A 54,435-nucleotide genomic window follows, 5' to 3' on the forward strand; every position below is an offset into this window, starting at 1 on the left:
AGCAATGAGCCTAATTTCCAGACCGAACAAACCCATCGCTTCGAAGCCGATGCTGAAGCTACGGCACAACTGGCTGCGACAGTTCGCCTCGACAGCGTTTCGCAGGATGATTTCGACGCCGTGTTTTATCCGGGTGGTCACGGCCCTCTGTGGGATCTGGCCGAAGATAAACACTCCATCGCACTCATCGAAGCATTCCTGACGGCAAGCAAGCATGTCGCTCTGGTCTGTCATGCGCCTGGCGTGCTGCGCCACGTCAAAACCCCGCAGGGGAAACCACTGGTTGAAGGCCGTAAGGTCACCGGTTTTACCAACAGCGAAGAGGAAGCCGTGGGCTTGACCCGCATTGTGCCTTTCTTGGTAGAAGACGAACTAATTGCCAAAGGCGGGATTTACTCGAAAGGGGAAGACTGGAGCTCTTATGTGGTCAGCGACGGCCTGCTGATCACCGGGCAAAACCCAACATCCTCAGCGGCAACGGCGGCCCAGCTGATTAAGCAACTGGGCGCATAGCGGTTAATGAAGTGGGAAGCGTGCTCAATAAACGCTCCCATAGAATATCTAAACCACATGACACCCTGAATATCTGGGCTGTAAGGCTGAGGGACATTATTTCAGGGCGTTAACTTAAAATGACCATTGAAGGAAATTAATCATGTTTAAAAAATCATTGACTACTCTGGCTTTAAGCTTGGTTCTGTCTGTTTATGCTCAGTCTTCTATGGCTGAACCGGTAAAAAACATTGTTCTGGTGCACGGGGCTTTTGTTGATGGCTCAGGTTGGGATCCGGTGGCGCGCATTTTGGATAAAGCAGGTTACAAAGTGTCGATTGTTCAAGAGCCGCAAACTTCGCTGGCTGATGATGCCGCTGCGACTCGGCGCGTTCTGGCATTACAGAGTGGGAAATCACTGCTGGTTGGCCATAGCTATGGCGGGATGATCATCAGTGATGCGGGAAATGACCCCTCTGTTGCCGGTCTGGTTTACATCGCAGCGTTCCAGCCGGAGCAGGGTGACTCATTGCTGAGTTTGGCAAAAAAATATCCGCCAGCCGCGCAGTCAATTACTGAAACGCCAGATCATTTCCTTTATATCAAACCGGAACATTTCCACGCCGACTTTGCGGCAGATTTATCGGTCAAAGAAACAGATCTGTTGGCGCGTTCCCAAGTCATGCCCGCCGTTGCAGCCTTCACGGCCCCAGCTGGTGTCCCTGCTTGGAAAACCAAGCCAAGCTGGGCCGTTGTGGCGACGCAGGATCGTGCTATCAATCCAGAATTGGAGCGCTTCATGGCGAAACGCGCGAACAGCAAGGTCACTGAATTGAAAGGCAACCATGCCATTTATGCATCGCAGCCGGAAAAAATTGCGGCCTTGATCGAAAAAGCCGCTCAAAGCTTATCGCAGTAAACATGCGTTAAAAGCGTCTCTGGTCAATCATTCTTACAATGACAGCCAAGGGTAAAAATTGGAAGAAAAACACCTTTAAATCAAATGCTCCGCCCATGAGGCGTCGCTGACAGAAAAGAGAATAAAGAGATGAAAACGATTCAAGTGAAAGACGGTTCTAAGATTGCATATAAAGACTTTGGCAAGGGACAAACTATTATTTTCTCCCACGGCTGGCCATTATCAAGTGATGCATGGGACGCGCAAATGTTGTTCTTCGGTCAGCATGGTTTCCGTGTAATCGCTCACGACCGCCGCAGCCACGGCAACTCGAGTCAGACGTGGGACGGCAACGATATGGATACCTACGCTGAAGATTTATCCTCACTCATCGAGCAGTTAGATCTCAAAGACGTTGTTCTGGTCGGACACTCGACTGGCGGTGGTGAAGTCGCACGCTATATCGGTACCTATGGCTCTGCACGCGTCAGCAAAGCAGTACTTATCGGCGCAGTACCTCCGGTTATGCTGCAAAGTGAGAAAAATCCTGACGGCCTGCCTATGGAAGTATTTGATAGCATCCGTGCTGCAGTAGAAAAAGACCGTTCTCAGTTCTACAAGGATCTGACCACGCCGTTTTTCAACTATAACCGTTCGTCAGAGACGCCCTCTGATGGCGTGAGAGAAAGCTTCTGGCTTCAGGGCATGCAGGGTGGAATCAAAGGTCAATATGATTGTATCAAACAGTTCTCTGAAGTTGATTTCACCGAAGACCTTAAGAAAATCGATGTGCCAACTCTGATCATGCACGGTGACGACGATCAGATCGTTCCGCTGGCTGACTCTGCCATCTTGTCCGCTCAACTTGTCAAAGATGCGCAGCTTAAGGTCTATGCCGGATTCGGCCACGGAATGACAATCACCCAAGCTGCTACGATAAATGAAGACCTGCTGAGATTCATTGAAGAGTAATGCGATAAGGGACATACAAGGTCCCCGTTTATACCTGTTTTCTTGGACATTGAACGATTTTTTAAAATCAATTCAGTGTCTAAAAATATACCTACTTACTCACGCTTAAAGTGTGCTTAACATTAATTTAATGAGGATATGATAATGAAAAACGTAACTAAAGCCCTTGCCGTAATCGTACTGACTGCTGCCTCTTTCGCCACTATTGCCGCGACCGAAGTCAACGCTGTACCTGTAAAGGAGCAAAGTATTGGGGTGATCAACGCTTCAGCTGTCGGAACTAATTTGAGTGACCTGCAGGACAAACTGGCAGCGAAAGCGAATGAACATGGCGCAACGTCTTACCGTATTATTTCAGCCGATGGCGATAACTATCTGCACGGTACTGCTGAAATCTACAAATAAGTTCTAGCAACATGGAATTGTTTTAACTTACCGGTAGACGACTGGTCTAGTTCTTGGTAAATTAAACATATGAATACTACAACTCAACTACATAGCAATGAAATCCGCGAGCATATTCTGGCGACAGGCCAGCGTATTATGGCCGGTAAAGGGTTTTCTGCGGTCGGACTGAATGAAATTCTCAAGGACGCTGGCGTCCCTAAAGGCTCCTTTTATCATTACTTTAGTTCGAAGGAAGCTTTTGGTGCGGATATGCTGGCGCACTATTTTGATGACTATCTCGCTGACATCGACAGGACGTTGAGCCAGCCGGGTCTCAATATGGCGCAGAAACTCATGAATTACTGGCAGCAGTGGCGAGAATCTCAGTCGTTCTCTGACTGTCAGGGTAAGTGTCTTGCCGTTAAACTGGGTGCTGAAGTGGCCGATCTGTCGGACACAATGCGCTTAACCCTTGAGGCTGGTACTTCAGGGATAATCTCACGTCTGGCGGAAGCCTTAGAAAAGGGAATAGACGAAGGATCTCTGACGATTGACGATACGCCCCGCATCGTGGCAGAAAGTCTCTACCAGCTTTGGGTAGGCGCAAGCGTCATGGTTAAGATTGTTCGAAATACCGGGCCTTTTGATTCGGCGCTGAACACGACAAGAAAAATTATTCATATCACCCCCTAAGCGAGGGACGGCGGCTAGCAGGCCAAAGGCCTGCTCTAAGGTTTCTAAGCAATAACACAGTGCCGATCAACCTTTTATATTCAGCTTGGCACGCAGCTGCCACATCACAACGCGCCAGTCGAACCAATAAGTAGTCGGTGCTGACATTGATCATTGATTTGCAACCAAGAAATAGCGCCCTGGAGTTCAGCATCTAACTTTACTAAAGCAAAATCAATTTCACTGTAGCGAGAATCAAACTCTACTTCGGGACTTATGGAGAAGTTCAAACTCATTGCAGTATCTCTTCATCAGAATGCCATTTTTAATATCGGGACATGCTCTCTCCTGCGTTGATATAGAGGCTAGTGGAATAACTTCCCGAATGAAAATTGTTTTTGATCAAGGAAATTTAGCGTTTTTTAAAGGCAAATAATAAGGTCGTCTTGGGATCGTTGCACAAGTAATATCCCTAAGAGGTATGCGGAATATATAACCAATCTTGATGGAAAGCAGATGGCCTATATTGCTCATGGGCCATCTGCAATAAGTCAACGAACGGGGGTGCTTTTTTTAGATTTCGGAGAGCTGGCTTCGGCAATAGAGGTTAGTTTCACATCCGTATTTTTCTCTTCTTCCAGCGTTTCAAGCAGGAGTTTTGCTGCCTCGGTATAACCGAGTTTTTTCGCCAGCGCCGCGAGCGTGCCATAGATGGCAATTTCATAGTGCTCCACTTTTTGCGCGGCGCCGATTAGACCGGCATCTAGCACTTCGCCTTTTTCTACTGATTCGATAAGTTCCTGCGCTTCTTCTACCAGACCTTCAAGCGCGTGGCATTTCATACGCTTAATACGAATATCAGCATGTGACTCAGCCACTTTATCAAGGCGCTCAATTTGACCCTGAGTTTCTTCCAGGTGAAGTTTAAATGCATCAACTAATTGAGTATCCGTTGCTGCACGTGCCATTTTTGGAAGTGCTTTGGTAATTTGTTTTTCTGCGCTGTAAACGTCAGATAAATCATGATTAAACAACTCTTTTAAAGTAGTAATAGGCATCAAAACTTCCTCTCATTAAAAAATAACACCTCTAAAGAATAGTCGGGTGAGAAAATAAAAAACTCAATTAAGATTTATCTTACTCCATGAGATTTTATTTAAATGCGACGAAACAGCTAATTATGCATGCGTAAGCTGATGCATAACTTGAGTTAACAGGCTTGCAATCCCTTTAATTAACCTATACTTGCAAGATGAGTCATTTAGACAAAGACATTTTAATTATCTATTAATAATGGAGAGGAATTTCCACCTTATGACTATTTATTAAAGGAAAAAGGATATGATTTCTTATAATCAACATACTCGGTATTTAAAAAAATAATACAGAGCTCATCCATTGATAACCTTAAGAAAATATCCTCTAGACACACTTAAATTGCAAGTGCAGCAAGGATTGCGGCTTCCATTTTCTCCGGGGTAGCGATCGGAGCAAAACGCTTGAGCGGTTTACCGTCGCGTCCAATCAGAAATTTAGTGAAGTTCCACTTGATTTTGCCACCCAGCACGCCGGGTAGTTCATTTTTTAGATGGCGAAATACCGGGTGCGCTGCCGTTCCGTTGACCTGTACCTTCTCGAAGATAGGGAAGCTCACTCCGTAATTAATATAACAGGTCCGCGCGATTTCGTCGGCGTCGCCTGGCTCCTGTTTACCGAACTGGTTGCAGGGGAAACCCAGCACCATCAAACCTTGGGAGGCGTATTTATTGTAGAGCGTTTCAAGACCGCCGTACTGTGGCGTGAAGCCACATTGGCTTGCAGTATTCACGACCAAAACCACCTTACCGGCGAAGTCGCCCATAGAGATAAGCTTGCCGTCCAGACTGGTGGCGGTAAGTTGATGAAAGGTAGTCATATCGGAATCCTCTAAGTAGAAATAGCTCGACGTTGAAATTGCCACTTTATCTGATATATGTAAATAATCAGAGGGGCAGCAGGTTTTCAGAATCAGGACGGAGACTTCACAAAAGTCCCTTATCTATTGAGTGATTAAAATGTAAGATTTATAACTAAATTCGCCATATTTAACATAATCAATGTTATACGCACCAAAATTATCAACGCAAAGCGCTATGCGGTTGCTGCAAAAAGCGGCGGAGCACCGGCAATCTTACACATATTAGTCCCTGTTTAACCTAAACTTGACTCCACCCAACCCGCTTCAGCCGACCCAAGTCGCGACGCCGGACGTTGCCAAACCAAAGGTAAGCCGCCGACTAACAGTGGAGATTTACATCGTTTGGCCTCGCCCCACGGCGTTTTTTCTATTTCCAGAGACAAATCGTCGGGGCTGATTTCCAAACCCTGCGCGGCGACGGGGGCACGCGGCAGCTCAGCCAGCGAGTGCGCTACACGCGCCAGAGACAAGCGCGCCGTTGATGCGCGATTGTCAGTCAAGCGCCAAACCAGAGCGCGGATCACCGCCGCCGCCATTAAATAGCCCGTAGCGTGGTCGAGCGCCTGCACCGGCAGCGGCACAGGCCGGTCCGAATGCGTTCCTTGCATGCCGCAGTGCGCGATCCCGGAGCTCATTTGCACCAGGCTATCAAAGCCGCGCCGCCCGGCCCACGGACCACACCAGCCATAGGCATTGAGAGAAACATCAATCAGACCCGGATTGATGCTGCGCCGCTCGGCTTCGCCATAGCCCAGTCGGACAAGAGCATCGGGGCGATAGCCGTGCACCAGCACGTCGGCTTCGGCCAGTAATCGCTCGAAGGTAGCTCGCCCGGCGGACGTTTTAATATCCAGTCGCGCGCAGCGTTTGCCCAGTGTCACCTCGGGGATCACCGAGGGTTCATCCCACTCCGGCGGGTCTAGCCGCAGCACTTCTGCCCCATAACCGGCGAGGAATCGGGTGGCTATCGGGCCTGCCAGTACGCGGGTCAAATCCAGCACTTTTAGACCCGCCAGTGGCCTTTTTTCTTCAGGTTGCCAAGTTGAGTAAGGAGATTCCGCCTCAGCGGATGACCAGGCAATCAGTGGCTCTGCCGCCACGGCTTTGCCCTGCGGATGGACCTGCCACTCGGCCAAACTGCGCATAACCGCCGCGCAGCCCTTTTGCTCCACAATCGCTGTTTCCAGTGCCTCGCCGGGCCATTTCGCCACCTCTTTCATCACCGCCTCCCGGTCGTCGGCACACTGTAAAACCTTTAGCGCGGCGGCTTTGTGGTGCGGCGCGTTGGTGTGCAGACGGATCCAGCCATCTTGAGTTTTATAGTCTCCGGCAATGGAATCCCACAAGGCGGGCATCTGCCAGCCAATAGGCCGTATTGACCAACTAAACCACAGCGAAGCCAGTTTACGGTCAACCTCCACCTGCGGCTTGTGCCCAAATTGCACTTTGATGAGTTCAGCCAGCGCCATTCCCGCCGCGCCAATCGCCGCAACGGCAAAATCAGTGACCGGGAACTCAGACGCCAATTGCGCCGTGCCTTGCACATCGAACTGAGTTAACGCTTCTTGAGGGAGATGCAGCGCCTGCCGAGCTTGATCAAAAAAAGTCATGGTTACATTCATCATATGTCCGCCTGAGTAAACTGGATTTGAGGGAGCAGTGGGCCATCTTTTAACCCCAGAATAATCTTGCTAATGTTGACGTCAATCTTGACTCTAATCATCAATATTAACCTGAGGATCGCCATGGTGTGGATAACGGCCGCAGAAGCCCTGAGCATTTTGAATGTCCGCCCGCAAACGCTTTATGCCAATGTCAGCCGGGGAAAAATCCGCGCGCAGCCGGATAGCAAAGACAGCCGTCGCAGCCTTTATCACCGCGAAGATGTGATGCGCATGGCGAAGCGAACCAACGGCCGCCGCACGCTAGAAGTGGTGGCCGCGCAGGCCATTGAATGGGGTGATCCGGTGCTGCCTTCGGCGATTTCGACGGTGATTGACGGGCGGCTTTGGTATCGCGGGCAGGACGCGGTGGTCCTTTCGGGCACGGCGTCGTTGGAGCAGGTCGCGGCGCTGCTGTGGGAGTATCCGCAGGCGGACTTCCAGCAGGCGCTGGTTGGCGGCGGCCGCCCTACTCGCCATTTCAAAGGCTTTGCTCAGGCTTCGGCAGCCGGACTGGTGGCTCTGGCCAAGCGCAGCGGCAGTGATTTACCCTCAACGGGGCGCGCTCTTTCGGTACTTCGCGCCGAGGCGGCAGGCGTGTTCGCTACGCTTACCGAAGCCATGCTTGGTATCGACATAACCCTCGGTGGAAGCACGCTCAGCAAGAGTTTGGCCCAGACATGGCAATGCCCCGAGGCGGAAAACGTGCTGCGCCGCACGCTGGTGCTGCTGGCCGAACATGAATTGAATGCTTCTGCGTTCGCCGTGCGGGTGACGATTTCAACCGGCGCGTCGCTGGCCGCCGGGGTGCTCTCCGGGCTGGCATCCTTGACCGGGCCTCTGCACGGCGGTGCTTCGCGCTCGCTCAACGTGCTGGTTGACTCGACCCGGCGAGTCGGCGCGCAGCAGGCCGTCAGGGAGTGGTTGGCGCAGGGGCGGACACTGCCGGGCTTTGGGCATCCGCTCTACCCCGACGGAGACGTGCGAGCCAATGCCATCATGGCAATGTTGCCGAGCGGCGGGCCTTACGGCGAACTCATGGAGTATGTGGCACAGGCAGCGGGCGAGCGCCCGAGCATCGACTTCGCACTCGCCCTGCTGGCGGACACCTACAACTTGCCACAGGAAGCACCCTTTATACTGTTTGCCGTCAGCCGCTGTTCCGGCTGGCTGGCCCACGCGTTGGAGCAGGTCGCCGCCAGTCGGCTGATCCGCCCGCGAGCGCGTTACGTCGGCATCACGCCCAATACACTTTAAGATCTGGCGCTAAACCCCACTACGCCAGCACCACCGCAGTGGCTTCTATCTCCACCAGCAGCCCGTCGAGCGCCAGTCTTGGCACGGGCACCAACGTGCTGGCCGGATAAGGCCCCTCACCCCAAATGCGCTTGGCGGCGGCAGACCAAATCGGCAGCAGCGCCTCGGTGTGGTTCACGATATAGAGATTGATGCGCACAATGTCATGCACGGTTCCCCCACCGGCCTGAATCACCGTTTTCATGCCAGCCAGCGCGCCGGCTAATTGTGCCGAAAAATCAAGGGGCTGGCCATTGTGGTGAATGTCTCCACACTGGCCAGAGGCAAAAATTGTCCGCCCCGCCAGTGGCGCAGTCACTACATGGGTGTAACAGCTCGGCGTAGGATCATGCAGACCTTTAGGATTGATATGGACCAGTTTTGATGAGCTTGGCTGTGACATGGGGTCTCCCGATACTCTGGATAAAACTAGGGTGTAAATGCTTACTGTAAAGCCAGAAAATCGATATTCCAAGTAATTCCTTTGTAAATTAAGTGCTAGGTTCATTCCATGGCGACACTCAATCACGCGTAATCAATGATCGGTCTTCAATTCAGGCACAAAGCAAAATTATGGGGTTTATCCTAGGTTTTAAAGCCAAATGAATAAGATTTTTCATAGCGTAATAAAACTAACTTCATTTTATTCATTAACGATGCTTTTAATTTTCTCTTTTTAAAAGCAGAAATAATGCGATGTAAAACAGGCGAAGAAATAACCATTGACTTCAATAAAGCGCCAATAAATACTTGCATACTATTTAACCTTGCGCCGTGAAATACATTACACCACGGGCTAGTGGTGCCTAAAAATAATGAGAGATCCCCACTGCTTCTCTCAAACAATTAAGGGATGAAATAATGACTCAGCATTATCTTGAGATTTTTGCCGTTCCTGGCGTTTTGGGATTAGTTATCGCCGGGACCATCGCACGGCTGACTTACGCCATGATGGGTATTGGCATTATTACCATGCTGGTGATGCAAACCGGGCACTACGGCCTGGCTGGCACAGTAGCGGGAATATTCACCCTTTCCAGCGCGCTGATCGCCCCTCGGGTGGCAAAGTTTGTCGATAAACACGGGCAGCGCGGCGTCCTGCCTTGGGTGACGTTATTCAGCACGCTGATGCTGCTCTCGCTGATTGCGGCGGCTTCTATGGGTTTTCCGGCACCGGTTTTGTATCTTCTGGCCATCCTTGCCGGCACCATGCCTAGCATGTCGGCCATGATCAGAGCCCGCTGGGCGGCAATGTTTCGCGATAGCCACCATCTGCACACCGCCTTCTCTCTCGACACCGTGCTGGCTGAAATCACCTTTATTGTCGGTGCCCCTTTAGCCATTGCCCTCAGCTCGGGGCTGTTTGCCGAAGCCGGGCCTCTGATCGCCGTGCTGCTGCAAATTCTGGGGATTACGGCTTTTCTGATGCAGAGAAGGACGGAGCCGAAGGTGGTGGCTGGAGGCACTCTCGACGGCAGCTCGGTATTAAAAACACCGGGCCTCGCCACCATTGTATTGGTGCTGTTAACCATGGGGGTGATGGGCGGCACCATCGACGTGTCGGCGGTGGCCTTTGCCAATGAGCATGATTGGCCGACCTCGGCCAGCATCATGCTCGCCGCCTACGCGCTAGGCTCTATCTTATCCGGCCTGATGTTTGGCGGGCTGCGCCTCTCGATGCCGATGCCAAAGCAGTTTTTCATCGGCACATTGCTCACGGCGTTGACCATGGTCCCTACCCTGTTTTCGCCTAATGTCCTCACGCTGGTGTTGACGCTGTTTGTGGCGGGCATCTCATACGCCCCGACCATGATTGTCGCGCTTAATATTGGCTCAAAAATTATTGCGCCGGGTAAAATAACCGAAGGGTTAACCTGGATGATGACGGGGATCAGCGTCGGCGTGGCCATTGGCGCGGCGTCGGCAGGCGCGGTGGTAGACGGTTACGGCGCACGGGCGGGATTGGTGCTTGGCACCTTGGCTGGCTTAATTATGCTTATTGTTTTGATAATCGGCTGGACCAGGCTGCGCGACGCCAACCTAAATGTCTCTATCAATTAATTAATTTGGATGGATGTAAAGTGTCTTCCCCACTTATACATCCACCCTATTTCTATGCTGAATGCATTACTTATGTAAAAAATACAATCTTATATACATTAAAATCGGCAGAATAAAGATAATGGTGACCGCGATTCTATATTTTAGCGTTTTAGATAATGCCTGTTCTCTGTGGTTTACTTCTGATAATGATTTATCTTTGGCTTCAGATTGAGATTCAGCGTAAGGCTCATGAAAATCAGGGCTATTAGCGTGTTGTCTGTCTTTGAGAAGGGCATTTTTCTTGCGACGCCAATCCCACCAGGTCAGGGCGATGATTAAAATAGGTACGATAATCACGTACAAATTATATTGTGGATTCATTTTCACTCCTTGAGACATTTCGTATTAGAGATTTATTTTTTCATAAATTTAACAAAAGAACCACATTGAACTTGATGTGATGATCATTCGCCAACATGCCCCCGCAGCGGCTCCCACGAGGTGGGTTAAAATAGCTAAGGCGCCGCAAAAACTTGCCGCTTCAACCTGATTCATAAGAGAATGGCGATTCCCTCGTGACTACCCGAAAACACTGGAGATTATCATCGCCCCTCTTCGCCGCTTTTCCAGGCTAACTAAGGTTCTACGCTTAGGTGCAATTTTTGCCGGTGCCCTGTGGCTGGCTAGCTGTTCCTCCACGCCGCCAAAATCTCTAGTCACCCCACTGCCGCCGGTGGCGAAACAGCCTTTACCGGATAAATCTTCGCATGTGCAAGAGCCAATGCGCGGCGTCTGGCTGACCACGGTGTCTCGTCTCGACTGGCCGCCAATCTCTTCGGTGAATGTGAGCAATCCGGCAGTTCGCATTAACCAGCAGCAAAAAGCGCTGACCGACAAACTGGATAAGCTGAAAAGTCTGGGTATCAACACAGTGTTTTTCCAGGTTAAGCCCGACGGTACGGCCCTCTGGTCTTCGAAGATTCTGCCTTGGTCGGACGTGATGACGGGGCATATAGGTCAGGATCCGGGCTATGACCCACTGCAGTTTATGTTGGAAGAAGCGCACAAACGCGGCATGAAAGTCCACGCTTGGTTCAACCCTTATCGCGTGTCGGTCAACACCAAGCCGCGAACCGTGGCGGAGCTAAATCGCACCCTATCAATGAACCCGGCCAGCGTGTTTGTGCTGCATCGCGACTGGATCCGCACCGCCGGCGACCGTTTTGTGCTCGACCCCGGCATCCCTGAAGCCCGCGACTGGATAACCAGCATTGTGTCAGAAGTGGTGTCGCGCTATCCGGTCGACGGCGTGCAGTTTGATGATTACTTTTACACGGAATCATCAGGATCAACCCTCGACGATAGCCAAACGTTCAGAAAATATGGTCAGGGGTTCAGCTCGAAAGCTGACTGGCGTCGCCACAATACCCAACTGCTGGTTGAGCAGGTGTCGCGCACCATTAAACAATTGAAACCTAACGTGGAGTTTGGTATCAGCCCGGCGGGCGTGTGGCGCAATCGCTCACAGGATCCAGCGGGTTCCAACACGCGCGGCGCGGCGGCCTATGATGAATCCTATGCTGACACTCGCCTCTGGGTGCAAGAAGGATTGCTGGATTACATCGCGCCACAGCTCTATTGGCCTTTCGCGCGCGACGCGGCCCGTTATGACGTGTTGGCAAAGTGGTGGGCCGACGTGGTGAAGCCGACCCATACCCGCCTGTACATTGGTATCGCGCTGTATAAAGTGGGCGAACCCTCCAAAAACGAGCCCGACTGGATGGTCAACGGCGGCGTGCCAGAGCTGAAAAAACAGCTCGATCTCAACGACGCCGTGCCGCAAATCTCCGGCACCATTCTGTTCCGCGAGGATTACCTCAACCAGCCGCAAACCCAGCAAGCCGTCAATTATCTGCGTACACGCTGGGGAACTTAATCATCCCCTAACTCCAGATAGCGGTGTTCATCAAAACGTTAGAGGACCTGCGTAGGTGTCTCTTGTGGGCGGGGGGCAGCCCAACACGGATAGCCCAGCACCTCGCCCAAAATCCTTACGCCATCATGGATCTGCTCAACGCTTAACCCCGCGTAACCCAAAATTAGCCCGGCAGGGTTTGAGTCTTCTGACTGTGCTGACTCGGCAAATAGCGGTGAGAGAGGATAAACGCCGACCCCGCACTCAAGGGCCGCCGCTTGCAGTGCGCGCTCATCCTGTGGGCGAAAGTGCGGCAGCAGGAGGACACCGTGCAACCCTGCGGCCATGCCCGTCAGGAAGCCTTGCTCCGGTAAATATTGATCGACGGCTTCCATCAGCGCCTTGCGGCGGCGCTCATTCTCCCGGCGCAGGCGGCGGATATGGCGCTCATAGGTTCCCTCCTCAATCAACGCGGCGAGAACGTTTTGCTCCCAGCGTGCCGAATGGCGATCAGCGATCAGTTTGGCTTGGCGGAACACGGCCACCAGCTCGCGCGGTACGACCAGATATCCAAGCCGCAGCTGTGGGGAAAGTGCCTTGGAGAAGGTGCCGACATAGATCACCCGCCCCTCGCCGTCAATGGATTGCAGCGCATCGATAGGACGCTGGCCGTAACGAAACTCACCGCCATAATCATCTTCAATGATCCACGCCCTTTGCCGGCTTGCCCATTGCAGCAGTGCCTGCCGCCGGACGATGGGCAACACCGCGCCCGTAGGGAACTGGTGTGACGGTGTCACATAGGCCAGTCGCGCGGCAGCGTTTTTCGGCAGCAGATCGGTCTTTAGCCCTGCGGCATCCACGTTGATGGGCAAGGCCGTCGCGCCGGTGGCTTCGAAACAGTATCTCGCCATGCGATAACCCGGATTCTCGAAAACAAATTTATCACCGGGGTTGAGCAACAGTCTGGCGCACAGGTCCAGCCCCTGCTGCGAACCATGGACAATAACGATCTGCTCGGCATCACACATTAATCCTCGGGCGCGGCGCAAATAGCCTTGTAAGGCCAGCCGCAGGCGAGCCTCCCCCTCCGGCTGGCTGTAATAGAGACTGGACTGACGTTTAACCAGCTCTCGGCGGTAGGCGCGTTGCCAGCTCTGCGCGGGGAAATCCTGCGAGGCAACCGAGCCGTATTTGAAATCAATCTGCGCCCGAGGTGAGGTTGTTCGGTAAGACGCCATGGCGGCGACTCGCTGACCGTAATCCGAGAGCCGGGTCGAAAGCTTCTGCTCCGATGGCGGTGGGCTTGTGGCTGATGGGCTGTTAATCAGGGGGGCAACTCTGGCGGCCTTGCCAGCGGAAGTGATCACGAAACCTTCGGCAGCCAGTTGCTCATAAGCCGCCGTCACCGAGGTGCGAGACACGCCCAGCTCGGCGGCCATGGCGCGCGTAGACACCAGCTTCGCGCCTTCCTCCAATAAGCCGCCCTCGATTTGCCCCCGCAAACTGGCATAGATGCGCCGCTCCACACCTCGTAAAGTAACCTTCGATTTAGCAACAAACTGGCCCATGTAAAAACCTCAAAACTGGCACTTTTTATCATACTGGTTGTGGCCGATATTAGCCTTTTTGCTGATGAGAAACCAATCCCCGATGCCGCCAATCCCACTGGAACTCACCGCCACAACGCTGCTCATTACCTTCGCCGCCGTCTTCCTGATCTGCTTTATGAAGGGCGCGTTTGGCGGAGGCTTTGCCATCGTCGGCATTCCGCTCCTATCGCTGGTGATGGACCCCGTCACGGCCGGCGGGATGCTCGCCCCGCTGTTTGTCGCTATGGATCTGTTTAGCCTGCGCTATTGGAAACCTTCCACGTGGTCGAAGCCGGATTTACGCCTGTTGATACCCGGCTTAGTGGCAGGGATTGCTGTCGGATATGGGTTTTTCCGCCTGCTCGACCACCGCGCGATTGCCATCGCCATGGCCGCCGTGACGCTGCTGTTTGTCGGGCTGTGGTTGAAGTCTGGCGGGGAGGTCAGCGTACGCCCGCGCTCTTCCCCCAAAGCGGTCGTGGCGGGCGTCACCTCCGGCATCACCACGATGGTTGCCCACTCCGGTGGCCCGCCATTGGCGATTTATCTATTACCCCTTGGGCTGAGCAAACAGATGTATGCCGGGACCACCAGCATGTTCTTCACCGTGGGCAATATTCTCAAGGCCGCGCCCTGGCTGCTCATCGCCCGCCCCACGGGTAATGTGCTGACTCTGACCCTCATCGGCCTACTCGCTATCCCCTCCGGCGTCTGGCTAGGGTGGAAGTTGCAATCCAGACTCAACCAGCAGCAAATGTACCGCGCCTGCTATGGGCTGTTGGTGGTGTCGGCCCTAAAATTACTCTGGGATGGCGTTGGGGGTTATATCAAATAGCGGGGCGCAGCTTACCGACGCTTCGATCAAACAGGGAAATCTCGGCAGCATAACGAATGGCTCGAAGGAAGAGTTAGTGGGCAAGAAGGTGGTGGCTGTGGGGATCAAGCTGCTCTAACTGGCCGCCGTTTTCTCTTTCACCCATCCTAAAATCACCTCTCGCACCCAGCGCTGCCCGGCATGGCCGTGGTTGCGCTCGTGCCAAATCATGCTGACCTCGAACTGTTCCGCCAGCCAGGGGACTTCGGCCTGCGCGAGCCGTTCCGTCATCACCTGCTGTAGCAGCCGCCGGGGAACCAGCGCAACCAGATCGCTGATGGCGACGATTTGCGGCACGAAAAGGAAGGACGCCGCCGACATCACCACCCGGCGCTCAAGACCAAAGGTCGCCAGCGCTTCGTCGATTGGAGTAGTAAAACCGCCGCCGGAGGGGGAAACAATCACCTGCTCCAGCTGGGCAAATGCCTCCATGTTCAACTCGGCACTGAGTGCCGGATGCCCGCGCCGCCCCACCAGCACATAGTCTTCATCAAACAAGTGGCGGGTTCGCAGCTGGGCGTATCGGCTCTCCGGCGTGGCAATCGCCAAATCAATCTCGCCGCTGGCCAGCTGCTGTTCCAGCTGTTCCGGGGCATAGTGGCGCAGCGCAATGCGCACGCCCGGCGCCCGTTGGCGCAGAGCCAGCACCAGCGGCATCGCCACGGCGGCCTGAATGTAGTCGGTGCAGGCGATGGTCAGGGTCAGCTGCGCGCTCTGCGGATGAAAGTCTTTATGAGTTTGCAGCGTGCGCCGCAGCTGGTCCAAAGCATCACGCAGTGGCCCCAGCAGCTCGAGCGCCTTGGCGGTGGGCGTCATGCCGCGCCGGGCGGGCACCAGCAGTGGGTCATTAAACATCTCGCGCAGGCGATTGAGCTGCGCGCTGACCGCGGGCTGGCTGAGGTTGAGCCGCGCCGCCGCCTTAGTGACGTTCTGTTCGGAAAGCAGGGCTTCAAAGGTAACCAGCAGGTTGAGATCAATGCGCGTGGTATCCATCAGATGGATTCCTTAATATAAATCAATCGATTTCTGTTATCGCTGAGTTCTGCTGATAATGCAAGTTCACCCCCATTATCAGGCAGGAAAAGTCGATGAACTCTTCTCATAAACCCCTTGTTACCGTAGTCGGTGCGCTGAGTAAGCAGGGCCGCAGCGTGGTGCAAACCCTGCTGCAAAGTCAGCGTTATCAGGTGCGAGCGTTAACCCGCCGCGTGGACTCCCCCGAGGCGCAGGCGCTGGCCCGTCAAGGTGCCGAGTTGGTAGCTGTGCCTCTCGAGTTAGGCCACAAAACGCAGTTTGTTGAGGCGTTTAAAGGCGCGCGGGCCGCCTTTCTGATGACGCCGCCCATCGCGCCGGATGCTGATTATGCTGAAAGCGACGAAGCCCCGCTGGGCAAAGAGCTGGCCGACGCTGCCGTCGAAGCGGGCGTGGAGCACATCGTTTTCACCGCGCTGGAAAATGTCGAAAGTATTACCGCAGGCAAAAAGTGGGTGCCGCACTTCACCGATAAAGGCCGGGTCGAGGAGTATATCCGCGCCCTGCCGGTCACCAGCTCCTTCATCTATATGGCATTCTTTTACACCAATATTTTGGAGTATTACCAGCCGCGCCTTCAGGGCGACACCCTGATTTTCCCCCTGTATTTACCCGAAAATCACCGCGCGCCCTTTGTCGATCCCCTGACCGCCACCGGGCCAGCGGTGCTAGAGATCTTGGATCATCGCGAGAAATACGCGGGCCTGTCATTGCCGGTGATTGGCGAATTCCTCTCGCCCAGGGAGATTGTCGACACCTTTAGCCGCGTGACCGGTATCAAGGCGGCCTACAGCTCGGCCTTTACCCGTGAAGAGTTGGTGCAACATTTCCCGTCATTCGCCGGAATGAATGCGCTGGTTGATGAAGTGGTGGGCATGGCCGAATACGCCGTGGAGTATGGCTATTATCGCCCGGACCGCGACCTTGAGTGGAGCCGGCGCATCAATCCCGCCAGCCTGACGTGGGAACAATTTCTGAAGACCACCGGCTGGCAAGGGGAAGGCACCACCTTCGGGCGGCCTCACGGCTAGGCTGCACGTTTGACGCAAAATGTCGCAAAAGGTGCAACAAAAGTGGCAAATGCGCCTTGATGATCGCCCCTGCGCACCAATCTGGCGCAGGGGTAAATGCCTCGCACTCCCCCCAATATGGCAAACAGCAAAACACTCAGAACTATTTTTCGCCTCTGGTGAATCATTTAAATCACCCACCTAATCCCCCTGCCACTTTTTAGGCTTTCCGCACAAAAAATATCCAACCGATTTTGATTCAACTGTTTCACTCTGGAAAAAATTTGGCATGGCCGTTGCAACCATCATGAGAGAGACATCGATGGCGAGGCCCTATGGAACAGCAAGCATTGGTTCAGATAATCAAAGATCAGTATGAGTCTTTACCCAAGCAGGTAAGGCTGGTGGCAAGCTTTGTGCTGAATTACCCGCAGGAAGTGGCGGTGATGTCGATGCGTGAACAGGCCAAGCTGGCCGGGCTTCCTCCTTCGACCATGACGCGTTTCGCCAAGCGATTGGGCTTTTCCGGCTATGACGACGTTCGCGAGATTTTTATCAATGCCTTGCGCAATAAAGGTAATGAATACAGCTCCAGAGTGTCGGCGCTGGTCGAAATGAAACAGAAGGTCGGCGAAAGCTCACTGGTGCTGGATTTGGCGAACACCACCATCTCCCACATTCAGTCGCTGTGTCAGGCCAGCAATCTGACCTCCATTGTCAGCGCGGCCAAGACTCTGTCGCAGGCGCGCAATATTTATTGCGTGGGCATGCGCGCCTCTTTCTCCATCGCCTTTCATTTTTATCACGTGGCGTCCTACTTCCAGAACAACCTGATTTTGGTGGAAGGGGCCGGTGAAAGCGGCCTGATGACCCTGATGCACAGCATCGGCCCGAAAGACGTACTGCTGGTTTGCAGTCTTTCACCCTATTCGCGCCGCGCCGTGGTGTTGACCCGCTATATGGCGCAGCAAAAGGCCAAAATCGTCGCCATCACGGATGACGCCAGTTCGCCCGTCGCGCGTTTGGCGAGTGACACCATTTTGGTCCAGAAGCAGACCACCTCGTTTTTCGATGCCATGACGCCGGCTTTTTTAGTCAGCGAACTCTTATCCACGCTGATGGCGGCCACGGCGAAAGTCGATGTCCGCGCCTGCGTGACCGACACCGAAGAGAAGCTGTGGCTGATGGGCGAATGGTGGAGTCACAAATAGATCTTACCCGGCCCTTAGCAACCCTAATTGATAGGAAATAAAGATGAGCGTTTACAAACCAGAACTGACCACCGCACCGAAACATGGCCACAAAAGCCTGCTCTATTCAGAAGTCGTTAGCGACCTGAATACTCTGGATTCCGTGGATATCGCCGTGCTCGGCATTCCTTATGGCTCGCCGTATTCGATTGATGAAGTGACCAACGATCAGACCAACGCCCCGACCGCCGTGCGTCAGGCGACCGACCGCGCCGTGCGCAGCATTGAGCGTTATGACTTTGATATCGGCGGCCCGCTGATGGACAACCAGCCTATCCGCATGGTCGATTGCGGCGACATCGCCGGTGACGCCCGCCAGCTCAACGGCCATTACGACGCGGCAGAAACCGTGGTGCGCAAAATCCTCTCCCTCGGCGGCATGCCGCTGATTATCGGCGGCGACCACGGCGTGCCGATCCCGGTACTGCGCGCACTGGACGGCATCGGCCCTATTACCCTGATTCAAATCGATTCCCACCTGGACTGGCGTCAGGAGGTGAATGGCGTGACCGACGGCTACTCCAGTCCTATCCGCCGCGCCTCTGAAATGGCTCACGTCGGCGAAATCTTCCAAATCGGCCTGCGTGCCAACGGCTCCGCGCGTCAGGAAGAAGTAGACGCCGCGCTGGCCTACGGCGCCCACCTGATCACCGCCCATGAGCTGCATGACGAAGGCGTCGAGGCTATTCTCAGCCGCATTCCCGACGGCGGCAATTACTACCTGACCATGGATGCCGACGGCATCGACCCGACCATCATGCCCGCCGTGGCTGGCCCGGCGCTGGGCGGCGTGACCTACAGCGAAGCGCGCAAACTGATCCACGGATTGGTGAAGAAGGGCCGTGTGGTGGGAATGGATATCGTTGAAATCACACCGAAAAAAGACCTCAACGGTATTACCGCCATCACCGCCTGCCGGTTCTTCGTCAACCTGATTGGCATGGCCGTGCGGGCCGGATACTTCAATAAATTAAGTGCCAATAAAGAGTAAAGCGTCAACACCAGAGAGCCTTCATCGGCCCAACTTATAAGCGCAGCCGACTGCGCAATAAAACCATTCATCACTTCACTACACAGGATAACCGCAATGAAAACTCGTCGTGTACTTGCTGCTTATGTCCTACCTGTCTTACTCGGCGCGGCCAGCGCCATGTTTAGCCTGACCGCCAGCGCCGAAAACGTGCTGGATAAAGTGATGGCGGCTAAAAACCTGCGCGTCGCCATTCCGGTGGACTACCCGCCGTACGGCTATGTCGGCGCTTCCATGGAGCCGGAAGGCATTGACGTCGACGTCGCTAAGCTGATTGGTCAAAAGCTAGGAGTAAAAGTCACCTTAATTCCGGTCACCGCGCCGAACCGCGTGCCTTATCTGCAAACCGGCAAGGCCGATATGACTATCTCCTCATTAGGCAAAACCGCAGAACGCGCCAAAGTGATTGATTTCAGTATTGCCTATGCGCCGTTCTTCGACGCGGTGTTCGGCAGCAGCAAGCAGGACATCACCACTTTCGCCCAGTTAGCGGGCAAAAAGGTCGGGGTGACGCGCGGCTCAATGGAAGACCAAGAGCTGACCAGCCAGTCGCCAAACGCCATTCCTCAGCGTTTTGAAGATAACAACAGCACAGTGGCGGCTTATCTCTCCGGGCAGACGCAGTTTATGGCGATTGGCACCCCGGTGGCGGGCGCCATGATGAAAAAGGACCCGAAGCTCGACCTGCATATGAAAGTGATGTTGGCCAACTCGCCGTGCTACGTCGGCATGCCCAAGGACCAGCCACAGCTGGTTGCTAAGGTGAATGACATTATCCGCGCCGCCAAGGCAGACGGCACGCTGGATAAGCTTTCTGAGAAATGGCTGGGCGGTCCGGCAGGCAACTTACCGGAATAACCCGCAGTAATTCCCCCTGCCGCACTGCGCTGGCGGGGGAGTGAAACGCCACTATCGGGCATTTATGCCACTTGAGGAGCCGAGTCTCTATGTTTGATTTTACTTCCGTGCTGCAGCAGTGGCCGCTATTGCTCAGTGGCACCCTGATCACGCTAGTCATGACGCTGATATCGACCTTCTTGGGTATTTGTCTGGGGATCGCCAGCGGCTGGGCGCGCGCTAACGGCCGCGGGGTATTACGGCTATTGGTGGCCTGCTATGTCGAACTGCTGCGCAACACGCCTTACGTGGTGCAGTTGTTCTTTATCTTTTTCGGCCTGCCGGTGCTGGGCATTCACTTGTCAGCCATCGAGGCCAGCACCCTGTCTCTGGTGCTCAACCTGGGGGCGTATAGCTCAGAGATCGTCCGCGCGGGGATCCAAAACACCCCGCGCAGCCAGATTGAAGCGGCGCAAAGTCTGGCGCTCAACCCTTGGCAAATCTTCACCCGCGTGGTGTTACCCCCGGCCCTTGGGCGCGTCTGGCCCAGCATGATCAGTCAGGTGGTTATCATCATGCTGGGGTCGGCGGTCTGTAGCCAAATCTCTACCGAGGAGCTGTCTTACGCCGCCAACCTGATTGCCAGCCGCTCTTTCCGCAACTTTGAGTCTTACATCGTGGCGACGGCGATCTACCTGCTGCTTGCCATCGCGGTGCGTCAGTTTCTTGGCTGGTTCGGCCCGCGCTTCATCTTTGGTCCACAAACAGGAAAAAGATCATGAGTGATTTCTCACTGTGGGACATCTATCGCAACCTGCTGCTGGCGCTGCGCTGGACCGTCGGGCTGTCGCTGATTGCCTTTATTGGCGGCGGCCTTGTCGGCGCCATCCTGCTGGTCATGCGCCTGTCCCATCGCCGCTGGCTGCAAATCCTCGTGGTGATTTACGTCAACCTGTTTCAGGGCACACCACTGCTGATGCAGCTGTTTTTGACCTACTTTGGACTGGCGCTGTTTGACATTGATACCACCCCGCTGGTGGCCGCCAGCCTCTGTTTAACCCTCTACGCCAGCGCCTATCTGACCGATATCTGGCGCGGCAGCGTGGAGAGCATTTCCAAGCAGCAGTGGGAGGCGTCGGCCAGTTTGGCGCTCTCTTTCGGCGAACAGCTGCGCTACGTGATATTGCCGCAGGCGGTGCGCGTCGCCATCGCTCCCACCGTGGGCTTTATGGTGCAGGCGGTGAAGGCCACGGCGCTGGCCTCGGTGATCGGCTTTGTCGAGCTAACGCGCTCTGGGCAGATTATTGCTAACGCCACCTTCTCACCATTTTTGGTCTACGGCAGCGTGGCGCTGCTTTATTTCATCCTCTGTTTTCCGCTCTCGCTGTGGAGCCGGTATCTCGAAAAACAAGTAATGCGTGGAGCTGATAACCATGACCGAAATTAACCACACCGAGGCCGGGTTTGCGGTCGTTGATATCACCGGTTTGCACAAACGCTTTGGCGACAATGAGGTGCTGAAGGGCATTGATCTGAAGATCAAACGCAAAGAAGTGGTGTGCATTTTGGGCAAAAGCGGCTCGGGCAAAAGCACCCTGCTGCGCTGCATTAACGGGCTGGAGAGCTTTCACCAGGGCACGTTAACCGTCGACGGCCAGGCCTTGCGCCATGACGACCCGGCCGCCATGCGCGAGCTGCGCCAAAACGTCGGCATGATTTTCCAGAGCTTCAACCTGTTCCCGCATCTCACCGTGGGTCGCAACATCATGCTCGCCCCGACGCTGGTCAAAAAACTGCAAAAAGAGTCGGCGGAGCGCGCCGCGCGAACACTGCTGGCCCGCGTCGGTCTGGAGGAAAAATTTGATATGTGGCCCGCCAGCCTCTCCGGCGGCCAGCAACAGCGCGTGGCGATTGCCCGTGCGCTGGCGATGAACCCGGAGGTACTACTGTGTGACGAAATCACCTCGGCGCTCGATCCCGAGCTGGTGGGCGAAGTGCTACAAGTGATTGAAACCCTCGCCGAAGAGGGCATGACCATCATCATGGTGACTCATGAAATGAACTTTGCGCGCAAAGTCAGCGATCGCATCGTCTTTATGCATCAGGGGAAAGTCCACGAAGTGGGCACCCCTGCCCAAATTTTCAACGCACCTCAGACGCCGGAGCTTAAGCAGTTCCTTGCCTAACTTCGGCAGCAGCGTTACGCAATTTTACGGGGCATTCCCCCACCTTGAGTCCAACACCTTAATTCAGTAAACCAGGAGAAAAGCATCATGGCACATACCCGTATTCGCCCGTTTAACACCAAAGTCACCTACCCTGAACAGAATCTGGATAATGATTTATGTCAGGCCGTGGTCGCCGGAAATATGGTGTTTTTGCGCGGTCAGATTGGTCAAGACCTTGATACCCGCGAGTCGGTTGGCAAGGGCGACGTCGCGGCACAAACCGAACAAGCGATGTACAACATTAACATGCTGTTAGAAGAGTCGGGCAGCAAGCTGGAAGACATCTGCAAAATCACCGTATACCTTACCGATGTGCGCTACCGCGAGACGGTTTACAACATCATGGGCCGCTGGTTGAAAGGGGTTTTCCCGGTCTCTACCGGCCTGATGATCACCTCGCTGGCGCGCCCTGAGTGGTGGGTTGAGATTGACGTTATCGCTGTAAAATCATAAGGAAAGAATGATGCAGACCGTGGTAGATATCCTGTCTAAATTGGTGAGTTTTAACACCATTAGCCTCAAGTCCAATCTGGCGATGATTGACTATATCGACACTTATCTGGCCGATTATGGCATCGCGGCTCGCCGGGTTTATAGCGAAGACGGTCTGCGCGCCAACCTTTACGCCACCATTGGCAATCCTCATCGTGGGGGGATCTGCTTTTCGGGTCACTCCGATGTGGTTCCCGTTGAAGGCCAGCCCTGGTCGCAAGACCCCTTTGTGCTGACGGCCCGCGATGGCCGCCTCTATGGTCGCGGCAGCGCCGACATGAAAGGCTACTTGGCCTGCGTGCTGGCGCTGGTGCCCGAATTTATTGAAGCCACGCGCCATCCGGACGCCGCGCCGGTACACATTGCGGTCAGCTACGATGAAGAGATCGGCTGCGTCGGCGTACGCGGCCTGCTGGATGAGTTATCGCGCGACGCCGTGCGCCCGAGTGGTTGCATCGTCGGTGAGCCGACCCTGATGAAAGTCGCCACGGCGCATAAAGGCAAAAGCGCGTGGCGCTGCGCGGTGCACGGGCAGGCAGCCCACTCCTCTCAGCCCGATTTTGGGGTGAATGCGATTGAAATCGCCGCCGAGCTGGTGACCTTTTTGCGCCAGCAGGGCAAAGGCTGGCAGCAGGAAACTGGCGACGCGCGCTACGATCCGCCGTGGTCCACGGTGCAGGTCGGCACCATTAAAGGCGGCACCGCCGTCAACGTGGTGCCGGACCACTGTGAGTTCGATTTTGAAATTCGCGCCTTGCCCGGCTCTCCCCACCAGCAGCTGCCCCAAACCTTGCAGCAATGGGCGAGCCAAGAGTTGCTCCCCGATATGCGCCGCGTCAGCCCCGACACCGATATTCACCTGTCGCAGCAAGTCGAATATCCAGGGTTGCAAGACGATCAATCGATGGACGCTCTCAAGCAACAATGCGCCAGCGCGCTGCCCCAGCACGACTTCGAATCCGTGGCTTTTGGCACCGAAGCCGGGCTGTTCCAGCAGGCTGGCATCCCTACCGTGATTTGCGGCCCCGGCTCCATTACTCAGGCGCACAAGGCCGACGAATATATCGAGCTGTCACAGCTAGAACTCTGCCTGACCTTTTTACGCAAGATGGTTAGTGGCGGCAGCCTGTAACCCCGCAGCCAGCTGCTCTTTATTGAGCGGCACGCAGTAGACTGGCGTTCCGGCTTCGAAACGCCATCCTTCCTCCAACGCCCCGGCGTCTACCACGTCAAAACCGAACTCGTCGAGCAGCGCCGTAACGATGACCTTGCCCTGCGCATCATCACCGGCAATCGGCAAAGCGCGGCGTTCGGCAGCGGAAGCAGGCAGACCGTCACTCAGCAAATCATCCATTCTGATGGCGTTAAAGGCTTTGATCACCCGCGACTCGGGCAAATGCTTTGCCAACATTTCGCTGGTGGTGGTCTGGTGCTGGTCAAGTTCAGGGATGCGCCCATCGCGATCCGGATAGTAGTTGTTGGCATCAATCACCACTTTGCCCACCAGCGGCGCGGCGGGCACGCTGCGATAGGCCTCTAATGGAATGGCGATCACCACCACGTCGCCGAACTCGGCCGCCTGCTGCGGGGTTCCTGGCTCGCACTGGGTGGTGCGGGTTAAGGTAAATAATGTTTTGGGATCCCGCGAATTGCTCAACATCACCTGATGTCCCGCCGCTAAGGCTAGCTTGCTGATAGCCCGACCCACAAACCCTGCCCCAATAATGCCTATCTTCATGTTCTTCTCTCCAAGGTTGATGACAGAGTGAGCATGATTGATATAGATTCGAAGATAAATGGCCGTTTAAATTGATAACTAACAACCCAGAGTGGTGAATCATGGACAGACTGACCAGCATGAGCGTGTTTGTGAAATCAGCCGATTTAGGCTCTTTCGCCGCGACGGCGGACGCGCTGGAGATGTCGCCGCAAATGGTGGCGAAGCACATCGCCGCGTTGGAAGCGCAGCTCGGCATTACCTTGCTCAACCGCACCACCCGCCGCCAGCAGCTGACCGACGTGGGCCGCGCCTACTATGAACGCTGCAAGCGCGTGCTGTCCGAGGTGGAAGCCGCAGACTCGCTGGCGCTGGATATGCAAACTCATCCGAAAGGCATTTTGAAAGTCAGCGCGCCCATCACCTTCGGCGCTTTTACCATGCCCGCCTTTGTCACCCGTTTTCTGGCCCAGCACCCGGACATGCAGATAGACCTCTCCCTTGACGATCGCTACGTGGATCCTTTGGAAGAAGGCATTGAAGTAATTATTCGGCTGGGAGATTTGGTGGATTCGTCGCTGATTGCCCGCCGGCTCAGGCCTTACAGGCTCATCGCCTGCGCCTCACCGGGCTATCTGGCAAAGCGCGGCACGCCGGAAACGCTGGACGATTTGGCTCATCACGACTGCCTGCACTATGGCTCTTCCCCTGCCTCGCAGCCCTGCCGCTGGCTGTTTAGCCGCGACGGGAAAACGCAGGAAGTACATATCGAAGGGCGTTTTCACTGCAATAATTGGAATGCCTTACTGCACGCGACGATCAGCGGCTTTGGCATTACGCTCGGCCCGGAAATCGTGCTGGAGAGTGAAGTCAAAGCAGGCCGACTGGTTCAGGTGTTAACCCAATACCAATGCCCGGCCCGCCCGATGCATATCGTCTATCCGCCCACTCGCCGACCAACGGCCAAACTCCGCAGCTTTGTGGATGCCATGGTGGCGGAGTTCGGCAATGAGTAAGCAAGACGCAGGGCTTTTCGCTGAAAACAGTTACTCTTTTTCGACTTGCAGCGACTCGCCAATGGCATAGAAGTTGCCGCCAGCGATGTAGTGCAAACTGCGGAAATCTGGGTCGGAGCTTTCAAACGCCCAGTGGCCGTTTTTGAACACGCGCGTATCGGCCCATGCGCCTATCACTTCGCCAATAAATAGGTCGTGGGCCTGCTGGTTGTGCGGCTCATTGATTAACCGGCAGGACAACCACGCCGAGCAACCTTCGACAAAGGGGCCGTCGTGGCCTTCAATGCTGAACAGCTGCACGCCGGTTTTCGCCAATTTCTCCGGCTCGGTAAACAGGCTGCTGCGGCCTAGATCATAGGTCAGTTGCAACTGAGCCACGGTCGGAACCTGCAACACAAAGGTGCCGCTCTTTTCGATCAGCTCACGGGTTTTAGTGATTTTATCCAGCACCACCATCACTTTTGACGGGGTGAAGTCCAGCGCGCACGACCAGGCGGCGGTCATCACGTTATCCACCCCACCGTGGCTGCCAGACACCAACACCGTCGGTCCATGATTGAGTAAGCGGTATGATTTTTCTAATTCTACTGGCGCGATAAATTCGTTCATCTAGGTCCCTTGGCGGCTATTTGCAGTTCGTTCGGCGGCATAACAATAGCAAAAGTCAGTAGCGGAGAAGAACATATGAGTGAGAGAAAAGTTAAATTGCGGTGCGGCGTCCACAGAGGCAACTCATGGCTGGACTGATAAGAAAAAATGAAGGAATTTTGCAACAGAAATGAAAAAGCCCCAGCGATATTTGCCGGGGCTTTTATGGTACTACAGTGTTAGTAATTAACATTAATCAACTTATAACTTAATACTACTTCAAATGATGTACATAGCTTCACAGGATATATTGGTCACTCTTGTACTGCCGTCCTCCTATAATAAAATGGAATAAAGCATCAATCCTGTGTCATTTACCGGTTTCTCTGTTCGAAATAGAGGATCCGATAAGTACATCGCCCACGCGATATATACTCTTTGATGCGTTGCCTTACTTTCATCGCGACATTCTCGATCTCATACTTTCGTACCCAAATCGCGAACATTACTTTTAACAACAAGGCCTTACATCATCGCGCATTCCCATGCGTGCGATTGTACAAATTAACTACGTGGCTTGAAATCTTCATCACTCGAATTGGTTTTCATTCCTCTCCGCAGTGAATCTCCCATACAACAGTATTTCGTGGCCCGTATCGCACTCTGTTTTATAGAGTATTTAAAACTCTCTATATAACGATGAAGGAGGGGTAAGAAATACTTGTTACTTCAAACTTCGCTTCACCGTTAAGTTCCAATCTACTCGTTCTTAGCGAGGTGTCAACACTGTATTTAAGAACATGTTTTTATTCTCAGCTATACCCAAAAATTAAATCAAATTTTTGATATTTCCCACTTTTTCTATCAAGTCTTCAAGTGGTTGAAAAAGCGGCTGTGGCAACTGGTCGCAATCATACCAACCCCAGCCTTCACACTTCTCTGGCTCGGTGTTAATCGGCTCGCCCTGCTCAGGTTTGGATTGCGCAACACAAAACAGCGTCACATAGTGTTTTTGCTCGAGAGTGAAAATATCGTTAACCCAAGGGCCGGGATGCACTACCTCGAGTTGCAAGCCTGTTTCTTCTAAAGCTTCTCTCCGGGCGCACAGTTCTGGCGTTTCGCCAAACTCTAAATGGCCGCCGGGAGCAGACCAAAAACCGGCACCGTGACTACCTTTTCTGCGGCCCAGCAACAATTTCCCCTCGCGGAAAATCAGTACGCCGACGCCGATTCTGGGCATTAAACTCATCATTTCTCTCCGTTAACTTCGCTTTGCTGGTCACCATTTTTTCACCTCCAACATAGTTCTCAGCGAGGGGTTTGCCAATCAGGCCCGCCGCTTTCACCAAAAATAACGTCTGAGTTGCAACGTTGCGCACAAGTCGGCTAAGATACAGAACATATACGATTCATATATAAACCATATATTGCGAGAATCCCGATGGGCATTATCAAAATCTCAGAAATGATGCATGAGAACCTGCGTATCGCTAGCATGGCCTTTACCCGTTCAATGAATGCTCAGGCCGAGCATTGGATGAAAGTCGGCATGCTGATGGAGATGCATCCAGACCTTTCTCACCGTGATATCTGCCAGCTATTGGTAAAAGCCAGCACGGAATCGAACGAGCAGTTCGATGGCATAAAGACACTACTTAATGATGGCGTGACAACAAGGAAGAGCACCAATGAGCAATAATTCGTTTATAAAATCTCCTGAAGGCATCGCCAAGGCGCGCGCCGCCGGGCATCTGGCCGCGCGCGTGCTGCAAATGATTGAACCCCATGTTCAGCCCGGCGTCACCACCGACTATCTGGATGCCCTGTGTCATGACTTTATCGTCAACGAGCTGGGCGCGATCCCGGCCAACATTGGTTATCAGGGCTATACCAAAACCACCTGCATTTCGGTGAATCACGTGATTTGCCACGGTATTCCTTCAGATAAAGTGTTGAAAAAGGGCGATATCGTCAACGTGGACGTGGCGCTGATCAAAGACGGTTGGTATGGCGACACCAGCCGGATGTTCTACGCCGGTGAACCTTCGATCCTCGCCCGCCGCTTGGTGGATACCACGCTCGAAGCCATGCACGCCGGTATTGACGTCGTCCGGCCGGGCGCGACGCTGGGTGACGTTGGTTTTGCGATTGCCGCCGTTGCCAGACGTGAAGGATTTAGCGTGGTGGAAGAGTATTGTGGCCACGGCATCGGGCAGGGCTACCATGAAGACCCGCAGGTACTGCACTACGGCCAGAAAGGCCAAGGCCTGGTGCTGAAAGAAGGCATGCTGTTCACCATCGAGCCGATGATCAACGCCGGCCAGCGCTACTCAAAATTGTTAAAAGACGGATGGACCGTAGTGACTAAAGACCACTCCCTCTCGGCGCAGTGGGAACACATGGTGCTGGTCACTAAAGACGGGCATGAGATCCTAACTCCATGGCCATAAAAATTAAGGCCCATTGATTTGGGCCTTTCTTGACCTATTTTGTCCTTTTTTGTATTTTAAGGACATGCATACATTCCTGATCATTGTCCCCGAAGGGGGCATGCTGTTCGAACCGACCGGCATCGCCGACATCCTGATGCAAGCTAATCGCTTGAGGCCCAAGGATTCTCCTCATCCGCCCTATCAGGTCGAAATTGCCACCACCCAGTCGCATCGCGTCATTCACGGCATGTCGGGTTTGAATCTGTTGGCCGACCATCGGCTGGCAGATCTTGACCCCGCATTGCCGCGCGACACCGTAATGATCACCGGCAAAGGCTCGACTCCTGAAGAATCCGCACTGGTCGCCAACTGGATCAGCCGCGCCGCGCCTCATGCCAAAAGAGTGGTATCGATTTGCGGCGGCGCGCTGCTGCTGGCAGAGGCGGGTCTGCTCGACGGCCGCCGCGCCACCACCCACTGGCGGCAGCTGGATAACCTGCAAAATAGCTATCCCAAAGTGCTGGTCGAGAAAGGGCCGATTTATCTGCAAGACGGCAATGTCTGGACCTCGGCGGGCGTCAGCTCGGGCTTTGATCTCACGCTGGCACTGGTGGAAGATGACCACAGCTTCACCCTGGCGCGCGACGTCGCACAGGATCTGGTGATGTTCCTGCGTCGTCCTGGCGGGCAGTCGCAGTTCAGCCGTTTCCTGCTCAGCCAGTCCAATACCCCCGGCCCTATCCGCGACCTGCAAAGCTGGATCCTGCAAAATCTTTCCGGCGACCTGTCGGTGGAAAAACTGGCCGAGCGCGTCGCCATGAGTCCGCGCAACTTTACCCGCGTCTTCACCCGAGAAACCGGCAGCAGCCCGGCGAAATACGTCGAGGAAGTGCGTCTTGACGTGGCCCGTCAGCACCTAGAGCAAAGCTCAGACAAAATAGAACAGATCGCCGCCATAACCGGATTTGGCAATAGCCTGAACCTGCGCCGGGTATTCGAACGCAATCTGCAACTCACGCCGTCTGATTACCGCGAACGCTTCTACGCGCGTAACATGGCTTAAATTGATTCTTATTTGTCATTTACGCCAACTTGCCAAAGCACTATTTTGAAACCAGACAACTCACCAAGGAGTACATCATGGTCAAAGTAGGCATTAACGGTTTTGGTCGTATTGGTAGAAACGTTCTGCGCGCCGCGCTCGGCCGCAGCGATTTTCAAGTCGTGGCCATCAACGACCTGACCGACAGCAAAACCCTCGCGCACCTTCTTAAATATGACTCACTGCAGGGCACCCTCGCGGCCGATGTCGAAGCTTCCGAAGGCCAGCTGAAAGTGAATAGCAACGCGATCCGCGTTTTCTCTGAGCGCGATCCGGGTGCAATACCATGGAGCAGCGTTGGCGTCGAACTGGTCATTGAATCCACCGGCTTCTTCACCGAAAAAGCCAAAGCCGAAGTGCACATCACCAAAGGCGGCGCCAAGCGCGTGATCCTCTCCGCGCCGGGCAAAGACGATGACATCACCGTGGTAATGGGCGTTAACCATGAAAAATATGACCCGGCGCAGCACAAAATTGTCAGCAACGGCAGCTGCACTACCAACGGTCTGGCCCCGGCGGCGCAGGTCCTGCATCAAAGCTTCGGCATTGAGCACGGCCTGATGAACACCACTCATGCCTACACCAACAGTCAGGCACTGCATGACCAGCCGGAGAAAGACCTGCGCGGCGCACGTGCGGCGGCGCTGTCGATTGTTCCTTACTCCAGCGGCGCGGCCAAAGCCTTGGGTAAAGTCATTCCTGAGCTGGACGGACGCCTGACCGGCTACTCACTGCGCGTGCCGGTGCCAGTGGTTTCCATCGTTGACCTGACCGTGACGCTAAAACGCGATGTAACTGCTGAAGAAGTGAATAACGCCTTCCGCAAAGCCGCAGAATCCGGGCCACTGAAAGGGATTTTGGGCTACAGCGATGAGCCGCTGGTGTCGAGCGATTATCAGGGTGATGCGCGCTCGTCGATTATCGACGGACTGTCCACGCTGGTGATTGGCGGCAATCTGGTGAAGATCCTCGCGTGGTATGACAACGAATGGGCCTTCTCAAACCGTCTGGTGGATTTAGCCGTGCTGATGGACCAGCGAGGTTTGTAATCCAGCGTGAAGAACAGTTCTGGCCCGCCATTGTGCGGGCCTTTTGCTAACTGTAAAACCATCCATTTTTAGCGATCTTCTTGGCCGCAATTACGTCTCACCAATTCCCGTAGGGATAGGTTTTGCCTTTGATGAAAGCCTTTGTGTCTTCTCCATATTCATAGCCATTAGAAAATCGGGTAATACCTTTACAGAAATTTAGCTGGTCTCCGGAGAGTGTTTTTAGAGTTGAGGGTGTAACACGGTAATTAGGCTCAGTTCCTATCCCCCGCAGCCAAACAGCGACCTTCCCTTTGGGGGCTAAACCAATTTGCACAGTGTCATAATAAGCTGTGTTACCTACATAATCCTTTAATTCACTGGGTCTAGACATTTTGTCCTGAATTGATTGGGGAAATGAAATGTGAGTTTCATAAACCCTTTTATCAATGATCGAGTCCCAGCAAAATATCATAACCTTAGGAGGAGCTTTGATCCTATTCCAATGCCCACCGGGTGCTCTTGATTGATCATTCCACTTACCAATAACCTTATCTAGGGACGCAGTACTGTCTAAGGTGTTGAATCGATAATCAATCTGATTAATATCAAGAATTGCGACAAAGGTGACGAGGGCAGGCAACGCCTTTGGTGTGAAAAAATTAAAGCGCCACGCCCTAGCTTTGGTCGGGGTATCTTCTAGATTTGTAGCATGGCAACCCATTACTGTTAGTAGTGGGATCAACACAACCAGACGTGTTATTTCCATATACCTTTACCATCCATATTAAGCAGCCCTCTTGGCCACAATGAGATCTCACCAATTCCCGTAGGGGTAGGTTTTTCCTTTGATGAAATCTGGCGTCTCACCGTAATATTTGTAGCCATTTGGATGCTTGGTAATGCCTTTACAAATATTTAGCTGGTCACCTGAAAGCGTTTCCATGGCTGAAGGTATAACGAGATAATTGGGATACTTACCAACATCTTGCAGCCAGACAGTCACTTTTCCTTCAGGTGCCAAACCTATAATCATGGTGTCGTAATAGACCTCTGTTCCACGCCGATTTTTATGATCCGCAGGGGTGATCATTTTTTCCCAAACAGATTGTGGGAAGCTTATCGATGTTTCATATACCTTCATATCGATAACTGAGTCCCAGCAAAACACCATAGCTTTAGGCGGATGCTTGGCTTTATTCCATGTCACCGACGAACGACGAATATGCTGACTCCATTTACCTACACTGTCTGGGTTATCCTGAGTTCCATCGAGCGTGTTGAATTGATAAACAATATCGTCGGTATCAAGAATGGACGCGAAAGTCACTAGCGAGGGCAATGCCTTGGGGGTAACAAAACTAAATCTCCACTCGCCATACGGCAGTGAGAACGGATTGGAGGCATCAGGGCGAGTATTACCAGCAGTAGCTTGGCAACCTACTAATGTCAAAGCCAATAAGCTTGCGGCCAGACGTGTTATTTCCATATACCTTTACCATCCATATTAAGCGGCCCTCTTGGCCGCAATTACGTCTCACCAATTCCCGTAGGGATAGGTTTTGCCTTTGATGAAAGCCTTTGTTTCTTCTCCATATTCATAGCCATTAGAAAATCGGGTAATACCTTTACATGCATTTAACTGGTCACCTGAAAGTGTTTCTATGGTTAAAGGTGTAACGTGGTAATTGGGATACTTACCAACATCTTGCAGCCAGACAGTCACTTTTCCCTCTGGAGCCAGACCAATTGTCATCATGTCGTAATACACTTCCAAGCCACGATAATTTTTATGTCCTGCGGGCTTCCTCATTTTTTCATCAAGGGAGGCAGAAAAGGACAGGCGGGTTTCATAAACCTTTTTATCGATGATGGAGTCCCAACAAAAAATAAGGTGTTTAGGCGGATTTTGAATTTTGTTCCAGTATCCAGGCGGATTACGAGGCCTATCTCCCCAGCTTCCCACTATTTCTGGGCCTGTATGTGTCTTATCGAGGGTTTTAAAGCTATAAGCGTTGCCTTTGGTGTCCATAACAATGGCATAAGTCACTAAAGCTGGCAGAGCTTTGGGAGTGATAAAAGTAAAGTACCACTCTTCTGGAGCAGCCCTTTCTGAATTAATAGTATTGGCTTCAACGGCGCTTTGACATCCCGTTATAATTAATGCCGAAAGAAGCACAGCCAGACGTGTTATTTCCATATATCTCTACCATCCATTTTAAGCGGCCCTCTTGGCCGCAATTACGTCTCACCAATTCCCGTAGGGGTAAGTTTTCCCTTTGATGAAATCCGGCGTCTCACCGTAATATTTGTACCCATTTGGATGCTTGGTAATGCCTTTACAGATTTCCAAATTCTCACCTGTAAGCGTTTTTAAAGTTGAGGGTGTAACACGGTAATTGGGTTGAGTTCCTATCCCTCGGAGCCAAACAGCAACCTTCCCTTCAGGGGCTAAACCTATTTGCACGGTGTCATAATAAGCTGTGTTACCTACATAATCCTTTAATTCACTGGGTCTAGACATTTTGTCCTGAATTGATTGGGGAAATGAAATGTGAGTTTCATAAACCCTTTTATCAATGATCGAGTCCCAGCAAAATATCATAACCTTAGGAGGAGCTTTGATCCTATTCCAATGCCCACCGGGTGCTCTTGATTGATCATTCCACTTACCAATAACCTTATCTAGGGACGCAGTACTGTCTAAGGTGTTGAATCGATAATCAATCTGATTAATATCAAGAATTGCGACAAAGGTGACGAGGGCAGGCAACGCCTTTGGTGTGAAAAAATTAAAGCGCCACTCCCTAGCTTTGGCCGGGGCATCTTCTAGATTTGTAGCATGGCAGCCCATTACTGTTAGTAGTGGCAGCAAAACTGCCAGACGTGTTATTTCCATATTTTTTTTCCATCCATATTATAGACCGTTCGGCGCCAATGTTCGTCTGGTCGGTTGGTAAAGGTCACTAGTTTTGCGGGTTTGACAGCACCAATAGGCAGACCTTGTTCATCTTTAATTACGCTATTCCAGTTAGCGGAGCAGTGGAGATACTTTTTAGCTAACACATTGAGTTCCGGAGATACAAAAACATATTTAGTGTCACCACTGCGTACAGCTCGACCAAGGCGAACTGCTTTTTCACTGAGATAATTCAGCTCTTCCGGTAAGGCGAAATCGGGCACACTTTCATCAATCGGATCGAATTTCACCCCCGCCTCTTGTGCAGCATCTAGCATCACTCGTAGGGATACTTTTGACCAGTCATTGTAGGTGGTTCGGTCGAGAGTCAGTGCCGCGGCGCTTCTTTTTTGTAATCTGCCGTAATGGTCAGCAGGCATCCTGTCGTCATGCCAAGTTTTAACGTCTATTTCGACATTCTGACAAATTGAATTAATGGCCGGGAATTGATTCATCTCTTTGAGCTTTTGCACTGTTTGCTGATAAACCCTTGTCTGAGTATCGTCAGCTGAGAAGGGAACAGTTTCAAACTGCGGTCGAGTCAGAAAATAGGCTTCATGCTCCACCGGATTATAACCCCCTCCAATATCGGAATGTGCTCCGGGTAACTCCACTTCTGGCCATGCGGGTTTCACACTGTTGAGAGCGAAGTTAAATCGGCACTCGTGCTGGGCAGTAATGTGGAAGACTTTTTCTGCTACACCGGGGCGCAGTGCAATATTCACATCACCGGTATCCGCTGTATGAGGGTTAAAGCCATTTACAGGAGTGCCGATGGCGGCCACGGTATCAAAAATGCCAATAAACCGGGTTTTACCTCCCGGAGTGCCGCTGAATTCAACGTTGCCTAATCCCGCTTTTATCGCGGCAATAATTTGAGGGTCTTGATAGAACACGCGATTAGCAAAATGCCGAGCTGCGGCGGCACCACGGCTAAAGCCAAAGATATCGAATTGCAATTCTTTAATAATGCAAAAACGCGCATCTGGATTGTTGTAGAAATAATCATTAAAGCCATCAATTAACATTCTGACAGCTTTATCGGTCTTTTTAACTACTCCAGTATCGCCAGTTCCTGTGCCCATACCATAGGTACTATCACCTTCGCCTGTTTCAGTTCCAATTCCTTCAATATAAATTGCATGCTGACCATAACCGGTATCCACAGTGATTTTTTGGTTATATAAGGTATTAAGCCAGTGCACATTCGTATAGTAACCGAGATGGCTCCCAGCAGAAGTGCCGCTGTAACCACGTTTTATTTGGATACAACGCGCGTAAGTTGATGTTGCATCCTGATTATTCATCTCATAATGCTCTGCACTACATGCCTTGAGACGCGCGTCGGTGTTGTTGGCATTATTCCCCGTACCATCAAAGAACACGCCGAGGGTTAAGGTAATTTCGCGTTTCGGTTTCTTTGCCGCCTGCCCGCGCTGCTCCGGATCTGCGCTTGTGCTCTTTGCCGCCGTTTCTTCGCCGATGAATTCATAGGTGTCATTCACCATTGATGGAATGAATTCTGCATTGCACGGGCAGCTACTTCTACTGTGCAGCGTACCGGCAAATTTGCGGCCGTTAATGGTGTCATGGGGAATGTGCCCCACAATGATGTAAGTGCCGGGGTGCTTGCCGCAGCTAACCCTATCCTCTTCCCTTGCCACCGCTCTGCCAAACAGCGTGTGGGTAAAATCCCCCTCCAGAATGATACCGCCACAGGTAGTTTCGTCCTCGACGACCAGATAATAACCTATTGTCATTAGCGCATCCCCCAGGCTGGAGTGAAGCTTGAAACAAGGTTTTTTGCCGCATAATAGGGGTTGTTAAGCCGCAGGCTGGGGGAAAGGGGCAGATGAGTTGAAAGGCCAGATTGAACGATTTTCAGCCAATGTGCAGGCGTGCTCCTGCTGTGACGCAGCGTATCCATATTAATTTCCTTTTTTATATGGTTATTCCGCGCTCATTTTACCCATGGCTAGCGTTTCGCCAAAGGTTACTTTTCATTATTGAGTTACAGGGGGTTTCCCCACTAAGATTTCCTGTCAGCGCGCCGCAATATCTGGCCCGACGGCAAGAAGCTGGCGGGTGGGAGGATGACATAGCGCCGCGTCGATTAAGCAAGATGAAGGCCAGAGAATATATCCTATATTCTCTGGTTGGAATGTCGGCAAAGTCTGGACTTAAGCTGGTTTAAGATAAGCTAGAACTAACCCTTTTTTGCTAGATTTTACTTAAACCAGCACACCCAAACTCGCGGCGTCAAAGTCGTGCAGTTGGTCCTGATTGCCGTTGCGGATTTTGCTGACCCAGTGCGGGTCGCTGAGCAGCGCGCGGCCGACGGCGATTAAGTCGAACTCGTCGCGTTCCAGGCGTTGTAGCAGGTTGTCGAGGCTGGCGGGCTGCGCGCCTTCGCCAGTGAAGGAGCCCATAAAGTCATTCGACAGGCCGACCGAGCCGACGCTGATGGTCGCAGCGCCTGTCAATTTCTTGGCCCAACCCGCGAAGTTCAGACCGGACTCCCCATCAATCTCAGGGAACTCTGGCTCCCAGAATCGGCGCTGCGAGCAGTGCAATATATCCACGCCCGCCTCGACCAGCGGAAGCAGCCAGTCGGTCATTTCATCAGGGGTAGTCGTCAGGCGGAAGGCATAGTCCTGCTGCTTCCACTGGCTGACGCGCAGGATCAGCGGGAAGTCTGGCCCTACGGCCTCGCGCATGGCTTTCACTACCTCGGCGGCGAAGCGAGAACGCTGTTTTAGCGTCGCGCCGCCGAAGCTGTCGGTGCGCAGGTTAGTCGCCGCCCAGAAGAATTGGTCGATGAGATAGCCGTGCGCGCCGTGGATTTCGGCGACGTCAAAACCTAAGCGTTTGGCGTCTGCGGCGGCCTTAGCGAAAGCAGCGATGGTATCGGCAATCGCCTCTTCGCTCATGATCTCTCCGCGCGGCTGGCCCGGCCCAATCAGCCCTGAAGGGCTTTCTACCGGCGCGTCGGGTACCCATTCGGTCATAAAGCTGGCAACGGAGCCGGTATGCCACAGCTGCGGCCCCATCTTGCCTCCGGCGGCGTGAACCTCGTCAATCACCTTTTTCCAGCCTGCCAGCGCCTCTTCGCCGTGGAAGAAAGGGATATTGGCATCATTGCGCGACGCCGGGCGGTCAATCACCGTCCCTTCGGACAGAATTAATCCGACATCCGCCGCCGCGCGGCGCTGATAGTAAGCCGCCACGTTATCGCCCGGCACGCCGTTGGGCGAGAAAGAGCGGGTCATCGGCGCCATCACAATACGGTTTTTTAACGTCAGATTTTTTAACTGGAAAGGCTGAAATAGGGCATCTACATTCGCTTGGCTCATGATTGAATTCTCTCTATGTGGTTAGCAAAGATGAGGGTATATTATGTATACCTAGTGTCAATGAGGCACCAAAACGCTACCAGGTATCGTTAAGGAAACCACTGTGTCGATTCAAAAAGCCCCCTGTGCAACCAAGGATTGCCCGCACCGACTGCTGTTGGACCAGATTGCGGATAAATGGTCCGTGCTGATCCTCAGCGCCCTGTGCGAGCAGCCGTTACGATTTAATACAATTAAGCGCCAGTTAGATGGCATTACTCAGAAGGCGCTGACGCAAAGCCTGCGTAGACTTCAGCGCAACGGGATTGTGGATCGCAAGGTGATCACCGCCTCGCCTATCGCGGTGGAATACCACATCACCCCCTTGGGACGCACATTGAAAGAGCCGTTCGGCGCGCTCTTCAACTGGACGATCAGCTATCTGCCCGAGGTGGAAAAAGCCCGGCAGAAATTCGATTTAAATGCCGAAGAAGAGTAAAAATGCCACTTTATCAGCCCTATTCATTGGCTGTATTTGTTCGATTTATGCAACAAATCGTCAACCAGATGAGGGTTTATCTCGCATTTTGAATCTAATAAAGTGGCGCATATGACGGATGACGAGAGAAAGGCGCGATGCAAGACTTTAAATTACTGTATATTTTTGACCCACTTTGCGGCTGGTGTTACGCCAGCGCGCCGGCATTAGCCAGCCTCGCGGCGGCCTTTCCACAGCAGTTAGAGTTGATGCCAAGCGGCCTGTTCTCAGATACCGGGGCGCGAGAGATGTCACCGTCATTGGCCACCCATGCGTGGACCAACGATCAGCGCATTGAGTCACTGACGGGTCAGGTATTTAGCGAAAAATACTTTAATCAGATCCTGATGAGCACGGATGGGCGTTTTGATTCTCAGGCGATGAACCGCGCGCTGACGGCCATTCGCCATCTCGACGCCACATTAGAAACACAAATTTTGCATCACTTACAGCACGAGCGTTATGTGAACGGGCAAGACACTTCGGCTCCCCAAGTGGTTGCCAACATTGCCGCGCAGCACGCGCAGGCGGCAGGTTATGAGCTAGATGCCAGCGATTTTGCCCTGCGTCTGGCTCACGACGAAGCGCTGGCTGAACAAACTCATCGGCGAACCCAGACCACCCAGGCGCTGATGGATAAATTGGCAGTCAGAGGCGTACCTCTGTTGCTGGTGCAGACGGGCGATCGTTATGAGCAGATCAGCGGCAAACCCCTTTATGTTGACCCGCAGGCGCTGGTCGCGGTCATCAATGAGAAAGTAAGAACCGCCGCCCGTTAATTAGGCCGATTTCGCCGGGTACTGCTCGTCAGTGACTTTCTCCAGCCACTCGACCGGGCTGCCGTTAAGTGATTCAGCAATGGCGATGTGCGTCATTGCTGTCTCACTGGTTGCGCCGTGCCAGTGTTTCACCCCTTCAGGTATCCAGACAATATCCCCCGGATGTATCTCTTCCACCTCGTGACCCCATTTTTGAACCCAGCCACGGCCTTGGGTGACAATCAGCGTCTGGCCTAAGGGATGGGTATGCCACGCGGTGCGTGCGCCGGGTTCAAAAGTCACCGTCGCCCCACCAACCCGCGCCGGTTCGGTCGCCTGAAAAGGGGCGTCAATCCGCACTTTGCCGGTGAAATAGTCTGCCGGACCGGCCTTCGATGGCTGTGAACCGTTGCGTAAGATCTTCATGCTTTGCTCCTGAAAAGTATCTGCTAAAAAAGGCCGTGCTGCCATTAATCAACGTTACAGAGATTCATTGCCCGCGACTAGGCCGCAAATCTGCAAACGGCTATGAGCATAATTCATCAATATCGCACGGGCCGTTGGCGCGGATTAATGAGGAAAACTCATAAGCTCATACCGATTATGGCAACTAATCAAATAATCACTCCACCTCTACACTGCTGTTATCCCCCCTAAGGAGTGAGCACAGTGAAAACACGTAAACTAGGTAATAGCCAACTTGAAGTTTCATCCATCGGCCTTGGCTGCATGGGATTAAGCTACGGCTATGGCCCGGCCACTGAAAAAAACCACGCTATTGCCCTTATTCGCGCAGCCTTCGAGCAAGGCGTGACGCTGTTTGATACGGCGGAGGCCTATGGCCCCTACATTAATGAACAACTGTTGGGAGAAGCCGTCGCGCCGTTTCGCCAGAAAGTTGCTATCGCCACTAAGTTTGGATTTGAGTTTGACGGCAAAGGCGGGCAAAGCGGCATGAACAGCCGCCCTGAGCATATTCGGGCCGTGGCCGAGGCGGCGTTAAAACGGTTGAATACCGATGTTATCGACCTCTTTTACCAGCACCGCGTCGACCCACAGGTGCCGATTGAAGAGGTCGCAGGAACGGTAAAAGAGCTCATTCAGGAAGGTAAGGTGAAGCATTTTGGCCTGTCCGAAGCCAGCGCGCAGACCATTCGCCGTGCTCACGCCGTTCAACCAGTGACCGCGTTGCAAAGTGAGTATTCGCTATGGTGGCGCGAACCGGAGGCGGAAATCTTGCCAACTCTGGAAGAGCTGGGCATTGGCTTTATCCCCTTCAGCCCGCTGGGCAAGGGCTTCCTGACGGGTGCAATAAATCAGGACACCACCTTCGATAGCAGCGATTTTCGCAATATTGTGCCGCGCTTTTCTGTAGAAGCGCGCAAGGCCAATCAGGCGCTGGTGGCTCTGCTCGAGCAAATCGCTCAACAAAAAGGGGCAACGCCGGCGCAAATCGCCCTGTCGTGGCTACTGGCGCAAAAGCCGTGGATTGTCCCTATTCCGGGGACCACCAAGCTCTCTCGTCTGCACGAGAATTTAGCCAGCGCGGACATTGCACTGACTCAGGAAGAGCTAGGTAATATTGAGAAAGTGCTGGCAAGCGTGACGGTAGAAGGGGCGCGTTACCCTGAGCATTTGCAGAAACGCGTCGGCAATTAAGCCGATTGCTATCATCAGAGGGAGAGTGCCGCAGCGGGCACTTTCCCTGCTGCTTTAGGCTTTATAACGCAGCGCATCCACCAGCAGCGCGAAGGCCGAGGTGTGCTGCCGACGGCTCGGGTAGTAGAGATAATAGCCGGGAAACTCCGGGCACCAGTCCTGCAAAAACTCCACCAGCTCACCGCTTTTCAGCTCTTCTCGCACATTGTCTTCCGGCACCAGCGCCATGCCAAATCCTGCTAGCACCGCCTTCTTGATTTGCGCATTGGAATTGAGGATCAGCTGCCCATCAACCCTGACGCGCAGCGGCCGCCCTGCTTTTTCAAACTCCCAGGCGTAAATCCCGCCCAGCGTGGGCAGGCGCAAATTGATGCAGCTATGCTGCTGCAGATCATGGGGCGTCAGTGGCGCAGTTTTCCCAGCGATATAGGATGGCGTGGCGACCACCGCCATGCGGAAATCTGGCCCAATGCGCACGGCAATCATATCTTTGGCGACCTGCTCGCCAAGGCGAATTCCGGCGTCAAAGCGATCGCTGACAATGTCCCGCAGGCCATAATCGATGGTAACTTCCACCTTGATGTCCGGGTAATCCGGCAGAAATTTTTCCAGCTTCGGCCACAGCACAGTATTCGCCGCGTGTTCTGCCGCCGTGATGCGAATAGTGCCGGCGGGCTTATCTTTTAGCTCGGTGATAGCCGTCAGCTCGTCTTCGATTTCCGCAAGGCGCGGCGCGACTCTCTCTAAAAGCTGCTCGCCCGCCTCGGTGGGCGCAACGCTGCGCGTGGTGCGAGTGAGCAGGCGAACGCCCAAGCGCTCTTCCAAACCGCGAATAGCATGACTCAGGGCCGATTGCGAAACGCCCAACTTTGCCGCAGCGCGGGTGAAGCTCTGCTCTTTAGCCACCACGGAAAACGCAATCAGGTCGTTAATATTTGCTCGCAACATTAATGATTTCTCTTCATAAATTCATTTAAATTATACGTGCTGGAGAAATGCCTGCCCAGCGCGTATCTTTTAGAGTGAAATCAAGCACTCCCCCAGCTAATCAAATGAGGCAACCTGCGTAGATGAATAATCCCGTTTCGCTGATCGGTCAGAAAATCCGCCTTCGCCCCCTGACAGAACAAGATGCCGATGCCCTGATGCTTGCCGCCTCTGACGGTGAATTGTGGAATATGCAATTGACCAATATTCCCTCGCCAGACACTGTCGCGCAGTACATCAATATCGCGATCACCGGCCGCAATGCGGGCACGGTGCTGCCGTTCGTGATTGAAGAGATTGCCAGCGGCAAGCCGATAGGCTCGACCCGCCTGTGGAAGATTGATCCTCAAAATCGCAAGTTGGAAATCGGCCACACCTGGCTGTCGGCCTCGTGGCAGCGAACCTACGCCAATACCGAGGCCAAACTGCTGCTGCTCACCCACGCCTTCGAGGAGATGAACTGCGTGCGGGTGCAGTTCACCACCGATGAGCTGAATGAGAAGTCGCGCAATGCCATTTTGCGCTTAGGTGCTAAGCAGGAAGGGATTGTGCGCCACGAGCGCATTATGCCAAACGGCCGTAAACGTAACTCGGTGCGATTTAGCATTATTGATGAGGAATGGCCTGAGGTGCGCAGCAATCTGCACAGCAAATTGCAGAGTTTTGGCGCGGTTGGCGGATGAATCTGCTCGGCTTCGCGCTGGCGATCCTGCCGGTGGCTCTCTCGCCGGGGGCCAGTTTTACCTTAGCGATGAACAACGCTGTTCAACAGGGAATGCGCGGCACCGGACGAATTATTCTCGGCACCCTCTTCGGCATTTATACCCATGCACTGTTGGCTGGACTTGGCATCACGCGACTTATCGTGGCCTATCCTGCTTTGATGAATGCCATCAAAATTGCCGGCACGGCATATCTTTTCTATTTGGGAATTCGGCTGATCCGCAGTGGCCTGAACGCCAAGGATTTGGCTTTCACCTCCGGCAGTCGTTCAACCGGCATCAAAGAGGCCTATTTTGCCAACGTGCTGAATATTAAAGCCATAATGCTGTATCTCACCGTGGTGCCCGCCTTCGCAGGCAGCGGTGCAACCCCGTGGAGTTATCTGGTGTTGGCGTCGATTCACGTCGCGGTGATGGCCCTGTGGTTACTCTTCGCCGGACAGATGCTGATTCGCTCCGCAGCCAAAATCAGCACCCGCAAACTGAAGAAAGTGATCGACATCGGCGGCGGCACGTTATTGCTGATTTTTACGATTTGGCCTTATTTGGCTGGGTAACTTAGATGCTCACAGCGTCTTTTGGTGCTGCTTTCTGCTGGCTAACAGTTGATGAGTTATCTTCTCAATCTCGGCGACGTCCCTAAAAGCCGAGGCGCGCAGTGCTAAATTCCACTTACTCAGCGTTCTTGCATTGGCCACCAGCGTTTCATTGCCAACCAGACGCCCATTTCTCTCGAGCCACAAAGCCACCTCGGCCCAGTCCCACAGGGGAGATTGCCCTTTAATACGCTGGATTGGGCAAGGGAAATCGCCTCCTCCGCGCGAGCCATCTTTGAGCAAGGCGATGGCTTGACGCGTCATGCCGGTCAGTTCTGCAATATCACTTAACCCGACCAGAGCAGAATCCACGGATTCCACAACTGCGCCTATGCCTGCCGATTCCACATCTCCAACCGCAGAGGCGATGGCGGCGTCGAGCGACTCAGCCTCTCGGTCGAAATCAAGATAAACCGAGCGACCAAAGGCGCTGATTAGCGCATCATCACAGTTGCTGCGGTAAAGCGCGTCTTCCAAACCTTCAGTTTGATAGGTCACGCCAGAGAGCATAAGAGTGAAATTGTAGAGCGGCATAAGACCTCCAGAGGTCAAAAAGGGCGAAGTTCTCGCCCTCACTACGATATGCAATTAAGAGCAGCGGTTTACCATGCGCACTATTTGGTGAGCGTGGTTTGCAGCACTTTTCGGCGTCGACCATATACTCATTGCATGGTCCCGATGGTCACATAAGGGATTTCCGCAGCGCAACTTACAAAAACAGTGCGCCGAGCTACCCGGTGCCACCCAAACCCAGCCTCGTGTTAAGGCATATTCAATGGCTGCTTGAATATGTTTATTAGGACGTGCCTTCATTGGCCTCCGATGAATGTACTTTAAACACAGTGTTGACATCAGTCAACGCTCATTCACGTTCTTTCCTTACTGGTTCACATCCAATTCATTAACGCATAGCGCAATCCCCCTTTGCTTGCGCTGGGGCAGCCTATAAGATCTCAGGTGTCACCCGGGAGAGTGGTTTTACTTTTAAGAGCAGTGCAAGCTGGTGATCACGCCCTTCTCATCAGCCATGATATTCAAACGCTCAGGATTGAAGTCCATGGTTACCGCCGTGCCCGGTGTGATGAGGCGCATAGGTTTGGCGAAGCGCATGCCGTCCAGCGTAGAGGAAGGTTTGCCGATTAAATATTTAAAAGATGCCGCATTACAGGTGTCCGGCTGTTGTACAGCGTCCTCCTGCTTTGCGGTTTCCCCGTGGTTTTGACAGGCAGTCAGTGCGAAAGTAGCCAGAGAAGCGACGAGCAATAGTTTGATTTTCATTATAAAAGACTCAAGGTTTGAAAAAATAAATTCACCCAATGAATTTAGACATACACATTGGCGCAGTCCATAGGAAAATCCATGAAAAGTTCTGGTGAAATGCCGTATCACTGAACTAGTTCACAATGTACATTTGGTGAATTATGCACTATATTGCGGCGCTTAACGCGATATTCCACCGGCGAATTGCCGTGGAAATAACATTTTATAGCGCTCTGTTTTTGCATAAGGAACCGCACCATGGCGACGCAGTCCGTCGACACTTCCCCCCGTTCTGTGATGGGTGGCGCAATGATTATTGGCGGCACCATCATTGGCGCAGGCATGTTTTCTCTTCCCGTCGTGATGTCCGGTGCCTGGTTTTTCTGGTCAGTGGCCGCGCTGGTTTTCACCTGGTTCTGCATGCTGCACTCAGGTTTGATGATCCTTGAAGCCAACCTGAATTACCCCATCGGCTCCAGTTTCAATACCGTGACCAAAGACCTGCTGGGCAACGCGTGGAATCGCATCAACGGCATCACCATCGCCTTCGTGCTGTACATTCTGACCTACGCCTATATCTCGGCCAGCGGCTCGGTGATCCAGCACACCCTGCGCGAAATGTCCGTCAGCTTCTCCCCGCGTCTGGGCGGCCTGCTCACCGCGCTGGCGGTAGCCTTTATTGTCTGGCTGAGTACTCGCGCGGTAAGCCGCATGACGGCCATCGTGCTGGGTGCCAAAATCATCGCCTTCTTCCTGACCTTTGGCAGTTTGCTGTGGCACGTCAAGCCAGTGAACCTGCTCAATAGTGTGGAAGTAAACCCGAGCTACATGCCTTACCTTTTAGCCACGCTGCCGTTCTTTCTGGCGTCGTTTGGCTATCACGGCAATGTGCCGAGCCTGATGAAGTACTACGGTAAGGACCCGAAAACCATCCAGAAGTGCGTGCTGCTCGGCACCCTGATGGCGCTGGGTCTGTACGTGATTTGGATGCTTGGCACCATGGGCAATATCCCCCGCCCTGAGTTTATCGGCATCGCCGAGCGCGGCGGCAATATTGACGTGTTGGTGCAGTCGCTGAGCCAAGTGCTGAACAGCGCCGGGCTGGATTTACTGCTGACCATCTTCTCCAACTTCGCCGTGGCCTGTTCCTTCCTTGGGGTGACGCTGGGGCTGTTTGACTATTTGGCCGACCTGTTCAAGTTTGATGACAGCAAAACCGGACGCTTCAAAACTGCGCTTATCACCTTCGTCCCGCCAATCATTGGCGGCGTGATCTACCCTGACGGCTTTATCTACGCCATAGGATTCGCCGGTTTAGCGGCAACCGTCTGGGCGGTGATTGTCCCGGCGCTGATGGCCAGAGCCTCGCGCCAGCGTTTTGGCAGCCCGCGTTATCGCGTCTGGGGTGGCAAGGCGATGATTGCTTTAGTGCTGCTGTTTGGCGTGCTCAACGCCACGGTGCATATTCTCTCCAGCCTCAACTGGCTGCCGATATATCGCTAAAAGCGGTCTGCTGTCGGCAATAAAAAACCGCCTTTATCGGCGGTTTTTTATTGCTAAATGCTTAACCACGGCAGCCTTATAGCCAGCGTTTAAACCACGCGGTTTGCTCGGCGACTACCGGCGTGAAGTGCTCGCCAGAGTAGAAGTCGTAGTGCTTCGCGCCTTGCTCAACGTAGAGCTTTTTCTCGGCGGTGGTCAGCGCGTGGTACAGGTCGATTCCCTGCTCCGGCGGGTTAACCTTGTCCTGCTCGGCAACCATCACCAGCACCGGACAGGTAACTTTGGCGGCGTGAACGGCGGGTTTGTAGCGCAGGGTTTCGCGCACGGTGAGGAATGGGATCTTGATATCCATCGCTGGATACTGGGTTTTATTCTCTTCGAAGAAGGCTTTGGACTCGTCGTCGCTCAGCACTTTAGTGATGGAAACCATCATCTCTTTGCCGGTGGCCAACTTCTTATCATTCATTTTTTCCAGCGTGGCGATAAAGCCCGCCTTATCTTCCGGCGACATCGCGCCGGTCACCACGTTTTCACCGTCGGCGAAGCCCAGCTGGCTCACCACGGCTTTCACGCGCTCACCCGCCTGCGCGGCAGCAGCCATCACGTGACAGCCGCCGAAGCTGGTGCCCCACAGGCCAATGCGCTGGCTGTCGATGATACTTTCATCTTGCAGCGTGCCGAGTACGGTGAGGATATCCGCGATCTGCATTTCAGGCACTAAACGGCCTTTCTCGCCGCCGCTGGCGCCAAAGCCGCGATAGTCGAAGGTGACGGCGGCAAAGCCCGCGTCAACAAAGGCTTTCACGAATGCAGGCAGGAGGATTTCCTGAATACCGCAAAAGCCGTGGCAAAGAAGAATGGCGGGAAATTTTTCACCGGTTTGGGGTGCATGAAGTGTTACAGCGATGTCGTCTGCGGTTTTATATTTTGAAATTTTCACCTGAACTACCTTATTGGTACAAAAGGAGCCCGTTGTATATCAACAAAATTAGCTTGGAAACAAGAGGCTAATTCTGACTTGATTACTACAGAATATTTCATACACCGCGCAACCCGCCGGATTAACCGGCAAACACCCCGCGCCCTTCCAGGCAATCATCAATCACCTGCAACACGGCTTCCTCGCTGTGCAAACCCGCGCGATACTTGGCATGAGTAAACACCGCAGGCTGGCCGTTTCGCATCGCGAAGCCATAACCGGCGCTTTTCAGCATTTCTAAATCATTGCCGCCGTCGCCGAAGGCCATCACTTCCGCATCTTCCACGCCATAAATCGCCTGGATCTTCTTCAAACCGTTGGCCTTGTGGTTGCCCGGAATAATCAAATCCACCGAGCCGTGGCCGCTCGAAACCGGCGTGACGATGTCGCCCAGCGCCTGCTGCACCTCTTTCATCAACTGCGGCAAATGGTCTTGCGACATTTCCAAAGCGAACTTAAAAATTACGTCGTCAATCTGTCCATAATCGCTGATGCGGTTCAGGCGGAAGTAGTAACGGTTCATCTTCTTGAAGAAGGCATCGCCAAAGGAATTGAGCATGTACGCGCCGTTTTTGCCGCACACCACCACCTGCAGATAATCAATTTGGCTGATGAACGCCAGCACCCGCTTTATCTGCTCTTGCGGCATTTGCCCGCAATAAATCTGCTGCTGCTTGTCTACCACGTAGGCACCGTTTTCGGCGACATAGGCAATGTCCAAATCAAGAGAATCAAAGAAGGTTTTTAACTGGTAGAACTGGTTGCCGCTGGCGACCACAAACTTGATCCCCCTTCTCTGCAACTCGGCGTACTGCTGGGCAAAGCGCGGGCGATTGTAGTCGCCATGTTCATTCAAAAAGGTCCCGTCCATATCGACGGCGATAAGCTTAACGGCCATGTTAACTCCCCAAGTTTGTTAAAAAAAAGCCAGTACCCTCGTACTGGCTGGCACCATGCCACTCAGAAAAAATCAGTATTTCAGTTTATAAGCCCCAAGGCTGATGACGATAAACAGCGCCGCCATCATGGCGAAAGCCGCGGTCAGACTGGAAAGATGGGCCACGAAGCCGATAAATGCTGGACCGGCCAGCACCCCGAGATAACCCAGCGTAGCAACCATTGCGACCGACATATTGACCGGCATCACCTTCTCTTGCCCGGCCAGCGTGATAAGCACCGGCACAATGTTAGCGACGCCAATCCCTACCAGCGCGAAGCCAATCAGTGCGTTACTCCAGCCCGGCGCGAGCACCACCAGCAGGTAGCCCGCAATGCCCAGCAGTGCGCCAAACACCAGCACCTTTTTGCGGCCCAGCTTCTTCACCACCGCGTCGCCGGTTAAACGCATAATCGACATGGTGATAGCGAAAATGGCGTAGCCCCAGCCCGCGTGTTCCAGCGCCAGCGCGCGGTCCTGAGTCAGAAACACTCCGCCCCAGTCGAGCACCGCGCCTTCGCCCATAAAGCAGATCATCGCCATCAGCGCCATTAGGATCAGGCGGAAGTTAGGTCGCGCCTTGCGCCCCGGTTCATGAGAGGCGTTTTCGTTGCCACCGGTGGGTAGCAGTCGGTTAAAGAACAAGGCGGTGATCAGCACCACCAGCGCCACGGCGTAGCCGGTGCTGTGTAACGGCGGCAGCCCAGCACTGAGCAGCAGCGCGCCGCCGCCCGCCCCGGCAATGCCGCCGACGCTGTACAAACAGTGGAAACCCGACATCAGAGGTTTGTCGGACGCTTGCTCAATCAGCGTGCCCTGCACGTTCATTGCCACGTCGGTTAAGCCGATGCCCATGCCAAAGATAAACAGTGACAGCGCCAGCAGGCGGATATCGCTCAAAACCGCAAGCGGCGGCAGCATCAGGCAAAACAGCGCAATGCCAATCACAATCATCGAACGGCAGCCAAAACGGCCAATCAGTCGCCCGGAGCCGAACATCGCCAGAAGGGAACCACTGCCCAAACAGAGCAGCAGCAGGCCGAGATCTCCCGCCTCCGCTTGCGTGCGCACTTGGGCATAAGGCACCAGCGCGGCCCACAGGCCCATCGCCAAACCGGTAACAAAGAAGATAGCCCGCGTCGCCAGACGATTGACGGGAGAGTCAGTAATGGAAGTCGCAATTTGCAGTGACATCAAGCGTTACTCACGTGTATTCAGAGGGAAAATAGGGTGCGAAAAAAGAATCATCGCCACTTATTAAAAGTCTTTTAATAAGTGGTTAATCTACAGGCTATGCTGAAATATTGTCAACTACCGTGAAGGTAAAGAAATGAAATTAGTCAGCGAAGATGCGCTGCCGCTGGAAGTTCGCCAGTGTCAGTTCGGCAATGCCGGTTAGGTAATCTGACTGAATCGATTGGCGATACACCAGCTGGGGCATGTGCTGTGGAGGGATAGTCAGCAGGCATTGGCGGCCGACTTCAGTAATCACCTCGGGAGAGATTTGCGCGCCGGAAATCGCAATCGTTGCGGGGTTAATCACCGCCACCAGCGACCTGACCAGATTGACCATTTTGGTGATAATCGGCACGTCATTGCCCTGCGGCACCGGCAAGAATGAAACTTCTCCGGCAAAGTGGCTGGCACCCTGCAACACCTGTCCATTAATCACCACCCCGCAGCCGGTACAGTGCTGCTCAGGTTGCAGAATATAGGCCAGCGGCGCTTGCTCATGCGGGCAACTGTTGCGGTAAAAGCCCCAGGCGCTGTAGTTCATGTCATTTGCCGCCTCGACAAAAATGCCGAACTGCTGGCGCAGCTGCTCGGTCAGCTTCACCCCTTCGAACAGCGGAATATCGCAGGCTAATACTTCGCCTTGGGAGACAACGCCGGGCAGGCCAATGCCCATCGCGCGGATCGCCGGGTGGCGGCCAATCGCCTCGCTAATGGTGTCAGTGAACTGCGCCAATGTGAGGAATTCAAAGTGCTTATCCCACTGCTCCAGCACCTCGCCCAAAGCCGAGCAAACCGACACCACGATGCGGCTCTGCTCGGTCGTGCCTTCGACGTACAGGCTGAGCAATGAGAAGAAGCTTGGGTCACAGGCGAAACGCTGGGCCGGACGCCCGCCGCTGGAAACGTCCTGCGCCAGCGCCATCACCTCTCCCGTCAGGCAGAGTTCATTGAGCACCGTGCCACAGGTGGCAATGCTCAACCCGGTGTGCGCCGCCAACTCGGCCTTGGTCGCTGACGTCAGCGCTTTTAAGGCATTAATCACCAGCACCACGTTGTGCTTTTTGATTTCGCGAGTTGTGCGGGTAACTGGGGTATTCATAACGCCTCATAGACCGGGAGTGAGCAGGATAGAAGTTAATTCATTGAGCCGAAGGGGATTACACCACGCGCCACACGCCGTTCTTGGTGGGGCCAACGCGGGTCAACAGCCCCTTTTCTTGCAGGACTTTAACATTACGTTCGACGATACGGCGACTTTTCTACCGACATTTGTACCGCCATTTGTACCGACATTTCACGCGGGTGGCTAATAACCCGCCATGTAGAACCGCCGGTATCCCTAATCCAAAAAGCGCTGAGCGTGGTCAGCATCGAGTTTCTGTACTGCATCGTAACGGCCAAACAGCCGGTAACGGTTGATAGCGATGCGGTTGTAACACATGTCGCGGAAGGATTGCGGGAAAATGCGCAATAATCCCATCCAGCGCCAGGGCGCGGGTAAACCACTCATGGCGCGGAAAATCGCCTCGGAGCGCAGGAACACTTCTCCCTTATCAATCAACACGATGGTGTTGATCTTGTCAGCCGGCAGCCCGAACCAGACAAACAGCGCTTTGCCCTTTTCCGACTGCACCGGCACCATGCGCACCGTACGGTGTCGGTCATGGCGAATCAGGAAATTGACCCAGCCGATGCACAATTTGCAGGTGCCGTCGAAAATCACTATCCGGTCACCGGGCTGAATATAAGGGGGATTGCCGCGCATGCTGTGCTCCAGTAAGTCTGTTAGCCGCGACCAAAAATGGCGATCACCGCGTCCAGATGTTCTTTCATCGCCTTTTTCGCGGCGCGGGTATCGCGCGCTTCAAGAGCCGTCAGAATAGCCAGATGCTCGACTTCCGAACGATGCGGCATGTCCTGCGGCGTATAGTGCAACTGCAGCCCGCGGAACATAGTGCCATAACGATGTCCGAGCAGATGAGCAATGATAAAAGCATAGGCCGGGTTTCCGCTAGCCTGCGCGATGCGAATATGAAACAAACGGTCACCGGGATGGGTTGCTGAACCTTGGCGATTATCGCGGCAGTTCTGCTCATATGCCTGCCTGATACCCGCCAACTCCTCATCAGACGCGTATCTTGCCGCCAGCGCGGCTGTTTCAGGTTCGATCAATCTTCTGGTCTGTAACAGTGAAAATGGCGGCAGCTCGGCGGTGAAATCCAGCTCGATATTCAGCTCATCGTCGACATCCGCCCACTGGTTGCGCCCCGCCTGAGCCATTACCGGCTCTTGGGTAGGTTGCTGCACAGTTGCTGGCTGTTCGCGGACGATCACGCCATTTCCCACCTTAACGTCCACCAAACCGATAACTTCCAGCGCGATCAGCGCTTCACGCACGGAGGCGCGGCTGACCTGCAATTGACTGGCCAGTTCGCGCTCGGCGGGCAGGCGACTGCCGGGTGGAAATTCTTTGTTATCAATTAAGGTTTTAAGTTGATCAGCTATCTGCCTGTAAATACGAGGATTTTCTAATTTTTTTATCGGCATTGGACACCTGAGGTCATTTTAAATTAAGTGATTCAGCTAACATTTATGGGACAAAAATCTTGCTGAATTGTTTTATGCATGTAAAAAACTAGTTAAATGAAAAGGCGTTTTAAGTTGCACTCTGGCTGGTATTTTAGCAAAAAGATAGCAAAAAGAGCCTAACTTGACCCGTTTTTTTCGCCTTCAATGGCCTGACCATTAGACCTAAATTCACCACATCGTCTTCGGAGAAATCATGGATCTGACCGGGAAAAAAGTGCTGATCACCGCAGCGGGACAGGGGATTGGCTTCACCACCGCCAACCTTTTTGCCAAACAGGGGGCGCAGGTTTTTGCCACCGATATCAATATCGACCATCTTCACGGCATCAATGGGATTCAGCCCCACATCCTTGACGTGACCAGCCCACAGGCTATCAGCCAGGTTGCCGAAAAAATCGGCCCGGTGGACGTGCTGTTTAACTGCGCGGGCGTGGTACACAGCGGCGACATTCTAAGCTGCACCGAGCGCGATTGGCAGTTCGCGTTGGATCTCAACGTCAGCGCCATGTTCCACATGATCCGCGCCTTCCTGCCCGCCATGCTCGAGCGCAAGGCAGGCTCAATCATCAACATGTCCTCCGTGGCCTCCAGCATCAAGGGCGTGCCAAACCGTTTCGCCTACAGCGCCACCAAAGCCGCGGTGATTGGCCTGACGCGCTCGGTCGCCGCCGACTACGTGACGCAGGGTATTCGCTGTAACGCCATCTGCCCCGGCACCGTCGAGTCCCCTTCTCTGCGCCAGCGCATCGCCGCTCAGGCCGAAGCCGAGGGGCGCAGTGAGGAGGAAGTCTACCAAGCCTTTGTAGCCCGCCAGCCGATTGGCCGCATCGGCAAAACCGAAGAGATCGCCCAACTGGCGCTGTATCTGGCCTCGGATGCCAGCTCCTACACCACCGGCACGGTGCAAATCATTGATGGCGGCTGGAGCAACTGATCTTCGCGCCTTGGTAACACATTCAATTAGAAGGATTTTGGTATGAAATTATTACGCTACGGCCCGGCAGGTAAAGAGCGCCCGGCCATTCTGGACAACAACGGCAAGATCCGCGATTTATCGGCTCAGGTGAGCGACATCGGCGGCGACGCCCTGTTGCCCGCTTCACTCAATAAGTTGCGCCATCTGGACATCAATAGCCTGCCGCTGGTTGAGGGCAACCCGCGCCTCGGTGCTTGTATTGGCAGCGTCGGCAAGTTCATCTGCATCGGCCTGAACTATGCCGACCACGCCGCAGAAACCGGCGCCGACATCCCGAAGGAGCCGGTGATTTTCAGCAAATGGACCAGCTCGATTGTCGGGCCAAATGATGATGTGGAAATCCCCCGCGACTCGGTGAAAACCGACTGGGAAGTGGAGCTGGGCGTGGTGATTGGTAAAGGCGGCCGCTACATCAGCGAGGCCGACGCTCTGTCCCACGTGGCGGGCTATTGCGTGATTAACGACGTTTCCGAGCGTGAATTCCAAATCGAGCGCGGCGGCACCTGGGACAAAGGTAAAGGCTGCGACACCTTTGGCCCTATTGGCCCATGGCTGGTGACCGCCGACGAGATCCCCGACCCGCACCAGCTTAACCTTTGGCTGGAAGTGGACGGCAAGCGATACCAGAACGGCAACACCCGCACCATGATTTTCAAAGTGCCGAAAATCGTCAGTTACCTCAGCCGTTTCATGAGTTTACAGCCGGGCGACATTATCTCTACCGGCACTCCGCCGGGCGTCGGGTTAGGGCAAAAGCCACCGGTCTACCTGAGAGCAGGACAAGTGATGCATCTGGGGATTGAAGGCCTCGGCGAACAGCGCCAGAAAACGGTGCAAGCGTAAATTTTAAGGAGTTGTCACTCATGACCACCATCACGGCATTACGTGTTGAAGATATTCGCTTCCCGACTTCGCTGGCACTCGACGGCTCGGACGCCATGAATCCGGACCCGGACTACTCGGCGGCTTATGTCATTTTAGAAACAGATAATCCGTCGCTGTCAGGACACGGCCTGACCTTTACTATCGGGCGCGGCAATGAGATCTGCTGCGCTGCCATTAACGCGTTGCAGCATTTGGTGATTGGCCGCGATCTGGCTGCCATTACTGCCAATATGGGTGCTTTCTGGCGGGAATTCACCAGTGACAGCCAACTGCGCTGGATTGGGCCGGACAAGGGTGCGATTCATCTGGCGACCGGCGCGGTGGTCAACGCGGTATGGGATCTATGGAGCAAAGCCGAAGGCAAACCGCTGTGGAAACTGGTGGCCGACATGTCGCCAGAGGAGCTGGTGCGCTGCATCGACTTCCGCTACATCACCGACTGCATCACGCCGCAGGAGGCCCTAACGCTGCTGCAACAGCGCGCCGACAACAAGGCGCAGCGCGTCGAGAAGCTGCTGGCCGAAGGCTACCCGTGCTACACCACGTCGGCAGGCTGGCTGGGCTATCCCGACGACAAGCTGCGCCGCCTGTGCCAAGAAGCGGTGGACGCCGGTTTTGATTATTTGAAGCTGAAAGTCGGCCGCGATTTAGAAGACGACATTCGCCGCGTGCGCATCGCCCGTGAAGTGATCGGCCCAGACCGCAAGCTGATGATTGACGCCAATCAGGTGTGGGAAACCAACGACGCCATTCCGTGGGTCAACGCGCTGGCCTTCGCCAAGCCGTGGTTTATCGAAGAACCCACCAGCCCGGATGACATCGAGGGACATCGCAAAATTCGCCAAGGCGTGGCTCCGGTGAAAGTCGCCACCGGCGAAATGTGCCAGAACCGCATCATGTTTAAACAGTTCATTATGCGCGAAGCCATCGACGTGGTGCAGATTGACGCCTGCCGCATGGGCGGCGTCAACGAGGTGCTGGCGGTGATGCTGATGGCCGCCAAGTACAACCTGCCGGTATGCCCACACGCGGGCGGCGTCGGACTGTGCGAATACGTGCAGCATTTATCGATGATCGACTATCTCTGCATCGCCGGAACCCACGAGGGCCGGGTGATTGAGTACGTGGATCACCTGCACGAGCACTTTGTGGACCCTTGCGACATCAGGGGCGCGGCCTATATGCCGCCGCAAGCGCCGGGCTTCTCTATCGAGATGCATCAGGCGTCTATCGACCAATATCGCCACCACGCCTGATGGCATAGCTTTAGGAGCAGACGCGATGAGCCAGCCGAAAATCGATGCCCACCAGCACTTTTGGCGCTACACGCCGCGAGATTATCGCTGGATAAGCGACGACATGGCGGAGCTGAAGCAGGATTTATTGCCTGAGCAGCTGGCACCGGCGTTACAACGTCACGATATTCATGGTTCTGTGGTGGTTCAAGCCTGTTCAAGCCTCGAGGAAACGCGCTGGCTGCTGGAGGTTGCCGAGCACGCGGCTTTCGTGAAAGGCGTGGTTGGGTGGGTGGACGTGGCTTCGCCAGAGCTTGGAGTACAGCTCGAACAGCTGGCCCATCCGCTGCTGCGCGGCATTCGCCATCAGGTGCAGGACGAAGCCGACCCGGCGGCGTGGCTGCGCGACGGCGCGGTGAATCGCGGGATTCGCCAGCTGCAACAGCACGGCTATGTGTATGAGCTGCTGGTGACCCATCGCCATCTGCACGAAGGCGCGCAATTCGCGGCGCGCCATGACCAGCACCCAGTGATTCTGGACCATTTCGGTAAGCCTGATCTCAGCCGAGGCGTGGGCCACTGGGCGCAACAGATAGCGCCCTTTGCCAAGCTGGAGCACGTCAGCTGTAAGCTCTCCGGCCTGTTAACCGAGCCGCGCCCGGCGGGCATGACGGCCAACGACCTACTGCCCTATTTTGAGGTGGCGCTGGACGCCTTCGGCCCCGAGCGCCTGCTGTTTGGCTCCGACTGGCCGGTCTGCCTG

General features: G+C 53.9%; 63 protein-coding genes (2 of these 63 only partly in view). 33 read left to right on the forward strand and 30 right to left on the reverse strand.

Annotation, left to right across the window (positions count from 1 at the left end):
• From ACT3RR_RS16355 to ACT3RR_RS16375, 5 genes are all read left to right on the forward strand, one after another.
• A protein-coding gene (locus ACT3RR_RS16355; RefSeq protein WP_496200723.1) for a type 1 glutamine amidotransferase domain-containing protein crosses the window boundary here: on the forward strand, positions 1-513 show its 3' portion. The gene continues 168 nt to the left of window position 1, outside the view; the window shows 513 of its 681 coding nt (coding positions 169-681); its start codon lies off the left edge, out of view; it ends in the stop codon at positions 511-513.
• A 142-nt stretch (positions 514-655) separates the two neighbouring features.
• A complete protein-coding gene (locus tag ACT3RR_RS16360) occupies positions 656-1,411 on the forward strand; it encodes an alpha/beta fold hydrolase (RefSeq protein WP_278883194.1) in 756 nt (251 codons plus the stop codon).
• Between the two features lie 129 nt (positions 1,412-1,540).
• The gene (locus ACT3RR_RS16365) at positions 1,541-2,362 is read left to right on the forward strand and encodes an alpha/beta fold hydrolase (protein ID WP_496200724.1); all 822 of its coding nucleotides are present in this window, start codon (positions 1,541-1,543) and stop codon (positions 2,360-2,362) included.
• A 144-nt stretch (positions 2,363-2,506) separates the two neighbouring features.
• Positions 2,507-2,767: a multiple stress resistance protein BhsA gene (gene bhsA / locus ACT3RR_RS16370; protein ID WP_496200725.1), complete on the forward strand. Its 261-nt coding sequence runs from the start codon at positions 2,507-2,509 to the stop codon at positions 2,765-2,767.
• Positions 2,768-2,836: 69 nt separating this feature from the next.
• Positions 2,837-3,442, forward strand: a complete 606-nt coding sequence (locus tag ACT3RR_RS16375) for a TetR/AcrR family transcriptional regulator (RefSeq protein WP_496200726.1) — start codon at positions 2,837-2,839, stop codon at positions 3,440-3,442.
• 104 nt (positions 3,443-3,546) lie between these two features.
• On the opposite strand, the gene ACT3RR_RS16380 is transcribed toward ACT3RR_RS16375, so the two are convergent.
• The 4 genes from ACT3RR_RS16380 to ACT3RR_RS16395 all read right to left on the reverse strand — a co-directional run bounded on the left by ACT3RR_RS16380 (position 3,547) and on the right by ACT3RR_RS16395 (position 7,003).
• Positions 3,547-3,717, reverse strand: a complete 171-nt coding sequence (locus tag ACT3RR_RS16380; protein WP_496200727.1) for a hypothetical protein — start codon at positions 3,715-3,717, stop codon at positions 3,547-3,549.
• A gap of 255 nt (positions 3,718-3,972) precedes the next feature.
• Positions 3,973-4,479 carry a YciE/YciF ferroxidase family protein gene (locus ACT3RR_RS16385; protein ID WP_496200728.1) on the reverse strand — a complete coding sequence of 169 codons (507 nt, stop codon included), beginning with the start codon at positions 4,477-4,479 and terminating at the stop codon, positions 3,973-3,975.
• Between the two features lie 374 nt (positions 4,480-4,853).
• Positions 4,854-5,336, reverse strand: a complete 483-nt coding sequence (locus ACT3RR_RS16390; RefSeq protein ID WP_353504129.1) for a glutathione peroxidase — start codon at positions 5,334-5,336, stop codon at positions 4,854-4,856.
• A gap of 275 nt (positions 5,337-5,611) precedes the next feature.
• Positions 5,612-7,003: a CoA transferase gene (locus ACT3RR_RS16395; RefSeq protein ID WP_496200729.1), complete on the reverse strand. Its 1,392-nt coding sequence runs from the start codon at positions 7,001-7,003 to the stop codon at positions 5,612-5,614.
• Positions 7,004-7,123: 120 nt separating this feature from the next.
• On the opposite strand from ACT3RR_RS16395, the gene ACT3RR_RS16400 reads away from it, so the two are divergent.
• Positions 7,124-8,296 (forward strand): citrate synthase family protein, encoded by a 1,173-nt coding sequence (locus ACT3RR_RS16400; protein WP_496200730.1) that lies wholly within the window; start codon positions 7,124-7,126, stop codon positions 8,294-8,296.
• A gap of 19 nt (positions 8,297-8,315) precedes the next feature.
• Here the strand turns inward: ACT3RR_RS16400 and ACT3RR_RS16405 are convergent, their stop codons facing one another.
• Positions 8,316-8,738 carry a RidA family protein gene (locus ACT3RR_RS16405; RefSeq protein WP_485903306.1) on the reverse strand — a complete coding sequence of 141 codons (423 nt, stop codon included), beginning with the start codon at positions 8,736-8,738 and terminating at the stop codon, positions 8,316-8,318.
• Between the two features lie 182 nt (positions 8,739-8,920).
• A complete protein-coding gene (locus ACT3RR_RS16410; RefSeq protein WP_496200731.1) occupies positions 8,921-9,091 on the reverse strand; it encodes a hypothetical protein in 171 nt (56 codons plus the stop codon).
• A gap of 105 nt (positions 9,092-9,196) precedes the next feature.
• Here ACT3RR_RS16410 and ACT3RR_RS16415 point away from each other — a divergent pair, with 105 nt between their 5' ends.
• Positions 9,197-10,396 carry an MFS transporter gene (locus tag ACT3RR_RS16415; RefSeq protein ID WP_496200732.1) on the forward strand — a complete coding sequence of 400 codons (1,200 nt, stop codon included), beginning with the start codon at positions 9,197-9,199 and terminating at the stop codon, positions 10,394-10,396.
• Between the two features lie 66 nt (positions 10,397-10,462).
• Here ACT3RR_RS16415 and ACT3RR_RS16420 read toward each other — a convergent pair whose 3' ends face one another.
• Complete coding sequence (locus tag ACT3RR_RS16420) at positions 10,463-10,759, reverse strand: hypothetical protein (protein WP_485903303.1); 297 nt, start codon at positions 10,757-10,759, stop codon at positions 10,463-10,465.
• 220 nt (positions 10,760-10,979) lie between these two features.
• Between ACT3RR_RS16420 and ACT3RR_RS16425 the strand changes: the two genes are divergently transcribed.
• Positions 10,980-12,314: a glycoside hydrolase family 10 protein gene (locus ACT3RR_RS16425; RefSeq protein WP_496200790.1), complete on the forward strand. Its 1,335-nt coding sequence runs from the start codon at positions 10,980-10,982 to the stop codon at positions 12,312-12,314.
• Between the two features lie 38 nt (positions 12,315-12,352).
• Here ACT3RR_RS16425 and pdxR read toward each other — a convergent pair whose 3' ends face one another.
• Entirely contained in the window at positions 12,353-13,864 is a 1,512-nt protein-coding gene (gene pdxR, locus ACT3RR_RS16430) for a MocR-like pyridoxine biosynthesis transcription factor PdxR (RefSeq protein ID WP_496200733.1), read from the reverse strand.
• A gap of 64 nt (positions 13,865-13,928) precedes the next feature.
• On the opposite strand from pdxR, the gene ACT3RR_RS16435 reads away from it, so the two are divergent.
• Positions 13,929-14,720: a sulfite exporter TauE/SafE family protein gene (locus ACT3RR_RS16435; protein ID WP_496200734.1), complete on the forward strand. Its 792-nt coding sequence runs from the start codon at positions 13,929-13,931 to the stop codon at positions 14,718-14,720.
• Between the two features lie 114 nt (positions 14,721-14,834).
• Here the strand turns inward: ACT3RR_RS16435 and ACT3RR_RS16440 are convergent, their stop codons facing one another.
• Positions 14,835-15,752, reverse strand: coding sequence for a LysR family transcriptional regulator (locus tag ACT3RR_RS16440; protein WP_496200735.1), 918 nt, complete (start codon positions 15,750-15,752; stop codon positions 14,835-14,837).
• A 95-nt stretch (positions 15,753-15,847) separates the two neighbouring features.
• Between ACT3RR_RS16440 and ACT3RR_RS16445 the strand changes: the two genes are divergently transcribed.
• The 9 genes from ACT3RR_RS16445 to argE all read left to right on the forward strand — a co-directional run bounded on the left by ACT3RR_RS16445 (position 15,848) and on the right by argE (position 23,770).
• A complete protein-coding gene (locus tag ACT3RR_RS16445; RefSeq protein WP_496200736.1) occupies positions 15,848-16,822 on the forward strand; it encodes an NmrA/HSCARG family protein in 975 nt (324 codons plus the stop codon).
• A gap of 314 nt (positions 16,823-17,136) precedes the next feature.
• A complete protein-coding gene (locus ACT3RR_RS16450; protein WP_496200737.1) occupies positions 17,137-18,012 on the forward strand; it encodes a MurR/RpiR family transcriptional regulator in 876 nt (291 codons plus the stop codon).
• Between the two features lie 43 nt (positions 18,013-18,055).
• A complete protein-coding gene (locus ACT3RR_RS16455; protein WP_485903298.1) occupies positions 18,056-19,042 on the forward strand; it encodes an agmatinase in 987 nt (328 codons plus the stop codon).
• A 96-nt stretch (positions 19,043-19,138) separates the two neighbouring features.
• Positions 19,139-19,939: a transporter substrate-binding domain-containing protein gene (locus tag ACT3RR_RS16460; RefSeq protein WP_485903297.1), complete on the forward strand. Its 801-nt coding sequence runs from the start codon at positions 19,139-19,141 to the stop codon at positions 19,937-19,939.
• Between the two features lie 89 nt (positions 19,940-20,028).
• A complete protein-coding gene (locus ACT3RR_RS16465) occupies positions 20,029-20,700 on the forward strand; it encodes an amino acid ABC transporter permease (RefSeq protein WP_353504097.1) in 672 nt (223 codons plus the stop codon).
• Complete coding sequence (locus ACT3RR_RS16470; RefSeq protein WP_496200738.1) at positions 20,697-21,365, forward strand: amino acid ABC transporter permease; 669 nt, start codon at positions 20,697-20,699, stop codon at positions 21,363-21,365. Before ACT3RR_RS16465 ends, ACT3RR_RS16470 begins: the two co-directional genes overlap by 4 nt.
• Complete coding sequence (locus tag ACT3RR_RS16475) at positions 21,352-22,104, forward strand: amino acid ABC transporter ATP-binding protein (protein ID WP_496200739.1); 753 nt, start codon at positions 21,352-21,354, stop codon at positions 22,102-22,104. Before ACT3RR_RS16470 ends, ACT3RR_RS16475 begins: the two co-directional genes overlap by 14 nt.
• 84 nt (positions 22,105-22,188) lie before the next feature.
• A complete protein-coding gene (locus ACT3RR_RS16480; protein WP_353504272.1) occupies positions 22,189-22,599 on the forward strand; it encodes a RidA family protein in 411 nt (136 codons plus the stop codon).
• Between the two features lie 7 nt (positions 22,600-22,606).
• Entirely contained in the window at positions 22,607-23,770 is a 1,164-nt protein-coding gene (argE, locus tag ACT3RR_RS16485; protein WP_496200740.1) for an acetylornithine deacetylase, read from the forward strand.
• Here argE and ACT3RR_RS16490 read toward each other — a convergent pair.
• Positions 23,738-24,376 carry an NADPH-dependent F420 reductase gene (locus ACT3RR_RS16490; RefSeq protein WP_496200741.1) on the reverse strand — a complete coding sequence of 213 codons (639 nt, stop codon included), beginning with the start codon at positions 24,374-24,376 and terminating at the stop codon, positions 23,738-23,740. The genes argE and ACT3RR_RS16490 overlap by 33 nt on opposite strands.
• Before the next feature lie 101 nt (positions 24,377-24,477).
• Between ACT3RR_RS16490 and ACT3RR_RS16495 the strand changes: the two genes are divergently transcribed.
• Entirely contained in the window at positions 24,478-25,371 is an 894-nt protein-coding gene (locus ACT3RR_RS16495) for a LysR substrate-binding domain-containing protein (RefSeq protein ID WP_496200742.1), read from the forward strand.
• 30 nt (positions 25,372-25,401) lie between these two features.
• On the opposite strand, the gene ACT3RR_RS16500 is transcribed toward ACT3RR_RS16495, so the two are convergent.
• On the reverse strand, positions 25,402-25,980 hold the full coding sequence (locus ACT3RR_RS16500; protein WP_185690284.1) for a flavin reductase family protein: 579 nt from the start codon (positions 25,978-25,980) through the stop codon (positions 25,402-25,404).
• Positions 25,981-26,788: 808 nt separating this feature from the next.
• A complete protein-coding gene (locus ACT3RR_RS16505) occupies positions 26,789-27,211 on the reverse strand; it encodes a nucleotide triphosphate diphosphatase NUDT15 (RefSeq protein WP_496200743.1) in 423 nt (140 codons plus the stop codon).
• Positions 27,212-27,400: 189 nt separating this feature from the next.
• Between ACT3RR_RS16505 and ACT3RR_RS16510 the strand changes: the two genes are divergently transcribed.
• The 4 genes from ACT3RR_RS16510 to gap all read left to right on the forward strand — a co-directional run bounded on the left by ACT3RR_RS16510 (position 27,401) and on the right by gap (position 30,542).
• Positions 27,401-27,658 (forward strand): ParD-like family protein, encoded by a 258-nt coding sequence (locus tag ACT3RR_RS16510; protein WP_353504089.1) that lies wholly within the window; start codon positions 27,401-27,403, stop codon positions 27,656-27,658.
• Positions 27,648-28,409, forward strand: a complete 762-nt coding sequence (gene map, locus ACT3RR_RS16515; protein ID WP_496200744.1) for a type I methionyl aminopeptidase — start codon at positions 27,648-27,650, stop codon at positions 28,407-28,409. The genes ACT3RR_RS16510 and map overlap by 11 nt, the downstream gene beginning before the upstream one ends.
• 64 nt (positions 28,410-28,473) lie before the next feature.
• A complete protein-coding gene (locus tag ACT3RR_RS16520; protein ID WP_353504087.1) occupies positions 28,474-29,454 on the forward strand; it encodes a GlxA family transcriptional regulator in 981 nt (326 codons plus the stop codon).
• A gap of 77 nt (positions 29,455-29,531) precedes the next feature.
• Positions 29,532-30,542, forward strand: coding sequence for a type I glyceraldehyde-3-phosphate dehydrogenase (gap, locus tag ACT3RR_RS16525; RefSeq protein ID WP_496200745.1), 1,011 nt, complete (start codon positions 29,532-29,534; stop codon positions 30,540-30,542).
• Positions 30,543-30,639: 97 nt separating this feature from the next.
• Here gap and ACT3RR_RS16530 read toward each other — a convergent pair whose 3' ends face one another.
• The 7 genes from ACT3RR_RS16530 to ACT3RR_RS16560 all read right to left on the reverse strand — a co-directional run bounded on the left by ACT3RR_RS16530 (position 30,640) and on the right by ACT3RR_RS16560 (position 36,833).
• Positions 30,640-31,290, reverse strand: coding sequence for a DUF2931 family protein (locus ACT3RR_RS16530; RefSeq protein ID WP_496200746.1), 651 nt, complete (start codon positions 31,288-31,290; stop codon positions 30,640-30,642).
• 48 nt (positions 31,291-31,338) lie between these two features.
• Positions 31,339-32,010: a DUF2931 family protein gene (locus ACT3RR_RS16535; protein ID WP_496200747.1), complete on the reverse strand. Its 672-nt coding sequence runs from the start codon at positions 32,008-32,010 to the stop codon at positions 31,339-31,341.
• Positions 32,011-32,058: 48 nt separating this feature from the next.
• The gene (locus ACT3RR_RS16540) at positions 32,059-32,721 is read right to left on the reverse strand and encodes a DUF2931 family protein (protein WP_485903447.1); all 663 of its coding nucleotides are present in this window, start codon (positions 32,719-32,721) and stop codon (positions 32,059-32,061) included.
• 48 nt (positions 32,722-32,769) lie between these two features.
• Positions 32,770-33,420, reverse strand: coding sequence for a DUF2931 family protein (locus ACT3RR_RS16545; protein ID WP_496200748.1), 651 nt, complete (start codon positions 33,418-33,420; stop codon positions 32,770-32,772).
• A complete protein-coding gene (locus ACT3RR_RS16550; RefSeq protein WP_496200749.1) occupies positions 33,411-35,240 on the reverse strand; it encodes a phospholipase effector Tle1 domain-containing protein in 1,830 nt (609 codons plus the stop codon). The genes ACT3RR_RS16545 and ACT3RR_RS16550 overlap by 10 nt, the downstream gene beginning before the upstream one ends.
• The gene (locus tag ACT3RR_RS16555) at positions 35,240-35,407 is read right to left on the reverse strand and encodes a hypothetical protein (protein ID WP_496200750.1); all 168 of its coding nucleotides are present in this window, start codon (positions 35,405-35,407) and stop codon (positions 35,240-35,242) included. The genes ACT3RR_RS16550 and ACT3RR_RS16555 overlap by 1 nt, the downstream gene beginning before the upstream one ends.
• A 304-nt stretch (positions 35,408-35,711) precedes the next feature.
• The gene (locus tag ACT3RR_RS16560; RefSeq protein ID WP_496200751.1) at positions 35,712-36,833 is read right to left on the reverse strand and encodes an NADH:flavin oxidoreductase; all 1,122 of its coding nucleotides are present in this window, start codon (positions 36,831-36,833) and stop codon (positions 35,712-35,714) included.
• 103 nt (positions 36,834-36,936) lie between these two features.
• On the opposite strand from ACT3RR_RS16560, the gene ACT3RR_RS16565 reads away from it, so the two are divergent.
• Together ACT3RR_RS16565 and ACT3RR_RS16570 are read left to right on the forward strand one after the other, a co-directional pair.
• On the forward strand, positions 36,937-37,311 hold the full coding sequence (locus ACT3RR_RS16565; protein ID WP_353504080.1) for a winged helix-turn-helix transcriptional regulator: 375 nt from the start codon (positions 36,937-36,939) through the stop codon (positions 37,309-37,311).
• A 137-nt stretch (positions 37,312-37,448) separates the two neighbouring features.
• On the forward strand, positions 37,449-38,129 hold the full coding sequence (locus ACT3RR_RS16570; protein ID WP_496200752.1) for a DsbA family protein: 681 nt from the start codon (positions 37,449-37,451) through the stop codon (positions 38,127-38,129).
• Here ACT3RR_RS16570 and ACT3RR_RS16575 read toward each other — a convergent pair whose 3' ends face one another.
• Entirely contained in the window at positions 38,130-38,534 is a 405-nt protein-coding gene (locus ACT3RR_RS16575) for a (R)-mandelonitrile lyase (protein ID WP_486032279.1), read from the reverse strand. It lies immediately after the preceding gene.
• Between the two features lie 243 nt (positions 38,535-38,777).
• On the opposite strand from ACT3RR_RS16575, the gene ACT3RR_RS16580 reads away from it, so the two are divergent.
• Entirely contained in the window at positions 38,778-39,767 is a 990-nt protein-coding gene (locus ACT3RR_RS16580) for an aldo/keto reductase (protein ID WP_496200753.1), read from the forward strand.
• A 54-nt stretch (positions 39,768-39,821) separates the two neighbouring features.
• Here ACT3RR_RS16580 and ACT3RR_RS16585 read toward each other — a convergent pair whose 3' ends face one another.
• Entirely contained in the window at positions 39,822-40,715 is an 894-nt protein-coding gene (locus ACT3RR_RS16585) for a LysR family transcriptional regulator (RefSeq protein ID WP_496200754.1), read from the reverse strand.
• A 122-nt stretch (positions 40,716-40,837) separates the two neighbouring features.
• Between ACT3RR_RS16585 and ACT3RR_RS16590 the strand changes: the two genes are divergently transcribed.
• Complete coding sequence (locus ACT3RR_RS16590) at positions 40,838-41,437, forward strand: GNAT family N-acetyltransferase (RefSeq protein WP_496200755.1); 600 nt, start codon at positions 40,838-40,840, stop codon at positions 41,435-41,437.
• Positions 41,434-42,033, forward strand: a complete 600-nt coding sequence (locus ACT3RR_RS16595; protein WP_496200756.1) for a LysE family translocator — start codon at positions 41,434-41,436, stop codon at positions 42,031-42,033. Before ACT3RR_RS16590 ends, ACT3RR_RS16595 begins: the two co-directional genes overlap by 4 nt.
• A gap of 9 nt (positions 42,034-42,042) precedes the next feature.
• On the opposite strand, the gene ACT3RR_RS16600 is transcribed toward ACT3RR_RS16595, so the two are convergent.
• The 3 genes from ACT3RR_RS16600 to ACT3RR_RS16610 form a co-directional block, all read right to left on the reverse strand.
• Entirely contained in the window at positions 42,043-42,606 is a 564-nt protein-coding gene (locus tag ACT3RR_RS16600; protein WP_496200757.1) for a helix-turn-helix transcriptional regulator, read from the reverse strand.
• Between the two features lie 54 nt (positions 42,607-42,660).
• Entirely contained in the window at positions 42,661-42,885 is a 225-nt protein-coding gene (locus ACT3RR_RS16605; RefSeq protein WP_353504072.1) for a hypothetical protein, read from the reverse strand.
• 171 nt (positions 42,886-43,056) lie between these two features.
• A complete protein-coding gene (locus tag ACT3RR_RS16610; protein WP_396132178.1) occupies positions 43,057-43,350 on the reverse strand; it encodes an I78 family peptidase inhibitor in 294 nt (97 codons plus the stop codon).
• Positions 43,351-43,590: 240 nt separating this feature from the next.
• On the opposite strand from ACT3RR_RS16610, the gene mtr reads away from it, so the two are divergent.
• On the forward strand, positions 43,591-44,835 hold the full coding sequence (gene mtr / locus ACT3RR_RS16615) for a tryptophan permease (RefSeq protein ID WP_496200758.1): 1,245 nt from the start codon (positions 43,591-43,593) through the stop codon (positions 44,833-44,835).
• 76 nt (positions 44,836-44,911) lie between these two features.
• Here mtr and uilS read toward each other — a convergent pair whose 3' ends face one another.
• The 6 genes from uilS to ACT3RR_RS16645 form a co-directional block, all read right to left on the reverse strand.
• On the reverse strand, positions 44,912-45,775 hold the full coding sequence (gene uilS / locus ACT3RR_RS16620; RefSeq protein ID WP_496200759.1) for a UilS family quorum-quenching N-acyl-homoserine lactonase: 864 nt from the start codon (positions 45,773-45,775) through the stop codon (positions 44,912-44,914).
• 121 nt (positions 45,776-45,896) lie between these two features.
• A complete protein-coding gene (locus ACT3RR_RS16625) occupies positions 45,897-46,712 on the reverse strand; it encodes a Cof-type HAD-IIB family hydrolase (protein WP_496200760.1) in 816 nt (271 codons plus the stop codon).
• 72 nt (positions 46,713-46,784) lie between these two features.
• Positions 46,785-47,945 carry an MFS transporter gene (locus ACT3RR_RS16630; protein WP_353504067.1) on the reverse strand — a complete coding sequence of 387 codons (1,161 nt, stop codon included), beginning with the start codon at positions 47,943-47,945 and terminating at the stop codon, positions 46,785-46,787.
• Between the two features lie 142 nt (positions 47,946-48,087).
• Complete coding sequence (locus ACT3RR_RS16635) at positions 48,088-49,086, reverse strand: ROK family protein (RefSeq protein ID WP_353504066.1); 999 nt, start codon at positions 49,084-49,086, stop codon at positions 48,088-48,090.
• A 240-nt stretch (positions 49,087-49,326) separates the two neighbouring features.
• Positions 49,327-49,752 carry a thiol-disulfide oxidoreductase DCC family protein gene (locus ACT3RR_RS16640; RefSeq protein ID WP_496200761.1) on the reverse strand — a complete coding sequence of 142 codons (426 nt, stop codon included), beginning with the start codon at positions 49,750-49,752 and terminating at the stop codon, positions 49,327-49,329.
• A gap of 20 nt (positions 49,753-49,772) precedes the next feature.
• Positions 49,773-50,534, reverse strand: a complete 762-nt coding sequence (locus ACT3RR_RS16645; protein WP_034796203.1) for a FadR/GntR family transcriptional regulator — start codon at positions 50,532-50,534, stop codon at positions 49,773-49,775.
• Positions 50,535-50,769: 235 nt separating this feature from the next.
• Here ACT3RR_RS16645 and ACT3RR_RS16650 point away from each other — a divergent pair, with 235 nt between their 5' ends.
• The 4 genes in view from ACT3RR_RS16650 to ACT3RR_RS16665 are tightly spaced (at most 42 nt apart) and all read left to right on the forward strand, a layout consistent with a single transcriptional unit that may run on beyond the window.
• Positions 50,770-51,510: an SDR family oxidoreductase gene (locus ACT3RR_RS16650; RefSeq protein ID WP_496200762.1), complete on the forward strand. Its 741-nt coding sequence runs from the start codon at positions 50,770-50,772 to the stop codon at positions 51,508-51,510.
• Positions 51,511-51,552: 42 nt separating this feature from the next.
• On the forward strand, positions 51,553-52,395 hold the full coding sequence (locus tag ACT3RR_RS16655) for a fumarylacetoacetate hydrolase family protein (RefSeq protein WP_353504063.1): 843 nt from the start codon (positions 51,553-51,555) through the stop codon (positions 52,393-52,395).
• A gap of 20 nt (positions 52,396-52,415) precedes the next feature.
• Positions 52,416-53,693 carry an L-fuconate dehydratase gene (locus ACT3RR_RS16660; RefSeq protein WP_496200763.1) on the forward strand — a complete coding sequence of 426 codons (1,278 nt, stop codon included), beginning with the start codon at positions 52,416-52,418 and terminating at the stop codon, positions 53,691-53,693.
• Positions 53,694-53,718: 25 nt separating this feature from the next.
• Positions 53,719-54,435, forward strand: the 5' portion of a protein-coding gene (locus tag ACT3RR_RS16665; protein ID WP_485903429.1) for an amidohydrolase family protein. 135 nt of this gene lie beyond the right edge of the window; 717 of the gene's 852 nt are visible here — the first part of the coding sequence; the start codon lies at positions 53,719-53,721; its stop codon lies beyond the right edge, outside the window.

It is taken from the genome of Ewingella sp. AOP8-B2-18, from assembly GCF_052376015.1.
Taxonomy (GTDB): Bacteria; Pseudomonadota; Gammaproteobacteria; order Enterobacterales; family Enterobacteriaceae; genus Ewingella; species Ewingella allii.

Coding starts and splice junctions, on each gene's coding strand:
- ACT3RR_RS16360 (WP_278883194.1), top strand. CDS start 656: ATGTTTAAAAAATCATTGACTACTCTGGCTTTAAGCTTGGTTCTGTCT.
- ACT3RR_RS16365 (WP_496200724.1), top strand. CDS start 1,541: ATGAAAACGATTCAAGTGAAAGACGGTTCTAAGATTGCATATAAAGAC.
- bhsA (WP_496200725.1), top strand. CDS start 2,507: ATGAAAAACGTAACTAAAGCCCTTGCCGTAATCGTACTGACTGCTGCC.
- ACT3RR_RS16375 (WP_496200726.1), top strand. CDS start 2,837: ATGAATACTACAACTCAACTACATAGCAATGAAATCCGCGAGCATATT.
- ACT3RR_RS16380 (WP_496200727.1), bottom strand. CDS start 3,717: ATGAGTTTGAACTTCTCCATAAGTCCCGAAGTAGAGTTTGATTCTCGC.
- ACT3RR_RS16385 (WP_496200728.1), bottom strand. CDS start 4,479: ATGCCTATTACTACTTTAAAAGAGTTGTTTAATCATGATTTATCTGAC.
- ACT3RR_RS16390 (WP_353504129.1), bottom strand. CDS start 5,336: ATGACTACCTTTCATCAACTTACCGCCACCAGTCTGGACGGCAAGCTT.
- ACT3RR_RS16395 (WP_496200729.1), bottom strand. CDS start 7,003: ATGATGAATGTAACCATGACTTTTTTTGATCAAGCTCGGCAGGCGCTG.
- ACT3RR_RS16400 (WP_496200730.1), top strand. CDS start 7,124: ATGGTGTGGATAACGGCCGCAGAAGCCCTGAGCATTTTGAATGTCCGC.
- ACT3RR_RS16405 (WP_485903306.1), bottom strand. CDS start 8,738: ATGTCACAGCCAAGCTCATCAAAACTGGTCCATATCAATCCTAAAGGT.
- ACT3RR_RS16410 (WP_496200731.1), bottom strand. CDS start 9,091: ATGCAAGTATTTATTGGCGCTTTATTGAAGTCAATGGTTATTTCTTCG.
- ACT3RR_RS16415 (WP_496200732.1), top strand. CDS start 9,197: ATGACTCAGCATTATCTTGAGATTTTTGCCGTTCCTGGCGTTTTGGGA.
- ACT3RR_RS16420 (WP_485903303.1), bottom strand. CDS start 10,759: ATGAATCCACAATATAATTTGTACGTGATTATCGTACCTATTTTAATC.
- pdxR (WP_496200733.1), bottom strand. CDS start 13,864: ATGGGCCAGTTTGTTGCTAAATCGAAGGTTACTTTACGAGGTGTGGAG.
- ACT3RR_RS16435 (WP_496200734.1), top strand. CDS start 13,929: ATGAGAAACCAATCCCCGATGCCGCCAATCCCACTGGAACTCACCGCC.
- ACT3RR_RS16440 (WP_496200735.1), bottom strand. CDS start 15,752: ATGGATACCACGCGCATTGATCTCAACCTGCTGGTTACCTTTGAAGCC.
- ACT3RR_RS16445 (WP_496200736.1), top strand. CDS start 15,848: ATGAACTCTTCTCATAAACCCCTTGTTACCGTAGTCGGTGCGCTGAGT.
- ACT3RR_RS16450 (WP_496200737.1), top strand. CDS start 17,137: ATGGAACAGCAAGCATTGGTTCAGATAATCAAAGATCAGTATGAGTCT.
- ACT3RR_RS16455 (WP_485903298.1), top strand. CDS start 18,056: ATGAGCGTTTACAAACCAGAACTGACCACCGCACCGAAACATGGCCAC.
- ACT3RR_RS16460 (WP_485903297.1), top strand. CDS start 19,139: ATGAAAACTCGTCGTGTACTTGCTGCTTATGTCCTACCTGTCTTACTC.
- ACT3RR_RS16465 (WP_353504097.1), top strand. CDS start 20,029: ATGTTTGATTTTACTTCCGTGCTGCAGCAGTGGCCGCTATTGCTCAGT.
- ACT3RR_RS16470 (WP_496200738.1), top strand. CDS start 20,697: ATGAGTGATTTCTCACTGTGGGACATCTATCGCAACCTGCTGCTGGCG.
- ACT3RR_RS16475 (WP_496200739.1), top strand. CDS start 21,352: ATGACCGAAATTAACCACACCGAGGCCGGGTTTGCGGTCGTTGATATC.
- argE (WP_496200740.1), top strand. CDS start 22,607: ATGATGCAGACCGTGGTAGATATCCTGTCTAAATTGGTGAGTTTTAAC.
- ACT3RR_RS16490 (WP_496200741.1), bottom strand. CDS start 24,376: ATGAAGATAGGCATTATTGGGGCAGGGTTTGTGGGTCGGGCTATCAGC.
- ACT3RR_RS16495 (WP_496200742.1), top strand. CDS start 24,478: ATGGACAGACTGACCAGCATGAGCGTGTTTGTGAAATCAGCCGATTTA.
- ACT3RR_RS16500 (WP_185690284.1), bottom strand. CDS start 25,980: ATGAACGAATTTATCGCGCCAGTAGAATTAGAAAAATCATACCGCTTA.
- ACT3RR_RS16505 (WP_496200743.1), bottom strand. CDS start 27,211: ATGATGAGTTTAATGCCCAGAATCGGCGTCGGCGTACTGATTTTCCGC.
- ACT3RR_RS16510 (WP_353504089.1), top strand. CDS start 27,401: ATGGGCATTATCAAAATCTCAGAAATGATGCATGAGAACCTGCGTATC.
- map (WP_496200744.1), top strand. CDS start 27,648: ATGAGCAATAATTCGTTTATAAAATCTCCTGAAGGCATCGCCAAGGCG.
- ACT3RR_RS16520 (WP_353504087.1), top strand. CDS start 28,474: ATGCATACATTCCTGATCATTGTCCCCGAAGGGGGCATGCTGTTCGAA.
- gap (WP_496200745.1), top strand. CDS start 29,532: ATGGTCAAAGTAGGCATTAACGGTTTTGGTCGTATTGGTAGAAACGTT.
- ACT3RR_RS16530 (WP_496200746.1), bottom strand. CDS start 31,290: ATGGAAATAACACGTCTGGTTGTGTTGATCCCACTACTAACAGTAATG.
- ACT3RR_RS16535 (WP_496200747.1), bottom strand. CDS start 32,010: ATGGAAATAACACGTCTGGCCGCAAGCTTATTGGCTTTGACATTAGTA.
- ACT3RR_RS16540 (WP_485903447.1), bottom strand. CDS start 32,721: ATGGAAATAACACGTCTGGCTGTGCTTCTTTCGGCATTAATTATAACG.
- ACT3RR_RS16545 (WP_496200748.1), bottom strand. CDS start 33,420: ATGGAAATAACACGTCTGGCAGTTTTGCTGCCACTACTAACAGTAATG.
- ACT3RR_RS16550 (WP_496200749.1), bottom strand. CDS start 35,240: ATGACAATAGGTTATTATCTGGTCGTCGAGGACGAAACTACCTGTGGC.
- ACT3RR_RS16555 (WP_496200750.1), bottom strand. CDS start 35,407: ATGGATACGCTGCGTCACAGCAGGAGCACGCCTGCACATTGGCTGAAA.
- ACT3RR_RS16560 (WP_496200751.1), bottom strand. CDS start 36,833: ATGAGCCAAGCGAATGTAGATGCCCTATTTCAGCCTTTCCAGTTAAAA.
- ACT3RR_RS16570 (WP_496200752.1), top strand. CDS start 37,449: ATGCAAGACTTTAAATTACTGTATATTTTTGACCCACTTTGCGGCTGG.
- ACT3RR_RS16575 (WP_486032279.1), bottom strand. CDS start 38,534: ATGAAGATCTTACGCAACGGTTCACAGCCATCGAAGGCCGGTCCGGCA.
- ACT3RR_RS16585 (WP_496200754.1), bottom strand. CDS start 40,715: ATGTTGCGAGCAAATATTAACGACCTGATTGCGTTTTCCGTGGTGGCT.
- ACT3RR_RS16590 (WP_496200755.1), top strand. CDS start 40,838: ATGAATAATCCCGTTTCGCTGATCGGTCAGAAAATCCGCCTTCGCCCC.
- ACT3RR_RS16595 (WP_496200756.1), top strand. CDS start 41,434: ATGAATCTGCTCGGCTTCGCGCTGGCGATCCTGCCGGTGGCTCTCTCG.
- ACT3RR_RS16600 (WP_496200757.1), bottom strand. CDS start 42,606: ATGCCGCTCTACAATTTCACTCTTATGCTCTCTGGCGTGACCTATCAA.
- ACT3RR_RS16605 (WP_353504072.1), bottom strand. CDS start 42,885: ATGAAGGCACGTCCTAATAAACATATTCAAGCAGCCATTGAATATGCC.
- ACT3RR_RS16610 (WP_396132178.1), bottom strand. CDS start 43,350: ATGAAAATCAAACTATTGCTCGTCGCTTCTCTGGCTACTTTCGCACTG.
- mtr (WP_496200758.1), top strand. CDS start 43,591: ATGGCGACGCAGTCCGTCGACACTTCCCCCCGTTCTGTGATGGGTGGC.
- ACT3RR_RS16625 (WP_496200760.1), bottom strand. CDS start 46,712: ATGGCCGTTAAGCTTATCGCCGTCGATATGGACGGGACCTTTTTGAAT.
- ACT3RR_RS16630 (WP_353504067.1), bottom strand. CDS start 47,945: ATGTCACTGCAAATTGCGACTTCCATTACTGACTCTCCCGTCAATCGT.
- ACT3RR_RS16635 (WP_353504066.1), bottom strand. CDS start 49,086: ATGAATACCCCAGTTACCCGCACAACTCGCGAAATCAAAAAGCACAAC.
- ACT3RR_RS16640 (WP_496200761.1), bottom strand. CDS start 49,752: ATGCGCGGCAATCCCCCTTATATTCAGCCCGGTGACCGGATAGTGATT.
- ACT3RR_RS16645 (WP_034796203.1), bottom strand. CDS start 50,534: ATGCCGATAAAAAAATTAGAAAATCCTCGTATTTACAGGCAGATAGCT.
- ACT3RR_RS16650 (WP_496200762.1), top strand. CDS start 50,770: ATGGATCTGACCGGGAAAAAAGTGCTGATCACCGCAGCGGGACAGGGG.
- ACT3RR_RS16655 (WP_353504063.1), top strand. CDS start 51,553: ATGAAATTATTACGCTACGGCCCGGCAGGTAAAGAGCGCCCGGCCATT.
- ACT3RR_RS16660 (WP_496200763.1), top strand. CDS start 52,416: ATGACCACCATCACGGCATTACGTGTTGAAGATATTCGCTTCCCGACT.